The organism is Agarivorans aestuarii, assembly GCF_019670125.1.
Classification (GTDB): domain Bacteria; phylum Pseudomonadota; class Gammaproteobacteria; order Enterobacterales; family Celerinatantimonadaceae; genus Agarivorans; species Agarivorans aestuarii.
On sequence record NZ_AP023033.1, the window covers coordinates 286,926 to 344,596 of the forward strand.

The 57,671-nt window shown below is 45.9% G+C and carries 50 protein-coding genes and 3 tRNA genes (2 of these 53 cut by a window edge); 30 read left to right on the forward strand and 23 right to left on the reverse strand.

The features are described from left to right. Nucleotides 1–508, forward strand: partial view of an efflux RND transporter periplasmic adaptor subunit gene (locus tag K5609_RS01345; RefSeq protein WP_246611927.1) — the final stretch only. 620 nt of this gene lie to the left of the window's left edge; 508 of the gene's 1,128 nt are visible here — the last part of the coding sequence; the start codon falls outside the window, past its left edge; the stop codon is at nucleotides 506–508. Then, on the forward strand, nucleotides 505–3,591 hold the full coding sequence (locus tag K5609_RS01350) for an efflux RND transporter permease subunit (protein WP_221075650.1): 3,087 nt from the start codon (nucleotides 505–507) through the stop codon (nucleotides 3,589–3,591). The genes K5609_RS01345 and K5609_RS01350 overlap by 4 nt, the downstream gene beginning before the upstream one ends. Nucleotides 3,592–3,660: 69 nt before the next feature. Here the strand turns inward: K5609_RS01350 and K5609_RS01355 are convergent, their stop codons facing one another. Genes K5609_RS01355 through K5609_RS01385 form a run of 7 tightly spaced genes read right to left on the reverse strand, consistent with a single transcriptional unit; the run spans nucleotide 3,661 to nucleotide 11,074 of the window. Further along, nucleotides 3,661–4,203 carry a cupin domain-containing protein gene (locus tag K5609_RS01355; RefSeq protein WP_016399829.1) on the reverse strand — a complete coding sequence of 181 codons (543 nt, stop codon included), beginning with the start codon at nucleotides 4,201–4,203 and terminating at the stop codon, nucleotides 3,661–3,663. A 27-nt stretch (nucleotides 4,204–4,230) separates the two neighbouring features. Continuing rightward, nucleotides 4,231–5,076 carry an ABC transporter permease subunit gene (locus tag K5609_RS01360; protein ID WP_016399828.1) on the reverse strand — a complete coding sequence of 282 codons (846 nt, stop codon included), beginning with the start codon at nucleotides 5,074–5,076 and terminating at the stop codon, nucleotides 4,231–4,233. Beyond that, complete coding sequence (gene potH, locus K5609_RS01365) at nucleotides 5,076–6,035, reverse strand: putrescine ABC transporter permease PotH (RefSeq protein ID WP_425514829.1); 960 nt, start codon at nucleotides 6,033–6,035, stop codon at nucleotides 5,076–5,078. Before potH ends, K5609_RS01360 begins: the two co-directional genes overlap by 1 nt. After that, complete coding sequence (gene potG, locus K5609_RS01370; RefSeq protein ID WP_221075651.1) at nucleotides 5,996–7,135, reverse strand: putrescine ABC transporter ATP-binding subunit PotG; 1,140 nt, start codon at nucleotides 7,133–7,135, stop codon at nucleotides 5,996–5,998. The genes potH and potG overlap by 40 nt, the downstream gene beginning before the upstream one ends. Nucleotides 7,136–7,195: 60 nt before the next feature. Then, complete coding sequence (locus K5609_RS01375; protein WP_016399825.1) at nucleotides 7,196–8,305, reverse strand: extracellular solute-binding protein; 1,110 nt, start codon at nucleotides 8,303–8,305, stop codon at nucleotides 7,196–7,198. Nucleotides 8,306–8,351: 46 nt separating this feature from the next. Next, entirely contained in the window at nucleotides 8,352–9,710 is a 1,359-nt protein-coding gene (locus K5609_RS01380) for an aspartate aminotransferase family protein (protein WP_221075652.1), read from the reverse strand. A 32-nt stretch (nucleotides 9,711–9,742) separates the two neighbouring features. After that, the gene (locus K5609_RS01385; protein WP_221075653.1) at nucleotides 9,743–11,074 is read right to left on the reverse strand and encodes a glutamine synthetase family protein; all 1,332 of its coding nucleotides are present in this window, start codon (nucleotides 11,072–11,074) and stop codon (nucleotides 9,743–9,745) included. 234 nt (nucleotides 11,075–11,308) lie between these two features. Between K5609_RS01385 and K5609_RS01390 the strand changes: the two genes are divergently transcribed. The 3 genes from K5609_RS01390 (at nucleotide 11,309) to K5609_RS01400 (ending at nucleotide 15,114) form a co-directional block, all read left to right on the forward strand. Further along, nucleotides 11,309–12,679 (forward strand): glutamine synthetase family protein, encoded by a 1,371-nt coding sequence (locus K5609_RS01390; protein WP_221075654.1) that lies wholly within the window; start codon nucleotides 11,309–11,311, stop codon nucleotides 12,677–12,679. A gap of 39 nt (nucleotides 12,680–12,718) precedes the next feature. Beyond that, entirely contained in the window at nucleotides 12,719–13,996 is a 1,278-nt protein-coding gene (locus K5609_RS01395) for an NAD(P)/FAD-dependent oxidoreductase (protein WP_221075655.1), read from the forward strand. A gap of 146 nt (nucleotides 13,997–14,142) precedes the next feature. Then, complete coding sequence (locus tag K5609_RS01400) at nucleotides 14,143–15,114, forward strand: aldo/keto reductase (RefSeq protein WP_221075656.1); 972 nt, start codon at nucleotides 14,143–14,145, stop codon at nucleotides 15,112–15,114. A 68-nt stretch (nucleotides 15,115–15,182) separates the two neighbouring features. On the opposite strand, the gene K5609_RS01405 is transcribed toward K5609_RS01400, so the two are convergent. Beyond that, nucleotides 15,183–16,508: an MATE family efflux transporter gene (locus tag K5609_RS01405; protein ID WP_221075657.1), complete on the reverse strand. Its 1,326-nt coding sequence runs from the start codon at nucleotides 16,506–16,508 to the stop codon at nucleotides 15,183–15,185. A 300-nt stretch (nucleotides 16,509–16,808) separates the two neighbouring features. On the opposite strand from K5609_RS01405, the gene K5609_RS01410 reads away from it, so the two are divergent. From K5609_RS01410 to K5609_RS01435, 6 genes are all read left to right on the forward strand, one after another. Continuing rightward, nucleotides 16,809–17,327: a GNAT family N-acetyltransferase gene (locus tag K5609_RS01410; protein WP_221075658.1), complete on the forward strand. Its 519-nt coding sequence runs from the start codon at nucleotides 16,809–16,811 to the stop codon at nucleotides 17,325–17,327. Then, nucleotides 17,309–17,761 carry a DUF3291 domain-containing protein gene (locus tag K5609_RS01415; protein WP_016399817.1) on the forward strand — a complete coding sequence of 151 codons (453 nt, stop codon included), beginning with the start codon at nucleotides 17,309–17,311 and terminating at the stop codon, nucleotides 17,759–17,761. Before K5609_RS01410 ends, K5609_RS01415 begins: the two co-directional genes overlap by 19 nt. A gap of 133 nt (nucleotides 17,762–17,894) precedes the next feature. Next, nucleotides 17,895–19,433, forward strand: coding sequence for a glutamate synthase-related protein (locus K5609_RS01420; protein WP_221075659.1), 1,539 nt, complete (start codon nucleotides 17,895–17,897; stop codon nucleotides 19,431–19,433). Nucleotides 19,434–19,596: 163 nt separating this feature from the next. Further along, nucleotides 19,597–19,673: transfer RNA gene (locus K5609_RS01425), tRNA-Arg, on the forward strand. Between the two features lie 30 nt (nucleotides 19,674–19,703). Then, nucleotides 19,704–19,779: transfer RNA gene (locus tag K5609_RS01430), tRNA-His, on the forward strand. A gap of 252 nt (nucleotides 19,780–20,031) precedes the next feature. Further along, a tRNA-Pro gene (locus tag K5609_RS01435) sits at nucleotides 20,032–20,108 on the forward strand. A 218-nt stretch (nucleotides 20,109–20,326) separates the two neighbouring features. Here K5609_RS01435 and K5609_RS01440 read toward each other — a convergent pair. Then, on the reverse strand, nucleotides 20,327–20,674 hold the full coding sequence (locus K5609_RS01440; protein WP_221075660.1) for a hypothetical protein: 348 nt from the start codon (nucleotides 20,672–20,674) through the stop codon (nucleotides 20,327–20,329). A 198-nt stretch (nucleotides 20,675–20,872) separates the two neighbouring features. Here K5609_RS01440 and K5609_RS01445 point away from each other — a divergent pair, with 198 nt between their 5' ends. From K5609_RS01445 to K5609_RS01460, 4 genes are all read left to right on the forward strand, one after another. Then, nucleotides 20,873–21,739 carry a transporter substrate-binding domain-containing protein gene (locus K5609_RS01445; protein WP_221075661.1) on the forward strand — a complete coding sequence of 289 codons (867 nt, stop codon included), beginning with the start codon at nucleotides 20,873–20,875 and terminating at the stop codon, nucleotides 21,737–21,739. A 154-nt stretch (nucleotides 21,740–21,893) separates the two neighbouring features. After that, the gene (locus K5609_RS01450) at nucleotides 21,894–22,769 is read left to right on the forward strand and encodes a substrate-binding periplasmic protein (protein ID WP_246611928.1); all 876 of its coding nucleotides are present in this window, start codon (nucleotides 21,894–21,896) and stop codon (nucleotides 22,767–22,769) included. Between the two features lie 259 nt (nucleotides 22,770–23,028). Next, on the forward strand, nucleotides 23,029–24,060 hold the full coding sequence (gene galM, locus K5609_RS01455; RefSeq protein ID WP_221075663.1) for a galactose-1-epimerase: 1,032 nt from the start codon (nucleotides 23,029–23,031) through the stop codon (nucleotides 24,058–24,060). Nucleotides 24,061–24,157: 97 nt separating this feature from the next. Beyond that, entirely contained in the window at nucleotides 24,158–24,703 is a 546-nt protein-coding gene (locus K5609_RS01460) for a YSC84-related protein (RefSeq protein WP_221075664.1), read from the forward strand. Between the two features lie 95 nt (nucleotides 24,704–24,798). Here K5609_RS01460 and codA read toward each other — a convergent pair whose 3' ends face one another. The 3 genes from codA to codB are packed head-to-tail and all read right to left on the reverse strand — an operon-like array spanning nucleotide 24,799 to nucleotide 28,519. Then, on the reverse strand, nucleotides 24,799–26,055 hold the full coding sequence (gene codA, locus K5609_RS01465; protein ID WP_221075665.1) for a cytosine deaminase: 1,257 nt from the start codon (nucleotides 26,053–26,055) through the stop codon (nucleotides 24,799–24,801). Further along, nucleotides 26,052–27,248, reverse strand: coding sequence for a PucR family transcriptional regulator (locus K5609_RS01470; protein ID WP_221075666.1), 1,197 nt, complete (start codon nucleotides 27,246–27,248; stop codon nucleotides 26,052–26,054). The genes codA and K5609_RS01470 overlap by 4 nt, the downstream gene beginning before the upstream one ends. Nucleotides 27,249–27,259: 11 nt before the next feature. Continuing rightward, a complete protein-coding gene (gene codB, locus K5609_RS01475) occupies nucleotides 27,260–28,519 on the reverse strand; it encodes a cytosine permease (RefSeq protein ID WP_221075667.1) in 1,260 nt (419 codons plus the stop codon). A gap of 629 nt (nucleotides 28,520–29,148) precedes the next feature. Between codB and pulA the strand changes: the two genes are divergently transcribed. Next, nucleotides 29,149–32,388: a pullulanase-type alpha-1,6-glucosidase gene (gene pulA, locus K5609_RS01480; RefSeq protein ID WP_221075668.1), complete on the forward strand. Its 3,240-nt coding sequence runs from the start codon at nucleotides 29,149–29,151 to the stop codon at nucleotides 32,386–32,388. 171 nt (nucleotides 32,389–32,559) lie between these two features. On the opposite strand, the gene K5609_RS01485 is transcribed toward pulA, so the two are convergent. Beyond that, nucleotides 32,560–32,739: a hypothetical protein gene (locus tag K5609_RS01485; protein ID WP_221075669.1), complete on the reverse strand. Its 180-nt coding sequence runs from the start codon at nucleotides 32,737–32,739 to the stop codon at nucleotides 32,560–32,562. A gap of 276 nt (nucleotides 32,740–33,015) precedes the next feature. On the opposite strand from K5609_RS01485, the gene K5609_RS01490 reads away from it, so the two are divergent. Continuing rightward, the gene (locus K5609_RS01490; protein ID WP_221075670.1) at nucleotides 33,016–33,603 is read left to right on the forward strand and encodes a DUF1287 domain-containing protein; all 588 of its coding nucleotides are present in this window, start codon (nucleotides 33,016–33,018) and stop codon (nucleotides 33,601–33,603) included. 9 nt (nucleotides 33,604–33,612) lie between these two features. Here the strand turns inward: K5609_RS01490 and K5609_RS01495 are convergent, their stop codons facing one another. Further along, nucleotides 33,613–34,503: a LysR family transcriptional regulator gene (locus K5609_RS01495; protein ID WP_221075671.1), complete on the reverse strand. Its 891-nt coding sequence runs from the start codon at nucleotides 34,501–34,503 to the stop codon at nucleotides 33,613–33,615. Between the two features lie 106 nt (nucleotides 34,504–34,609). Here K5609_RS01495 and K5609_RS01500 point away from each other — a divergent pair, with 106 nt between their 5' ends. Beyond that, on the forward strand, nucleotides 34,610–35,179 hold the full coding sequence (locus K5609_RS01500; RefSeq protein ID WP_016399801.1) for an NADPH-dependent FMN reductase: 570 nt from the start codon (nucleotides 34,610–34,612) through the stop codon (nucleotides 35,177–35,179). Between the two features lie 46 nt (nucleotides 35,180–35,225). Here K5609_RS01500 and K5609_RS01505 read toward each other — a convergent pair whose 3' ends face one another. The 3 genes from K5609_RS01505 to K5609_RS01515 form a co-directional block, all read right to left on the reverse strand. After that, the gene (locus K5609_RS01505) at nucleotides 35,226–35,981 is read right to left on the reverse strand and encodes an isocitrate lyase/PEP mutase family protein (RefSeq protein ID WP_246611929.1); all 756 of its coding nucleotides are present in this window, start codon (nucleotides 35,979–35,981) and stop codon (nucleotides 35,226–35,228) included. Between the two features lie 125 nt (nucleotides 35,982–36,106). Further along, nucleotides 36,107–36,886, reverse strand: coding sequence for an ABC transporter permease (locus K5609_RS01510; RefSeq protein WP_221075673.1), 780 nt, complete (start codon nucleotides 36,884–36,886; stop codon nucleotides 36,107–36,109). A 99-nt stretch (nucleotides 36,887–36,985) separates the two neighbouring features. After that, nucleotides 36,986–38,113 carry a GGDEF domain-containing protein gene (locus K5609_RS01515; protein ID WP_221075674.1) on the reverse strand — a complete coding sequence of 376 codons (1,128 nt, stop codon included), beginning with the start codon at nucleotides 38,111–38,113 and terminating at the stop codon, nucleotides 36,986–36,988. A gap of 304 nt (nucleotides 38,114–38,417) precedes the next feature. Here K5609_RS01515 and K5609_RS01520 point away from each other — a divergent pair, with 304 nt between their 5' ends. Further along, nucleotides 38,418–39,065, forward strand: a complete 648-nt coding sequence (locus K5609_RS01520; protein WP_221075675.1) for a YceH family protein — start codon at nucleotides 38,418–38,420, stop codon at nucleotides 39,063–39,065. Nucleotides 39,066–39,115: 50 nt separating this feature from the next. Here K5609_RS01520 and K5609_RS01525 read toward each other — a convergent pair whose 3' ends face one another. Then, nucleotides 39,116–40,258: an HlyD family secretion protein gene (locus K5609_RS01525; protein WP_221075676.1), complete on the reverse strand. Its 1,143-nt coding sequence runs from the start codon at nucleotides 40,256–40,258 to the stop codon at nucleotides 39,116–39,118. Next, nucleotides 40,258–40,647 (reverse strand): DUF3302 domain-containing protein, encoded by a 390-nt coding sequence (locus K5609_RS01530; RefSeq protein ID WP_221075677.1) that lies wholly within the window; start codon nucleotides 40,645–40,647, stop codon nucleotides 40,258–40,260. Before K5609_RS01530 ends, K5609_RS01525 begins: the two co-directional genes overlap by 1 nt. A 175-nt stretch (nucleotides 40,648–40,822) precedes the next feature. Between K5609_RS01530 and K5609_RS01535 the strand changes: the two genes are divergently transcribed. Next, nucleotides 40,823–41,749: an exo-alpha-sialidase gene (locus K5609_RS01535; RefSeq protein ID WP_221075678.1), complete on the forward strand. Its 927-nt coding sequence runs from the start codon at nucleotides 40,823–40,825 to the stop codon at nucleotides 41,747–41,749. A gap of 79 nt (nucleotides 41,750–41,828) precedes the next feature. Here the strand turns inward: K5609_RS01535 and K5609_RS01540 are convergent, their stop codons facing one another. From K5609_RS01540 to K5609_RS01555, 4 genes are all read right to left on the reverse strand, one after another. Continuing rightward, nucleotides 41,829–42,833: a DUF2860 domain-containing protein gene (locus tag K5609_RS01540; protein WP_221075679.1), complete on the reverse strand. Its 1,005-nt coding sequence runs from the start codon at nucleotides 42,831–42,833 to the stop codon at nucleotides 41,829–41,831. Nucleotides 42,834–43,214: 381 nt separating this feature from the next. Beyond that, nucleotides 43,215–43,673, reverse strand: coding sequence for an aspartate carbamoyltransferase regulatory subunit (gene pyrI / locus K5609_RS01545; protein WP_221075680.1), 459 nt, complete (start codon nucleotides 43,671–43,673; stop codon nucleotides 43,215–43,217). Continuing rightward, the gene (gene pyrB, locus K5609_RS01550) at nucleotides 43,673–44,605 is read right to left on the reverse strand and encodes an aspartate carbamoyltransferase (protein WP_221075681.1); all 933 of its coding nucleotides are present in this window, start codon (nucleotides 44,603–44,605) and stop codon (nucleotides 43,673–43,675) included. Before pyrB ends, pyrI begins: the two co-directional genes overlap by 1 nt. Nucleotides 44,606–44,717: 112 nt before the next feature. Further along, nucleotides 44,718–45,077: a TraR/DksA family transcriptional regulator gene (locus K5609_RS01555; protein ID WP_221075682.1), complete on the reverse strand. Its 360-nt coding sequence runs from the start codon at nucleotides 45,075–45,077 to the stop codon at nucleotides 44,718–44,720. A gap of 304 nt (nucleotides 45,078–45,381) precedes the next feature. Between K5609_RS01555 and K5609_RS01560 the strand changes: the two genes are divergently transcribed. From K5609_RS01560 to K5609_RS01605, 10 genes are all read left to right on the forward strand, one after another. Further along, on the forward strand, nucleotides 45,382–46,479 hold the full coding sequence (locus K5609_RS01560) for an extracellular solute-binding protein (RefSeq protein WP_246611930.1): 1,098 nt from the start codon (nucleotides 45,382–45,384) through the stop codon (nucleotides 46,477–46,479). Between the two features lie 403 nt (nucleotides 46,480–46,882). Continuing rightward, nucleotides 46,883–47,479 carry a PEP-CTERM sorting domain-containing protein gene (locus K5609_RS01565; protein ID WP_221075683.1) on the forward strand — a complete coding sequence of 199 codons (597 nt, stop codon included), beginning with the start codon at nucleotides 46,883–46,885 and terminating at the stop codon, nucleotides 47,477–47,479. A 111-nt stretch (nucleotides 47,480–47,590) separates the two neighbouring features. Next, the gene (locus K5609_RS01570; RefSeq protein WP_221075684.1) at nucleotides 47,591–49,003 is read left to right on the forward strand and encodes an undecaprenyl-phosphate glucose phosphotransferase; all 1,413 of its coding nucleotides are present in this window, start codon (nucleotides 47,591–47,593) and stop codon (nucleotides 49,001–49,003) included. A gap of 93 nt (nucleotides 49,004–49,096) precedes the next feature. After that, a complete protein-coding gene (locus tag K5609_RS01575) occupies nucleotides 49,097–49,630 on the forward strand; it encodes a polysaccharide biosynthesis/export family protein (protein WP_221075685.1) in 534 nt (177 codons plus the stop codon). A 36-nt stretch (nucleotides 49,631–49,666) separates the two neighbouring features. Then, nucleotides 49,667–51,934 (forward strand): GumC family protein, encoded by a 2,268-nt coding sequence (locus K5609_RS01580; protein ID WP_221075686.1) that lies wholly within the window; start codon nucleotides 49,667–49,669, stop codon nucleotides 51,932–51,934. Nucleotides 51,935–51,983: 49 nt separating this feature from the next. Continuing rightward, on the forward strand, nucleotides 51,984–53,030 hold the full coding sequence (locus K5609_RS01585) for a glycosyltransferase (protein WP_221075687.1): 1,047 nt from the start codon (nucleotides 51,984–51,986) through the stop codon (nucleotides 53,028–53,030). After that, on the forward strand, nucleotides 53,023–54,072 hold the full coding sequence (locus K5609_RS01590) for a polysaccharide pyruvyl transferase family protein (protein WP_221075688.1): 1,050 nt from the start codon (nucleotides 53,023–53,025) through the stop codon (nucleotides 54,070–54,072). The genes K5609_RS01585 and K5609_RS01590 overlap by 8 nt, the downstream gene beginning before the upstream one ends. Continuing rightward, nucleotides 54,065–55,225 (forward strand): glycosyltransferase family 4 protein, encoded by a 1,161-nt coding sequence (locus K5609_RS01595; protein ID WP_221075689.1) that lies wholly within the window; start codon nucleotides 54,065–54,067, stop codon nucleotides 55,223–55,225. The genes K5609_RS01590 and K5609_RS01595 overlap by 8 nt, the downstream gene beginning before the upstream one ends. Continuing rightward, on the forward strand, nucleotides 55,197–56,414 hold the full coding sequence (locus K5609_RS01600; protein WP_221075690.1) for a hypothetical protein: 1,218 nt from the start codon (nucleotides 55,197–55,199) through the stop codon (nucleotides 56,412–56,414). The genes K5609_RS01595 and K5609_RS01600 overlap by 29 nt, the downstream gene beginning before the upstream one ends. Next, nucleotides 56,415–57,671, forward strand: the 5' portion of a protein-coding gene (locus K5609_RS01605) for a hypothetical protein (RefSeq protein WP_221075691.1). The gene runs 189 nt beyond the window's last position; the window shows 1,257 of its 1,446 coding nt (coding positions 1–1,257); the start codon lies at nucleotides 56,415–56,417; the stop codon falls past the right edge of the window.

The window sequence follows — 57,671 nt, forward strand, 5'->3', positions numbered from 1 at the left end:
GCCAGTGCTCACGGTATTACAGCAAGGCGCCAACGAGGTAAAAGTAGGCGTGCCGGTGCGCTTGCTCGAGCAGGTTGATATGGTCACTCCTAAATCGGTGACAGTGGCTAAGCGTCATTATTCGGTAGATTTAGTGGCTGCGGGGGGGCAGGTTGACCCGGTTACTCGCACCGTACAACTGCGGTTTGCTTTGCCTGATAACGATAGTTTGGTGAGTGGGCAATTGGCCTATTTAAATGTGGTGGAAACCGTTAAAGAGCCGGGTTATTGGGTGCCCGTGAGCGCGATTACCGATGGTGTGCGAGGCTTGTGGAATGTATATGCCATTGTGGCGCAAAGTGACGGCAGCTTTAAGTTAGAGCGCCGTGATGTAAGTGTGCGATATGCCACCGAAGAGCAAGCTTTTGTGAGAGGCGCGCTGCAGGCTGGCGAAGCCATCGTTGCCACAGGCATGCACCGTTACGTGCCCGGACAAACTGTTAACCCAAGCAAGGCGCTTAGCCAATGATTGCAGCTATTTATAATAATGGGCGTTTAATTTCCTTACTTATAGCGCTTATTTTGGTGGCTGGCATGGGGGCTGTTAGCACCTTGCCGCGCAGCGAAGACCCTAAAATTACCAGCCGTTTTGCCAGTATTGTGACTCAATATCCCGGTGCGTCTGCAGAACGGGTTGAAGCCTTGGTGACCGAATTAATTGAAAACAAAATTCGCAAATTGCCAGAAATTAAACGGGTTCAATCCTCTTCTCGTCCTGGCTTTTCGGTGCTGCAAGTTGAGTTAAAAGATGAAGTCATCGATGTTGTCCCCGTATGGGCAAGGGTGCGTGATTTGGTGGGAGAACTCCCCCCCTTGTTGCCCTTGGGGAGTTCTGAACCAGTAGTCGATGATGATCGAGGTTATGCGTTTACCACCTTGGTTGCACTGCGTTGGACAGGCCCCGGAGATACCGATTTAGCTATTCTTGGCCGCTATGCTAAAGAGCTACAAAACCGTTTGCGCAATGTGGCAGGAACCGACTTTGTTGACTTACAAGGGCAGGGTGAAGAAGAAATACTGGTAGAAATTGAACCCTACCAAGCGGGCGCCATGCAGCTAACCACTGACCAAGTGTCGCAAATTATCGCCGGAGCGGACGCTAAGGTATCGGCGGGCGAACTGACTAACGACAATACACGAATGCAACTAGAGCTGGAGGGTGAGCTTAACTCGCTAGAGCGGATTAAGAACATCCCTGTGAGCAGCGCCGACAATGGTTATGTATTCCGCCTAGGTGATCTCGCTAAAGTCACTCGCCAGCTTAAATCTCCGCCAGAGCAAATTGCCGTGGTAGAGCGCGATTATGCTGTGGTAGTGGGCATTAGAATGCTCTCTGAATATCGGGTGGATTTGTGGAGCGCTCGAGTTAACCAAGCGCTGGATGATTACCGCACCATCTTGCCTAGCAATGTCAGTGCAGACATCATTTTTGAACAAGATGGTTACACCGCTAAACGCCTTGGTGAGTTAGTGGTTAACGTGCTGATTGGTTTTGCCATTATCGTGGTGGTGTTGCTGCTTACCTTAGGTTGGCGTTCGGCGCTTATTGTTGGTTTGTCCTTGCCACTAACGGTAATGTTTACTTTAGCCTGCATGAAGTTTTACGGTTTGCCCATTCACCAAATGTCGGTAACTGGCTTGGTGGTTGCCTTGGGCATTATGGTGGACAACGCCATTGTCATGGCCGACACCATTGCTCAAAAACGTCAGCAGGGAAAAAGCGGCTTACAAGCGGTTAAAGAGTCTTTGGCTCATTTATGGTTACCCTTGTTGGGTTCAACCCTCACCACCATTCTGGCTTTCTTGCCGATTGTATTAATGCCAGGGCCCGCCGGTGAGTTTGTTGGTGGTATTGCGCTTAGCGTGATTTTCTCGCTAATTGGTTCTTACTTTATTTCGCATACCTTGGTGGCTATTTTCTCGGGCCATTTCTTACCTTCTCAGCAAACCGCCGATCATTGGTACGAAAAAGGCGTGCAAGTTGCTTGGCTCAGCGGTGCCTTTAAAGCCTGTTTACGCACAAGTCTGCGCTACCCTAAATTGGCGATTATTGTTGTATCAAGCCTGCCAGTTTTGGGTTTTTACAGCGCTGGCAGTTTAACCGAGCAGTTCTTTCCGCCGTCTGATCGTGACATGTTCCAAATTGAAGTGTACATGGCGCCGCAGTCGAGTATTTATGCCACCGAACGTTTGACCGAAAAGCTAACTGAGCATCTATATGCTAAAGAAGGTATTAGCTCGGTGAGTTGGTTTGTAGGCAATAATGCACCATCGTTTTACTACAATTTGATGCTGCGCCAGCAGGGTGCCAAAAACTACGCGCAAGCAATGATTAAGACTGACGACTTTAGAGCTGCTAACGATCTTATTCCTAAGTTACAAGTCGAGTTTGATTTGCTCTATCCCGAAGCGCAAATTTTAGTCAGGAAGCTAGAACAGGGTCCTCCTTTTAATGCTCCGATTGAGTTGCGGGTTTATGGTCCAAACCTAGATAAACTTAAAGAACTGGGTGATCAATACCGGCGCATTCTTTCCGAGATCCCACACGTTACTCATACGCGCGCTACTTTGTTGGCGGGCACGCCCAAGGTGTGGTTAAAAGTTAATGAAGAAGCATCTCGCTTAAGCGGCATTGTATTAACCGATATTGCTGGTCAGTTACAGGCAAACCTACAAGGCCGTATTAACGGTAGTGTGCTCGAGGCCAGTGAGTCTTTGCCGGTGCGGATTCGTTTGGCCGATGAGCAACGTAAACACGTTGAGAACTTAGGTGATATAACCCTTACCAGCCAAATAGCCGGGAATATACCGCTAGCGTCTATTGCTGAACTAGATATTCGCCCCAGTCGCGGCGAAATACCGCGCCGGAACGGTAAACGAGTAAATACCGTAGAAGGTTATTTGCAAACCGATATTCTGCCTGAGCAAGTGCTAGAAGTATTTCGGGAACATCTAGAGCAAGCCGATATTCCGCTTCCCGCTGGATACAGCTTGGAGTTTGGTGGTGAAGGCGCCGAGCGTAATGAGGCAGTGGGCAATTTATTGGCCAGTGTTGGCATTATCGCGGTGCTACTGATTACTGTAGTGGTGCTGTCGTTTAACTCCTTCCGTTTAAGCTTCTTGATTATGATTACTGCGATTCAAGCGGCAGGTTTGGGTTTATTAAGTGTATTTATATTTAATTACCCCTTCGGTTTTACCGTTATTATTGGGCTACTAGGTTTGGTGGGCTTAGCGATTAACGCGGCCATTGTGATTGTCGCCGAGCTTAAATCCGATGCCAAAGCCTGCGCTGGCGATCATGAATCCATATGTTTTGGGGTGCTTAGTTGTACTCGGCATATTACTTCTACCACCATCACCACAGTGGGTGGCTTCTTACCGCTAATTTTAGAAGGTGGCGGTTTTTGGCCGCCGTTTGCGGTGGCCATTGCTGGTGGTACGGTGCTTACCACTATGCTGTCATTCTTCTTTGTGCCAGTGGTCTTTTCGATAATTGCCAAAGGCAAACGCAAAATCCCATCGGTAGGTGAACCAACAGTGGCGCATTAGTAAAGCCTCAATGATAAAAAAAGCCGCTAAAGCGGCTTTTTTTATCAGTATTTTTAGTCTTAACAGAGCTTAGAAAGTAGGTGGCGTCGCGGCGCTGATGAGCTCACACTCTTCCTTGCTTTTATTGCGAAAGCGATGTGGCTTACGGGTTTCAAAGTAATAAGAATCTCCAGCTTTTAGCACTTTAGATTTGCTGCCTACGGTAATTTCAATTTCTCCGCGGATTACAATGCCACCTTCTTCACCTTCGTGTTGAATAAACTCGGTGCCAGTATCGGCGCCTGGCGGGTAAATCTCGCGCAAAATCGCCAGTTGTCGGCCATTGTGTTTACTACCAACCAATAACATTTTGACCTTGCCGTCACCGAGGTCGGTAAGTTCTTCGGCGCTATAGAAAATCTTGTCGTCACTTTCCATTTCAAGGGTGAAAAACTCGCCCATTGAAATAGGAATAGCATCAAGTATTTTTTTTAAAGAGCCTACCGAAGGGTTAACTTGGTTTTGCTCAATTTGCGAGATCATGCTGTTAGTGACCCCGCTTAATTTGGCCAGTTCGCGTTGCGAAATGCCGCGCATTAGGCGAATACTTTTAAGGCGTTTTCCAACATCCATTAAGTTTTATTCCTCAAAATTCAACGCCTATTTAGCATTGCTAATCTTTAATTCTAGCAAGCGGCGTTTTTCTGCTTTGGCCATTAACCACCAAGCAATAAAAGTAGCGACAGATACTACACCAATAATCAGGGTAGCTAGGGCATTAATTTTGGGACTTACCCCTAACCTTACGCTAGAAAACACCACCATCGGCAAGGTTGTGGCACTTGGGCCGGATACAAAGCTGGCAATTACTAGGTCATCTAAAGATAAAGTGAAGGCCAATAACCAGCCGGCCACTAAGGCAGGAAGAATTGTCGGCAGGGTGATAACGAAAAACACTTTAAAAGGCGTCGCCCCCAAATCCATGGCGGCTTCTTCGATGCTTTTATCTAGCTCGCGTAAGCGCGAGCTCACCACCACCGATACATAGGCTGTACAGAAGGTGACGTGGGCAATCCAAATAGTTAGCATGCCGCGTTGGCTAAATAGATCAAATACTTGGCCTAAAGAAATAAACAGCAATAACAGGCTTAAGCCGGTGATAACTTCTGGCATCACCAGTGGGGCAGTAATCATAAAGGCAAAGCTGGTTTCGCCTCTAAATTTGCTATAGCGGGTCATCACAAAGGCAGCAAGGGTACCTAATACTACAGCTGCGGAGGCAGATAAAAAGCCAATGAGTAAGCTTAAACTAATGCCATTCATTAGTAGCGAGTCGTTAAACAACGCCCCATACCACTTGGTAGAAAAGCCACTCCACACCGTCACTAAACGGTTAGCGTTAAACGAGTAAGCGATAAGGCTTAAAATCGGCAGGTATAAAAAGGCCAAGCCAAGGCTGAGTATCAGCCACTTCCACTTAGTTTTGTAAACCGGGATCGCGTCCATTAGCTGGCCTCCAATTCACGTTTTTGATAACGATAAAAGAACATAATCGGCACCATTAATAGCAATAACATCACCGAAGCTACGGCTGATGCAACAGGCCAGTCACGGTTATTAAAGAACTCTTGCCATAGCACCTTACCAATAAGAATTGAGTCGGGCCCACCCAGTAACTCAGGGATAACAAACTCACCTACAGCGGGAATAAATACCAACATTGAGCCTGCGATAATGCCGGCTTTTGTTAGTGGCAATAGCACTTTGAATAATACAGTTAGGGTGGAGGCACCTAGATCACGTGCCGCTTCTATCAGGGAATAATCAACCCGCATAAGTGCGGTGTATAAGGGCAGGATCATAAACGGCAAATAGGTATACACAATGCCAATATAAACCGCTGTGTCGGTGTGCAGTATTTGTAGCGGTTCATCGATAACACCTACGTAGAGCAAGATGTTGTTTAAGAAGCCATTGTTTTTAAGAATACCTATCCAGGCATAAACCCGAATTAAAAAGCTGGTCCACGAGGGGAGAATAATCAGCATCAGCAGAATATTTCTGTTTGCTGGGCTGGAATGCACGATGGCCCAGGCCATTGGAAAGCCGATAACAAAACACAAAAAGGTGGAAATCGAAGCAATGCGTACCGACTGCAAGTAGGAGCTAATGTAGAGATCGTCTTCGATTAAATAGCCATAGTTGCCTAAGTTGAGCAGTATTTGTACTTGCTCATCCACCATCGTGATTAACTCACTATAGGGAGGAATGGCAATCATTGCCTCGGCAAAACTGATTTTAAAGACGATAAAGAACGGCATTAAAAAGAATAAAAATAGCCAAAAGTAAGGCACCGCCATAATGGCGCAGCGCCCACTTGGCACCCAGCGATGAAGCCTTTGTTTAAGTTTATTGCTAAGCATGGTCATATTTTGAGTACCACGCAGCTGTCGGCTTGCCAGCATAAGTACACTTGGTCTTCCCAAGTTGGCATATTGTTGCGGTGGCGGCTGCTATTAGGCATAGCGGCGGTGACCCGTTTACCACTGGCTAACCGCACATAGTAAATAGACTGATCGCCAAGATAGGCGATGTCTTCTACCTTGCCTTGGCATACATTGTTATGGCGCCCTTTAAGGGTTTTGAAAATACTCATTTTTTCAGGGCGAACAGCCACCATGAACGGAACGCCAGGAGCTGATGATACGCCGTGATTTAAGCTAATCGGGTAACCAAGCTCTGGGCTGTCAATAGTCGCGCTGTCGTTATCATTGTCACGCAACACTCCCTCAAATACGTTTACAGAGCCAATAAACTCGGCACTAAAACGTGAGTTAGGGTATTCGTAAATTTCTTCCGGCTCGCCCACTTGAATAAACTGGCCGCGATTCATAATGGCAATGCGGCTTGCCATGGTCATGGCTTCTTCTTGGTCGTGAGTTACCATTACACAGGTAACGCCAACCTTTTCTAGAATATCCACTACTTCAAGCTGCATTTGACCACGCAGGTTTTTATCTAGTGCACCCATCGGTTCGTCTAACAGTAACAGTTTTGGACGTTTAGCTAGGCTACGTGCCAGTGCCACGCGTTGGCGTTGCCCACCCGATAATTGATGCGGTTTGCGGCGAGCGTAGTCTTTCATGCGCACTAGCTCGAGCATCTTAGCTACGGTTGCGCCAATTTCATCTTTGGGCAACTTGTCTTGTTTTAGGCCAAAGGCGATGTTTTGTTCCACGGTCATGTGGGGAAATAGCGCATAGGATTGAAACATCATATTCACTGGGCGCTGATGTGGAGGTACGCCAATCAGCTCTTGGCCATCGAGAATAATTTTGCCAGCACTGGGCTTTTCGAAGCCAGCTAACAACCTTAGTAAAGTGGATTTACCACAACCCGATGCACCTAATAAGGCAAAAATTTCGCCCTTGTTTATGGTTAGGCTTACGTTGTCTACAGCTATTGCGCCGTCGTAATCTTTACTTAAATTTTCAATCTGTAACAAAGGTTCCGGGACTTTTTCGCCATCAACAGGAAGCTTTGAAATGTGTGACACCGCAGCCATTGCGGATCCTCCATAAAGAATCAAAAACGCACTTGCCACCCAAGGGTGGCAAGTGATTACTTAGTTTTGAAGAAACTTAGTCCAAGAGCGTGTCAGAGTTCGAGACGCTTTTGCTGGCATTACCTTGGCTCCATATAATTTAGCCAAGGTTTCGTCACTTGGATAGATACCCGGATGTTCAATAATTTCTGGATCAATAAACTCTTTAGAGGCAGGCGTTGGGTTGGCATACCATACGTAGTTAGAGATCTCCGAAATTACCTTAGGTTGCAGTAAAAAGTTAATGAATTTGTGTGCATTATCTTTATGTGGTGCATCCGCTGGAATGGCCATTAGGTCAAACCAGGCTAAGGCCCCTTCTTGCGGGATAACATACTCAACCACTACTCCGTTATCGGCTTCGGCAGCACGATCTGAGGCTTGCAGTACATCACCTGACCAGCCAATGGCCACACAAATGTCACCGTTCGCTAAGTCGTTAATGTATTGCGAAGAGTGAAAATAAGTCACATAAGGGCGTACTGATTTGAGCAGTTTGTAAGCCTCGCCAGTGTCTTTGTAGTCGTTCGGATCAACACTGTTTGGATCTTTACCTACGTAATGCAGCGCTGCTGCAAATAACTCGGTAGGAGCATTTAAAAATGCTACTCCACAGCTTTGTAGTTTTTCCATGTTTTCTGGCTTAAATACCAGATCCCAACTATCTACTGGGGCGTCGTCACCTAATACTTCTTTAACTTTGTCTACGTTGTAACCTAAACCTGTGGTTCCCCAAAGGTAAGGCACTGCATATTGATTATCCGGATCTGCAGTTTCATCAAGCATTGACATGATTTTATCATCTAAGTTGGCGTAATTACTCAACTTTGTTTTATCTAATTTGATAAACGCACCAGCCTGAACTTGGCGGGCTAAAAAGTCTGAGGTTGGCACCACAATGTCAAAACCGGTTGAGCCGGAAAGAATCTTGGCTTCAAGTACTTCGTTTGAATCGAATACATCGTAAACCACTTTAATGCCGGTTTCGGCTTCAAACTGGGCGATGGTATCTTCGGCGATATAGTCAGACCAGTTGTACACATTAAGTACTTTTTCTTCGGCTGCCTGCAGGGTAAACGCGCTGGCAGTTAACAGGGAGGCTAGGGTTAGGGTAAAGCTAGCGTTTTTCATGTTGTTCTCCAAATCCTTGTGGTGATTGCTCGTACTGCTTCGCGGATTAACTCAATGCCTGCAGAGTGTCATCCAAACTTTGTTTTGCCAGTGTAATTAACTGATCGACTTGTTGTTTTGTAATAACCAATGGGGGTGAAATAATCATGGTATCGCCGCAAGCGCGCATGATAAGCCCATTGTTTATGCATATATCGCGACACACACCGCCAGCGCCTTGCTCTTTGCTAAAGCGTTGCAGGGTGTTTTTATCGGCAACCAGCTCTATGGCTGCCACCAAGCCTTTACTGCGAGCCTCGCCTACTAAGGGATGGCTGGCTAGTTCTTGCCAGCGTTGGGCTAGGTAAGGGGCTATTTCATCACGTACATGGCTAATAATGTTCTCTTGTTGCATGATGCGAATGTTTTCAATGGCTACCGCGCAAGCTGCCGGGTGGCCGGAATAGGTAAAGCCATGGGCAAATTCAGTATCGGCTTCGGTTAGGCCTTGAGCGACTTTGTCCGACACCATCACTGCGCCCATTGGTAAATAGCCAGAGGTAATGCCTTTAGCTAAACACAGTAAATCTGGCTTAATGTTATAGGTTTGGCAGGCAAACCATTCTCCGGTGCGGCCAAATCCACAGATCACTTCGTCTACTATCAACAAAATATCGTATTTGTCGCAAATGCGTTGAATCTCAGGCCAATAAGAGTCGGGTGGAATAATTACGCCACCGGCACCTTGAATAGGCTCGGCGATAAATGCCGCCACCTTATCTTCGCCTAGCTCTAGAATTTTTTGCTCTAATTGCTGAGCACGCTCTAAACCAAACTGTTGCGGATCTTGGCCTTGACCTTCTTCAAACCAATAAGGTTGATCGATGTGGCTAATATTGGGCAATGGCAAGCCACCTTGGGCGTGCATAAAGCCCATGCCGCCTAAGCTGGCACCTGCCATGGTGCTGCCATGATAAGCATTGTTGCGACTAATGATTTCTAGTTTGTTGGGCTGGCCTTTGCTGGCCCAATAATGGCGCACCATGCGCACTACGGTGTCGTTACACTCTGAACCTGAGCCGGTAAAAAAGGCATGGTTTAAGCCCTCTGGCGTTAGTTCGGCTAGCAGGGTAGATAATTCAACCGCGGGGCTGTGAGTCGTTTGAAAAAACAAGTTGTAGTAGGGCAGCTGCTGCATTTGTTTGGCTGCGGCATCAACTAACTCTTGGCGACCATAGCCTAGATTTACACACCACAAGCCGGCCATGGCATCGAGCAACTTATTGCCCTCACTGTCGTATACAAACACACCTTCGCCTCGTTCTATCACTCGAGCTCCCTTGGCATTTAACTCTTTAAAGTTAGTGAAAGGGTGTAAACAGTGGGCGCTGTCTTGTTGTTGTATCGTCAATGTTGCTGTGCTCATTTCGCCTCCTTGTGGCTGAGTTAACTCTGGGTTTATACGTTGAGTAACAAAAACTCACGTTCCCAAGAACTAATGACCTTGAAGTAGGTTTGGTATTCCTTACGTTTTACTGCCACGTAACAGTTCACAAAGCGCTCACCAAGTATTTCCTTGAGTTCCTCGCATTGCTCTAACTTAACTAATGCTTCTTCTAAAGTGCCGGGCAGGGTGTAACGGTCTTCACTCACATCACCAGTTTCTTGGGCGGAAGGAGTTAGTTGTTTTTTCATGCCTATGTAGCCACAGGCTAAGGTAAGTGCCATGGCTAGATAAGGATTGGCATCGGCACCGGCAAAGCGGTTTTCTACGCGGCGATTTTGCGGATCTGATAGTGGCACACGTAAACCCACGGTGCGATTGTCGATGCCCCATTGCAAATTAATTGGCGCCGAATCGCCAAACATTAAACGTCGATAGCTGTTCACATTAGGGGCATAAAAGGCAATGCTAGCGGGGGTAAATTGCTGTAAACCAGCAATAAAGCTTAAAAACATTTGGCTGTTGCTGCCATCTTCGTTAGCGAATAAGTTATTGCCATTGGTATCTACCAAGCTTTGGTGAATATGCATGGCGCTGCCGGGTTCATCTTCCATCGGTTTAGCCATGAATGTGGCATAAGTATCATGCTGTAAGGCGGCTTCGCGCATGGTGCGTTTGAAAAGGAATACTTGGTCACAGGCTAAAGTTGGCTCGCCGTGATCAAAGTTGATTTCCATTTGTGCAGCGCCAGATTCATGAACCAAGGTATCTACATCTAGGTTCTGTGCTTCGCAGTAGTCGTACATGTCTTCAAACAGCGGATCAAACTCATTTACCGCATCAATGCTAAAAGACTGACGTGCTGTTTCTGGTCGGCCATTACGTCCAATGGGTGGCTCTAATGGGTAATCCCAATCGAGGTTTTTCTTCACCAAGAAAAATTCTAGCTCTGGCGCTACAATCGGCTTCCAGCCTTCTTTCTCATAAAGGGCGAGTACTTTTTTCAGTACTGAACGTGGCGCCATGCCAATTAGTTGGCCTTGGCTGTCATAACAGTCATGGATAAGCTGGGCGGTAGGCTCTTTAGCCCAGGGCACAAAGCGCACGCTGTCGGTGTCTGGCTCAAGATTCATATCTTTCTCGGTCCAGTCAAACAAGTCATCGTCTTCTGGCCAGTCGCCTGTGACGGTTTGGTAGAAAATTGATTCAGGGAGGCGCATGCCACCTTCTTTGAGGTACTTGCTAGCTGGGATAATTTTGCCGCGGGCATTACCAGTAATATCGGGGATGAGGCATTCAACTTCGGTTATTCGGTTTTCCTCGAACCACTTCCTGACGTTATCCATATTCACCTGTCATAAGTCTGTTAAGTAAAAGGGGGCAGATGTTTGAGTTGCTTAGTTTTTACCCCGCACTATTAAGAATTGTCATGATTTCCCGCCAAAGTCAACAAAGTGTTAAATAAAAACTAAATATAGCCCCTTTTTTAGCTTAATGTGTATTTTAATTTGCATTATACTTAACACTGTGCTGTAAATTTATAGGGTTTTAGGGACGCTTTAAGCGAGGGACTGTTAATTATGTTGAAACACCAGCCACAGATTCAGCCAATCAGTATGCTTCAGCAGGTGGATGATTTTCTGGCAGCACATCCGCAATTAGAGAGCGTAGATCTGATGCTGTCTGACATGAATGGCGTGATCCGCGGTAAGCGTATTGAGGCGGCGTCTCTAGCGAAAATAGCGCAGGAAGGCATGTGTTTACCTGCCTCGGTATTTGCGCTAGATATTTGCGGTGACACCGTAGAGCAAACTGGCTTAGGCTTTGAGCAAGGAGATGGCGACCGTATCTGCCATCTGTTGCCAAATAGTTTGTCGATGATTCCTTGGAAAAAAAACGCCGCGCAAGCTTTGTTAACCATGCATGAGGTGGATGGCTCAGCCTTTTTTGCCGACCCTCGGCAACTGCTTAGCAAGGTATTGCAAGGATTGCATCAGCAAAATTTGTTTCCCTGTGTGGCCATTGAATGGGAGTTTTACTTACTTGATGCACGCAGTGAAAACCGTCAACCACAAGCGCCGCTGTTGCCAAAATCGCAGCAACGTATGCAGCAAACTCAGGTTTACTCTTTAGATGAACTCGATGAGTTTGATGAATTTATTCGTGATATTCAGGATTACTGCCATACCCAAAATATTCCCAGTGACAATGTCATTGCAGAATACGCTCCCGGGCAGTTCGAAGTCACTTTGCAGCATCAGCACGACCCGCTGTTGGCCTGCGACCAAGCCATTTTATTGAAACGAGCAATTAAAGCGGTAGCCAAGCAACATGGCTACCTAGCCACGTTTATGGCCAAACCTTATGCCGAGCACTCTGGCAATGGCTGCCACGTGCACATTAGCATGTTAGATAAGCAGGGCCACAACCTCTTTTCCACTGAACAGAGCTTGTTGGAATATGCTTTGGCAGGGCTATTAGACACCATGCCGCAGGCGATTGCTTTGTTAGCGCCTAATGCCAACTCATATCGCCGATTCCAACCAGATATGTTTGTGCCGCTTCAAGCCAATTGGGGCTGGGACAACCGCACTGTTGCCTTGCGCATTCCTTCTGGCAGCACCGAAAATACTCGCATTGAGCATCGCGTAGCAGGGGCTGATTGTAATCCTTATATTGTAATGTCGGCCTTATTGGTTGGGATTTCCTATGGCATTGAGCAGCAACGTGACTGCCCTAAAGCGGTGAGCGGCGATGCCAGCAAAGTGCCAGCGCCTGCCCTGCCTTGTTCTTGGCAACAGGCCTTAGCCGAATTTGAGCACTCTACTTTGTGGTCGCTACTCGGTGCCGATTTTAGCCATGTATACCATGCCAACAAACTTAACGAATGGCAGCGCTTTGAGGCGCAAGTAACCCCTCTAGAGCAGCAGTGGTATCAGCAAATGGTGTAGTGCCAACAGCAGATTTGTTTTTATGTTTAAGGTGAGAAAATGAAAGCGCAACATGCAAATTCATATTATGCAGCAAGTGCCAACCTACAGTTGGACTATCCGCAGCTGCAAGGCGAGCATCAAGCTGATGTATGTGTAGTAGGGGCAGGTATAACCGGCGCTAGCACCGCACTAGAGTTAGCCAGCCAAGGTTATAAGGTTATTTTGCTGGAAGGCAGCCGTGTAGGCTGGGGAGCCTCGGGACGAAGTGGCGGGCAAGCGATTTTTGGCTGGGCCAGTGAACAGTCCACCCTAGAGAAATTAGTGGGTAAAGATGATGCAAAAAAACTCTGGGATCTCTCGGTTGAATCGCTAGCTGTTACTAAAGACAACATTCGTAAACACCAAATTGACTGTGATTGGCAAGATGGCCAAATTCACGTTGCTATTAAAGATCGCCATGTTCGCGAGCTAAAAGAATGGCAACAACAACTCAGTGAAGACTACGGCTATGAGCATTTAGAATACTGGTCGCAAGACAAACTCGAAAGCCAGTTGAAAAGCCCACGTTATTTAGGCGGGATGTTTGATTCAAACAGTGGCCACTTACATCCACTTAATTACACCTTAGGCTTGGTAAAGGCTGCCGAAAATGCTGGCGCTAGCATTTATGAAGACAGCAAAGTCATCAAAATTGAACACGGTGCTAAGGTTAAGCTTCATACCGCGCAGGCTAGCGTTAGTTGCCAACATGTAGTGTTGGCTTGTAATGCTTATATGGAAGGATTAAACAGTAAGTTAGAAAGCAAAGTCATGCCGGTGGGTACTTACATTTGTGCCACTAAACCTTTAGGGGAGCAACGTGCCCGTGAGCTAATTGCCAATAACATGGCGGTATGCGACATCAACTTTGTATTGGATTACTACCGTTGCTCTGGCGATCACCGAATGCTGTTTGGTGGCAGAGTGAGTTATTCGGGCATTGAGCCTCGTGATTTAGCCCAAACCATGAAACAGCGTATGGATTGGGTATTTCCACAATTAAGTGATGAACCGGTAGAGTTTGCCTGGGGCGGGAATGTAGGTATTACCATTAACCGTGCGCCTCATTTTGGCCGAATAGCACCCAATGTGTATTTTGCTCAAGGCTTCTCGGGCCATGGCATTGCTGCCACGGGTTTGGCGGGTAAGCTGATGGCGGAATCGATTATGGCTACCTCAGAGCGCTTTGATATATTCGATAAAATTCCTCACATGCCTTTTCCTGGCGGACGTTTATTGCGTACCCCGGCTTTGGTGCTTGCTATGACCTATTATCGAATCCGAGATTTGCTTTAGTACCATCGGCTGGCCTAGCGTCAGCCGCTCTAACCATCTTCTTTCATTCGTACTATAGTTCGTATTTTCTGCCTATAAACCTATTAGCGCTCGCTGATTTATCGTTATACTTGCCTAATATTCGTAAGCATAAAGGTAAGCTCGAAATGGCTGCATCACCGATTAATCAGGTTTTTCCTAAGGCAAGTCGCTTAGTATACGGCTGCATGGGTTTAGGCGGAAACTGGGACAACTCTCCTATAACGCAAGATCACTTAAACCAAGCGCATACTGCTATAGATGCGGCCTTAGAGATAGGCATTAACTATTTTGACCACGCCGACATCTATACCATGGGTAAAGCTGAGCAGGTTTTTGGTCAAGTATTGGCACAGCGTCCAGAGTTGCGTGAGCAAATTATTCTGCAAACCAAAGCGGCCATTCGTTTTGGCGATGAGCAATGGTGTGGTCGCTACGATTGGTCGGCGGATTACATTCGCCAAAGTGTTGAAGATTCGCTGCGCCGCTTACAAAGCGACAGCATTGATGTGATGATGCTGCACCGCCCAGATCCCTTGGCTGAAATGGACGAAGTGGCCGCGGTGCTTAGCGAGCTTAAAGATAGCGGTAAAGTGCAGCACTTTGGCGTATCTAACATGAGTGGAGCACAAATTGCGCATTTACAATCATTACTGAGTTTTCCGCTAGTGGCTAATCAGTTAGAGATGAGTTTGTCGAAACTAGACTGGCTTGATCACAACATTGCAGTAAACGACGAGCAAGCAAAAGGCCACAGTTTTGCGCCTGGTACACTTGAGTACTGCGCGATGAACAAAGTGCAAATTCAAGCCTGGGGAAGTTTATCGCGTGGTTTGTTTAGCGGCGCTGATTTATCTAACGCCAGCCAAGCTCAGCGTGATACCGCACAGCTGGTTCGCCAATATGCCGATCAAAACTCCACTTCGCCAGAGGCCGTTGTACTGGCGTGGTTAATGCGTCATCCGGCTGGTATTCAACCAGTGATTGGCAGTGTGAACCCAGACCGGATTCGTGCTTGTGGCGACGCTACTAAACTGCAGCTTAGCCGTGAACAATGGTATCAGCTGTATGTCACTTCGCGTGGCAAGGCTTTACCTTAAACACTGCATGTTGCAGAAAAAACGCCGAGCTAATGCTCGGCGTTTTTGTTAGCAAATTCCTTAGCCTATTAGGCCGTTTCAACTTTTAACTGTTGTACCAGTTTTAGCAGCCACCAAGTCACCACTGCACTAAGAATTACCGTAGATAACGGCATCACCAACCAAATACCTACTACACCAAAAGCGACCGGCAACAGCAGCATAAATGGCAGTTGAATCGCCATATTGCCCACCGAGATAAAAGTGGCTCGATTGGCACGATTAATTGACTGAAACACCACCGCGCCGGTAAAAATCAAACCGTCCAATGGCATCGCCCAAAGGTGCAGGCGGATCCCGCTTACCGTTGCAGCTAATAGCTCTGGATCATCGCTGTTAAATACCGACACGCTAAATTCGCTAAACAGGTTCATTAGAAATACCGCAGCCACTCCGCTGCCTAAAATAATGCTAAAACCCAAAGCCATTACTTTTAGTACATTGTCGTAGCGTTTAGCGCCAAAGTTATAGGAGATAAGAGGCTGCATGCCATTGGCAAAACCCTCCGCAATAAAGTAATAAATTACGCTTAAATACAGCACAATGGCATAGGCACCGGTTTCGGTAATGCTGCCATAACGTAGGAATAAATAATTGTGCACCAAAGTAATAAAGGCGGTGTACACCGTGGTAAAAAAGCTGCTTAAGCCTAAGTTGCTTATATTAGCTAGATATTTTGGCTTTAAGCAAAAACCGCTAACTTGAAAACTCAAGCTGCTGTAGCGAGAAAAAAAGTAAGCAAAGGCCAACAGCATTACTAAGGCTTGCGCGCCCAAGGTGGCATAGGCTGCACCAGCTAGCTGCCAATCCCACTTAACAATAAACAAATAGTCGAGGCCGATGTTGGCTACAGCACCGATGATCATCAACAGGGTGGCAAAATTGGGGGAGTTGTCGTTTCTAATCAAGATGGGCAGCGCGCAGCTAAACAATACAACCAGTGCTCCGTTTCCTAATATACTCAGATAGCTTTCGGCCATGGATTGAATGTTACCGCTGGCACCTTGCAGGCTTATAGGAGCAGAGCCTAAGCAGGCTAAAATAACACTAAAAAGCACTGCCATTAGTAGCATCAGCAGCAAGGCATGAGTTAATAGGCTTTGGGCTTTTTCAGTTTTTCCCTCGCCAGTAGCAATAGATATTAATGCCCCGCCACCCACACCCACCATTAAACCTAGGCCGGTGACTAAAAATATAATCGGCCAAGCTAAGTTAATCGCCGCTAGCCCTTCTGCGCCGAGAACTTGGCCAATGAAAATGCCATCTACAATCAGATAAATACCGCTTACTATCATTGCCACTACCGAAGGAATGGAATAGCGCCAAAATTGTAAGTTAATGTTTTTACTAAGCATGATTCGCCAACATAAAGGAATAGCAAGGCACAGAGGGTACCGAGTTGCCGTTCCATCATATGTACTTTACTGACGCTGGCAAGAGGGAAAGCTAGCAAATAGGGTCTATGCTTATTGTTTGTGCAAATGCTGCCCGAAGGGTTCGGATAAGCGAACTTTACTCTTTGTTAAGCACTTCTTGCTTAACCCACTAGGCTTCTAAGTGCTCGCCGCGATTAAAGCCCGCTTATCTCGAACAAAATTTCAACACCAAAGATCAACAGACCCTAGTTCAAGCTGTGGTTTTTACGAGGAAAATAAGTGGATTCACAGGTAACTATCCGCCCCGCCAAAATAGAGGACGCCGCAGCCATTAGTGAACTGTTAAGATATTTATCGCGCCGTTATTTAGTCGGCGATTTTTCCGAGCAGGGCGCAAAGCGTTTATTAAAAGCCATGAACAAAGCGGCTATTAGTTCTTACATTAATCAAGGTTTTTGCTATCACTTAGCCGAGCAGCAGAATAACGGCGATGCCCAGCTGCTGGGCGTGGTCGCAACCAGAGATAACAGCCACCTTTACCATCTATTTGTTGCCGAACCTGCTCAGGGTAAAGGCTTGGCCAGTCGCTTATGGCAACATGCTAGAGCAGCCTGTTTAGCCAATGGTAATCAGGGAGAGTTCACGGTAAATGCATCACTGGGTGCTAAAGCAATGTATCAGGCTTGGGGCTTTGTTGCCGAGCAAGAACAGCGCAATACCAAGGGCATTATCGATGTGCCGATGCGCCTAATACTTAATGAGCAAACTAAGGAGACAAAATGCAACTCGCACAGCTAAATATTGCCACTGCCAAAGACGATCTAGATTCACCCCTGCTCAAAGATTTTGTCGATAATTTAGATCCCATTAATGCCATTGCTGATGCGAGCGAGGGCTTTATTTGGCGGCTTAAAGATGACACCGGCAATGCCACCGATGTTCAAGCCTTTGATAACCCAAGGATGATTGTCAACCTGTCGGTATGGCAGTCCTTAGCTAGTCTGCAGCACTTTATGTTTAAAACCCATCACATCGACATTATGAAACGCCGGGCAGAGTGGTTTGATAAATCGCCGTTGGCCACTTACGTATTGTGGTGGGTGGAAGATGGCCATGTTCCCAGCACCGCTGAAGCACTGGAGCGTTTAGAATTATTAAGGCAGCACGGAGATACTGCCCAAGCCTTTAGTTTCAAAAAAACATTTAGCGCAGAAGATGCCTTACAGCGCTAATCTAAGGTCTGTTGTTAATAGCCTTTGCCACCTTTTGCTACTCGGGCTTTGTTGCTCCCCTTTGGATAGAAAGCGTCTAAGCTAAGTAAATGCAGGGCGAGTATGCCCCGCCATTTTTGCGCAAGGAGAGGGTATGACTAAAGCGATTATTGCCGATAACAAACCCAAGAAGGTGAGTTTAACTAAGGGAGACCAATACTACTTTTGCAGCTGTGGTCGTTCTAAATCCCAACCCTTTTGTGATGGTAGCCATGCAGGTACCGGCCTTAGCCCCAAGGCTTTTACCGCAGAAGAAAGTGGTGATGCTTATTTATGTGCGTGTAAATCCACCGCGAATAGCCCGTTTTGTGATGGTAGCCATAAACAGTTTAGCGCCGAGCAGATTGGCCAGGCGGCACCACAGCCCAAGGCCAAAGATGCCGCACCGCAGGCCAAGCCTACAACTGAAGAACCCACCGTTACCTTTATTCATCAACTGGCGCGTGAAGGTTTGTCTCAGCTTGGTCACCATGGGGCAATGACCTCAATGGGAGTGCCTAGGCATCTTCTGCCACATTGGGATGATATCCAAGTGATGGTGGCGCAAATGGCGAGAAAACCCTTGATGGAAGATCAGCCAGTGGCCACCGAATTGATTATTGGCCCAGAAGCTAAAAAACCGCTGCAACTGAAAATTCCTCTGTTTGTTTCTGATATGAGTTTTGGCGCTTTATCGGAAGAAGCGAAAACCGCATTAGCTAAAGGCGCTGAGCTGGTCGGAACAGGGATTTGTTCTGGTGAAGGCGGCATGTTGGCTGAAGAGCAGCAGCAAAATTCCCGTTACTTTTATGAGTTAGCCAGCGCAAAATTTGGTTATCAAGAATCACTGCTTACTCAAGTTCAAGCTTTTCACTTTAAAGGAGGGCAAGGTGCAAAAACCGGTACCGGAGGGCATTTACCAGGCAATAAAAACCATGGCAAAATTTCTTTAGTTCGCGGCATAGCTGAAGGACAACCTGCAATCTCCCCGCCCACCTTTGCCGATTTACACAGCAGCAAAGACTTTAAACACTTTGCCGATAGGGTGCGTGAAATAACTGGCGGCATTCCTATTGGCTTTAAGTTAAGTGCCAACCATATCGAGCGAGATATTCAGTTTGCCTTAGATAGCAGCGCTGACTACATCATATTAGATGGGCGTGGTGGCGGTACTGGTGCGGCACCAGTAATATTTAGGGACCATATTAGTGTGCCTACCATTCCGGCCTTAGCCAGAGCGCGACGCTATCTTGATCAACAAGGTGCCAGTGGCAGCGTAAGTTTGATAATAACTGGCGGTTTACGCCTACCTATGGACTTTGTCAAAGCCATGGCTTTGGGGGCCGATGGCGTTGCGGTATCTAATAGTGCCTTGCAAGCCATAGGTTGCGTGGCAGCGCGGATCTGTAATACCAATAACTGCCCGGCAGGGATTGCGACCCAAAATGCCGATTTACGCCAGCGTTTAAATGTGGACAAGTCGGCCCAGCAACTGGCTAATTTCTTTGACGCTTCGGTAGCGCTAATGCAGGTTATGGCGCGAGCATGTGGGCATCATCATCTTAATCAATTCACTAAAGACGACTTGGCAACTTGGCATAGAGAAATGGCGCATTTAAGTGGCATTGCTTACGGAGGCTTTAGCGCAGTGTAGTGTTGTTTTATTGGCTATTTAAGCAGCTATTTGTTGCTTAAGTAGCCTTGAAATTAAGGGCTTTTTCTAGGCTTGCTGGAAAAGCCAGCAATTACCAGTTTTTTTATAAAATGTCTTTACAGGGCGGAGCGAAAACCCTAATATACGCCTCCGCCAGCATTGAGCACCCGTAGCTCAGCTGGATAGAGCGTCGCCCTCCGGAGGCGAAGGTCACAGGTTCGACTCCTGTCGGGTGCGCCATTGCTTCGGAAACGCTCGAAATACTCAGTGGTGGGTATAGCTCAGTTGGTAGAGCCCCGGATTGTGATTCCGGTTGTCGTGGGTTCAAATCCCATTACTCACCCCATTATTTAGATGCAACGAGTTTCGTTGTTATCGCAATAGTTTGGTTATTGCTAAGAGCTTGCTCTAAAATAACTAAGACGATAAACGCAGCTTGGTAGCGCATCGTCGCGAAGCTCATAAAGAGTGGGAGCAGAGGGTTTAGCCCGCTGAAGTATCAAGAAAATCGGTGATTAGCGCAGCTTGGTAGCGCATCGTCGCGAAGCTCATAAAGAGTGGGAGCAGAGGGTTTAGCTCTCTGAATTATCAAGAAAATCGGTGATTAGCGCAGCTTGGTAGCGCATCTGGTTTGGGACCAGAGGGTCGGGAGTTCGAATCTCTCATCACCGACCACATTCTAAAAAGCCTGCTCATTGAGCAGGCTTTTTGCTTTCTGCAGGTTGGCGTTAACCAAGAAAGCGGGAGTTTGCCTTTCGACCTTGGCTCATCACCGACCACATTTAGAAAGCCCCGTCAGTAATGACGGGGCTTTTTTTTACTTGGTAGTTAAGAACTCGGAGTTCGCCTTTTAACTTTGGCTTTAGTTCATCATCACCTAACTATCGAAAACGTTATTTCCCGTAGGCATCTGCAGTGACTAATACACAGCGTTTAGCGTAGCCAAATCCCCATTGGGTAACGTCACCAATACTAAGATCGCTTAGCATTAGGGTGGAGTCTTGAGATTGCTTTGCTTGCTCTAAAGCGAGCGCAGTTGATGGGCTTTGCTTTAATGGAAATAGATATAAAGCATAAGTTTGGCAGTGTTCGCCACTTGCGGGGCCAATATATTTTAAACTGCTAGCATCCCCTTGATAGAAGCTGCGCTCGGCATAGGACCCATGGTCCCCAGTAGAGCAAGCAGTGAGTAAAACCATGCTTAAAATGATTACGCTATTGTTGAATAATGAATGCCGCAAAGCCAATCCTTGTTGTTGAAGCTAAGCCAAGTATAAACCTTAGTGATAGTCATATGATACATCGCCAGCTTCTCTGGCAAGTAGAGAGAGTTTTGACTAATTAATTGTTGAGTACTTAGGCAATAATTGACAGAAAGGCTATTGTCACTTGCTGATATTTTGTACACTAAGCAGTAAATGAGTACAGCTTGAGCAACAATGAAACATCTATTTCTCGTTGTTTTTACCAGTCTATCGCTCTGTTCGATATCTATTGCCGCTGAGCTAAGCCCCCAGCTGGTGCGCCATATTGCGCCGCAAGGCGAAAAAGACTTACGAAATCTCTATTTTATCGATTTACTCGACTTGGTCTTATCTAAAACTGAGCAGGAGCTTGGGCCGTTTCGTCTTGAGAGTAATAAAGCCAAAATGAGCCAAAATCGCTCCTTGCTGCAGCTGCAAAATAACGACGGTATTGATGTGGTGTGGACAATGAGCACCGCAGAGCGAGAAGAGGCCTTATTGCCCATACGGATCCCACTGTTAAAAGGGCTGCTTGGACAGCGCTTATTGATGATTCGCCAACAAGATATTGGTCGTTTTGCCAAGGTGGAATCTCTTCAAGACTTACAGGCCTTTAGTGCAGGCCAAGGCAGCGGCTGGCCAGACAACAAAATACTGCGTGCTAACAATATTGGTGTAATTGAAGGCATGAATTACGAAGGTTTGTTTGGCATGTTACAACGTCAGCGCTTTGATTATTTCCCGCGTGGAATTAACGAGATCTTTGATGAGTTAGAGCAGCATAAAAGTGAAAACTTTGTGGCCGAGCCGCACTTAGTAATTAGTTATCGTGCGCCTATCTATTATTTTGTAAGCAAGCAAAACCGCGAGTTAGCAGCGCGTATTGAACAAGGTTTATGGATCGCCTTTAGCGATGGCAGCTTTGATGCACTGTTTTCTCGCTATCAATACGACAATCTAGTTAACGAGCTAAGATCTCGCACGGTGATTAAACTAAATAACCCCTATTTACACGCTAGCACCCCTAGCGAACAAAGCCCGCTTTGGCTTAAGTTTAACTAGCCCACTTGTTATCCCGTTTATTGTTCAATCGCGCTTAGCATCAGCTGGGTGTTGGAAGTTTTACATGCTTTGATATTTTATTGATCTAGTCATTTGTTATTAAGTAAATCCATTACATACAATTAACTTGATAAGTTAATTGTGAACAATGCCAATGCCGCGTCGCTGTTTAATGCTGTTAGTGATTTTTACCATCGTTACTGGGGCCAATGCGGCGAACCTAGTGGTGAGACACGTTCAGCCAGAAAGCGACAAAGATCAGCGACATCAATACTTTATTGAGCTGTTAGAGTTAGCCTTAAGCAAAACAGAAGCGAGCCACGGTTCTTATACCACTCAAACTTGCGCTGTTAGGATGATGCAAGACCGAGCCTTACAGCAAGTTCAGCGCAAGCGTTGTATCGATATTGTTTGGACAATGACCAGCCTTGAGCGTGAGTCAAAACTGCTGGCTGTACGGATTCCTTTATTGAAGGGCTTATTAGGCCAGCGGGTATTGATGATCCGCCGAGAAGACCTACGTCGATTTAAGGACATTCAACAGCTTAGTGAATTGGGCCAGATGCGCGCTGGGCAAGGTATGGGCTGGCCAGATATTGAGATTCTAGAATACAACCGCTTGCCAGTGATTGAAGGTAAAACCTATGAAGGTTTGTTTGGCATGTTAAAGCGCGGCCGTTTTGATTATTTCCCTCGAGGTATTAGCGAAATAGGCGCGGAATTAAAACAGCATAAGCGGGATGATTTTGTTGCAGAGCCAAGAATATTACTCAGTTATCCCGCACCCATTTATTACTTTGTAAACCCAGAAAACACCGCCTTAGCAGAGCGTTTAGAGCAAGGTTTAAGGTTAGCCATTGATGATGGCAGTTTCGACGCACTATTTAAAAAGTTTAATTACCACAAATTGGCAGATTTAATGGAAAATCGCTTGGTGTTTAAACTACGCAACCCGTCTTTACATCCAAAGACGCCGATCGATGAAGATAAACTTTGGGTGCTCCCTAACCTTGTTAAAAACTTGCGGTAAGCGCATGTATTTAGCTGTTTAGTTAATTCAAACAGCAATATTGGTTGTGAAAACATTGTCATTTCGCCTAGTATGAAAGGTGACGAGGTTCACTTTTTTGTTGTTAAGGCTATTACGTTTTTTGCGTCTTATGTTGAACTGTGGACTGCATCAAAAATCTTCCGTTAAGCTAGGCTAGTATCGCCTTATTTAGCGGGTTGCAGAGGTTTTCCACCTTTTTGTTACTCTCATTGTATTGAATTAGTTTTAGGAGTTTTTCATGCCTTTCGCACAGCAAGATAAAAAATTGCAAACGTTTACCCTTAGGAATGCTAAGGGGAGTGAGGCCACCGTATTAGCATGGGGAGCCACCCTAGCTAGTTTAAAAATAAAACTTAGTAGCGGTGAGTTACGTGAAGTGGTTCTGGGTTGTGACAGCTTTGAAGATTACCTAAAACAAGACGCTTACTTAGGCGCTACAGTGGGGCGCTATGCTAACCGCATCAAGCAAGCGCGCTTTGAGTACCAAGGGCAAGTTTATGCCTTAAGTGCCAATCAAGATGAGCACCAATTACATGGCGCCAATGATTTTAGCCACCGCGATTGGCTAGGCGAGCAGCTGGCAGACAACAAAGTTCGTTTTACTATTAGCTCAGCCGATGGAGAGTGTGGATTTCCTGGTAATATGCAAGTGCAGCTTGATTACACCTTAGATGAAGATAATCAGTTAGTACTGGATTACTCAGCTACTGTAGATAAAGCCTGTCCGGTAAATCTCACCGACCATAGTTATTTTAATTTGAATGCCGCTAGCTCAACGGTATTACAGCACCACTTATACATTGCAGCAGATCATTACTTACCAGTAGCAGCAGATGGTATTCCGATTGATGGCTTAAAACCTGTAGAAGGAACTGGTTTTGATTTTAGGCAAGCCAAGCGGATTGCTAAAGATCTTAAGAAAGATCCCGATCAGCAGCTAGTGGGCGGATACGATCATAGTTACTTGCTGCAAGAGCAGGTAGTGAGTGATGGCAAGCCAGTAGCCCGTATTATTGCCGATGACGCGTCGTTAGCAATGGAAGTGTATACCAATAAACCTGCGATCCAGCTTTATACTGGTAACTTCCTAACCGGTAATCCGGGGCACAATGGCGAAGTGTATCAAGCTCATAGTGGCGTTGCTTTAGAAACCCAATTCTTGCCAGACTCTCCCAACCGCCCAGATTGGCCACACCAAAGCTGTTGGTTAAAGCCAGGCGAACGTTATCAATATCAAACCTGTTATCGCCTGTATCAACCCACGGCATAAATTTTCCAATATTGAAGTTTTTGTAGGCAGCGTACCGATTTTCACATACATCGTGTATGCTGCTTGCACCATACTCCAAATCTAGGGATGTTTATTTATGAAGAAATGGTTGGCACTGTGCGTTGGTGTGCTTGTATTAAGTTTTCAAGCCGTCGCAGACGATTATCAAGCTACGATTCAGCAGTTCAAGAAATCTGATCGAACTACCCCATTTTTTAACAATGCTTATGGCTATGCGGTGTTTCCTACCATTGGTAAGGGTGGCATTGGCATTGGTGGCGCTTATGGTGAGGGTAAAGTCTACCGAGGCGGAGCAACAACAGGCAGTGTGAATATGGGCCAAGTTACCCTTGGTTTCCAGCTTGGTGGCCAAGCGTTTAGCCAAATCATTTTCCTTCAAGATAAACGCGCTTATGATGAGTTTACTGGCGGTAGTTTCGAGTTTGGCGCTCAAGCTAGCGCAGTGGCACTAACCGTTGGTGCATCTGCTCAAGCTGGTACATCTGGCGCCGGAGCAGCAGCAGGCGAAACCCAATCTAAAGCCCACTATGTAAGCGGCTATGCGGTATTCACCTTAGCTAAAGGTGGTTTAATGTATGAAGCCAGTATTGGCGGACAGAAGTTTAACTTTACTGCCGAATAAACATATAGCTATAGTTATCCAAAAACGGACCTACTAGGTCCGTTTTTTGTAAGCTATTAAGCACCTTCTAGCCGATTACTTGTCGTTTACTCAGCCTAAAAGGAACAGCGTTTAATTAGCTTAGCTGGTTGACGCTGAATCAGTATTTCGCCATTTCGTACCGATAACAATACTTCGCCTTGGCGTTGAATCACCGATAAATCGTCTTCTCCTTCTAGCAAAATAAAGTTTGCAGGTTTGCCTACCTCAATACCGTATTCAGCTTCTACTTGTAAGGTTTTAGCGCCATTGTCGGTAATAAGATCTAAGGCTTTAGATAGCTCTTTATAGCCCATCATGTGGCAGATGTGTAAGCCAGCGTCTAATACTCGTAGCAGTTTACCGTTGCCTAAGGTATACCAAGGGTCTTGAATAGAATCTTGGGCAAAGCAGACATTCATGCCGGCTTCGCATAGCTCTTTCACTCGAGTTACGCCGCGTCGTTTAGGGTAAGTATCAAAGCGGCCTTGTAAGTGAATGCTCTCGGTAGGGCAAGAGACAAAGTTTATTTTAGATTTTTTGAGTAGCCTAAATAATTTAGAACAATAGGCGTTGTTGTAAGAATGCATCGCGGTAGTGTGGCTGGCAGTAACGCGCTCGCCCATATCAAGCTCTAAGGCTGCGGCGGCTAGCACCTCCAAAAAACGCGATGCTTCGTCGTCTATTTCGTCGCAGTGCACATCTACCAATAGATCATGTTGTTTAGCGAGCTCCACCACCCAGCGCATCGACTCTACTCCATATTCGCGGGTAAATTCGAAATGGGGAATTCCGCCTATTACATCTGCTCCCTCTTCAATGGCTTGCTCCATTAAGGTTTTGCCATTGGGAAAAGACCAGATCCCTTCTTGGGGAAAGGCAACAATTTGTAAATTAATTGCAGAAGACAGCTTAGGTTTTAGCTTGGCAATGGTTTTAAGCGCGGTGAGTTGTGGATCGGTCACATCCACATGGGTACGAATGTACTGCACCCCATTTTCAACCAACAGTTGCACGGTTTTTAACACGCGTTGCTCGATGTCTTCGGGGGTGAGCAGCGGTTTACGTTCGCTCCAGCGCTCAATCCCTTCAAATAAGGTTCCGCTCATGTTCCAAGAGGGCTGTCCGGCAGTGAGCACTGCGTCTAAGTGAATATGCGGCTCAACAAAAGGAGCAGACAATAAATTACCGGCGGCATCTATCGCTTCTTCATATTCTGACAAGTTAGCTGATAAAGCTGCTGTTTGCGGAGTGATGTGAGTAATTAGCCCTTGGGCAACAGATAGACTAAACAGCTCTGTTTGCCCTCTTAAACGTGCGTTAATAATTTTCATGATAATCCTTGAACAGAATGTTGTTGCCGCTGGATTGTTATTGGCTCCATCAGCAGGGCATTTTGTAATTCTAGACGTTGCTGCGCTTGTTCTAGGTCACAACCAGTGAGTGTTTGTACCTTGGCGAGACGATTACTGAGCGTATTTCGGTGAATATTTAGCTCTTTGGCGGTTTGTCTTAAGCTGGCTAAATTGTCAAAGTAGCAGCGCAGAGTATGCTTAAGGGTGATTAAGCTTGGTTCTTGGCAATGGAATAAGGGCCCAAGTTTGTCGCAGCAAAAGTTCAGTAAAATTTGCGGATCCTCAATGGCGGCAAATACTCGGCTCACCCCTAAATCTAAGTAGTGCACAATGGCGGAATGATGGCTTTGTAATTGGCTAAACTCTGCAGCTTGTCTAGCCTGCAAAGCGGCATTGGCCAACTGGTTTAACCCTTGTGGGCTAACACTCACACCCAAATTGTATTTAAGCTTTAGTTGCATTAAATACTGATTAAGTTGCTGCCAAAGGCTACGCTGTTGCTCTAAAGAGTCTTGGGCTTGAATGGGCAACAATAAATACCAGCCGTGATGATCTTCAATTAGCGGGTAGGGGCTTCGCATGCGATTTAGCCACTGGCGAAGTTGAAATACCCAAACATTTAAGTCACTTGCATCGCTAACTTGTGGTTGTAGCTGGGCAATACTAATGGCCGCATCAAAGTTTAAGCCTAATTCTTTGGCGCGGTGTCGAGACAACAACGACAGTTGGTTGGGGCTATTAATCACATGGCTAATAAAATGCTGTAGCGAGTGGCTAGATAGGTTGTCTTGAATTAAGGCCTTACAAATTAGCTCGGTAACTTTAACCATAGGCAAGCTGTAAGGCTGCTCTAGTACAGCAAATTGATGTTGGTTGGCGTAGCTAATCACGCACTCGGGAATGGTGTCGATAAACTCTGAGTGGGTCAGAATAACCATGCCTGCCGCCGACTTTTCTAAAGCTTCATCTATAAGTTGATAATACTCTTGTTCACTTCGTTGCAAATTAATGCCGGTAACAAAGACAAGTTCACCACCGGTTAACCAAGGTGCTAGCTCTTTGTTCTCGGCTAAGTATGGCCAGCGAATAGCTTGTTGAGAAGCTTCCCCGGTAAGCAAGTTAATGCTCTCTAAACCGGGGATTAGGGGAATATCTTTAGCGCGAATAGCCAAGCACTACCTCCTTAACTGGCCGTTTGTTTGGCTAAGGGCTGAGCCGAGCTAATGTGCAGCAATACACCATAGAAACTGGCCGACACAACAATCCCAACTAACGGCGCTATCCAAGGGGAATAGTAAGCTGCAGCCGAACCAACCGCGTATGCGGCTAAACCACATTTATCGAAACTAGGCAGCTCAATTTGCTCTAATGCTGGTGGGTTCCCACGATGTTTAAACCAAAAATCAGCCATGATGATGGCGCCAATGGGTGGAATAAAGGTACCCAAAAGGATTAAAAATGGGATAAGCAGGTTATACATGCCAAATACTGCTAGCAGGGTGCCGATGGCGGCACCTACTAGAGTAATTAGACGGCGCTTGTCGGTTCTCATCAAGTTACAGCCGGCGGCGGCAAAGTTATAAATAGTGTTGTCTTGGGTTGTCCAGATGTTGGCAAATAACATCAGAATGGCAACCAGAATAAAGCCTTGGCTTACCAGTACGTCTACGATGTCGGCTTGTTGGTAAACCATCGCGCCGAAAGCACCGACAAATACCATTAAGCCATTGCCAATAAAGAAAGCTAACAAAGTAGTGATAACCGCTATGCGGCCAGACTTAGCAAAACGACTCCAATTGGTTGCTTGGGTTCCGCCGCTCACAAAGGTACCAAATACCAAAGTAATTGCCGCAGAGAATGCCATGGTATCGCTTGGTGCAATGCTGCTCAGCTGGGTGAAGCCGCCAATATCAATACTGCCTTGGTAAATCGACAGGCCGATAAATGCCAACATGGCGGGAACAGATATTTTAGAAAGAATTTCTAAGGCTTTGTAGCCAATAAACGCGGTAATACAAAAGCCAAAACCAAATAGCACCATTAAAGGTGTTGCGTAGCTTTCGGGTAAGTTGAGCAGCTTAAGCAGAATAATTGCTATAGTGGCGGTACCCCAGGCGTACCAGCCTATCTGGGTAAAACCTAAGATAATGTCAGACAGCTTGCTACCATGCTCTCCAAAACAGTATCGCCCTAGCAACACCGAGTTTAAGCCGGTTTTGTATGCTACATAAGCCAGCCCAGCGGCATAGCTACCTAATAGCAAATTACCTATTAGTATAATCCACAGCAACTCGGTGAAACTAAAAGAGGTGCCGAGTGTGCCACCTGCCCACATGGTGGAAGTGAAGAAAGTAAACCCTAAAAGTACAAAAGCGGTAGACCAAAAACCTTTACGGGCGTCTTGTGGAACCGCCGAGAGTGGAAAATCGTTAGTTTGGCTCATTGTTTTAACTCCATCTATTGGTGACAACAATCGCTATATTGGTGGTCACGCTAGTTATTCCATCGTGTTAAGCGTTCCAAAAGCTGTGCCAAATATGCTCTTCTTTTGGCTTGAGTTTTGTTGTGCAAATGGGTGATTTTTGTTCTGCACGAAATGTACCGTTTGCACATAAAGTTGCTGCGAGTAGGGCTGGAGAAATTTGTTTCAAAAAAGGCTGCAATTAAACGCACTACTATGGCGCGTATCTGATGGTTTTTGGGGCGTAACAGACCCTAGTTTAGTGCTGTTTCTGTTAGCACTTGCTCAATGAGCGGTTAGCCCCTTTTTAAGCACTAATTCTGATTACTGGTGCTTTTCTTTTTTAAGCCAGTGCTTGCAAACTACCTCTCAAAATCCTTAAAGGTCTGAAATCACACTTTTTATGGTTTTATTATCTAAGTTGGTTTTATTTTTTAGAATAATATAGTGACAAAGGCTGGCAAATTAGAAACTGCTTGGTTGATATTTGAGCGCTTAAACCTGAGCTAGGCATATCTCACAGTTTTGGTTGATTTAGGTGTATAGGCTGAAAAATGAAAGTTTCAAAGCATTAAACACTATAAAAATAAAACTAATGAGGTTATCTCGGAATGGAATTATCCAAAGTTGCAAAGTTAACTTTGCCAGTGCTGGCTGCGGTTTCGTTGGCTGCCTGTAATAGCAGCAGTAATAATGACAACGGTGATCAAAACGGTCTTGTAGACCTAAAAGACGGTCAAATTGCCGTTTATTACCGTTTAGACGATGCTAAAGCAAGCAATCAGTCTTTAGAGGAATACTACCAAGGTTGGACTATTCACGGCTGGAACGATGCCAGTTGTAATGGTTGGAGTGATGGCAGTGACGGTGACGCTACAGGTGGTTGGGATGCTGGCATGGCATACACCGGCATTAACGAGACTTACGGCGCTTACTGGGTGATTGACGCTTATCATGCCGGTGAGTGTATCAATATGATCCCGCGTAATTTAGAACAGGGTGGCCAAACTGGTGACCTACGCTTCTACTACACTGACTACAAACATGGCTTGATAAAGGCGGGCGATGACAACGTGTATGTAGATACCGATTACACCGAGGTAAACCAACCTCCAGTTGGCATTGTTGGCGCAAGTGCGCATTGGGTGCGTGATAATCTCATTCTATGGGATGCAAATGGTAGCCAGTTTAAACTGTACCATTCTGCCAATGCCGGCATTTCGGTAAATGTCGAAGATAAAACAATAGAGGGTGGCGAAGCCCTAGAATTAAACATTACCGAGATGCCAGCAGAGGTTAAAGCTCAATTCCCTCATTTGGCGCATTTACAAGCTTACGAATTAAATGCAGAACAAGCTGCCGAGGTGATAAAAGGTCAGCTAGTGGCTGCGGCGTATAATCAAGATGAAGAGGTGGTTGCTGCTACCTTGTTGCAAATTCCTGGGGCGCTAGATGACCTGTATTGGGAAAATGCTAAAGATGAGCCGCTGGGTGCAGTGATTCAAGACGGCTTAACAACTTTCCGTCTTTGGGCGCCAACGGCTAAAGATGTAAATCTGGCCTTGTACGATGAAGACTTAAGCGCACACGCCGATCAAGGCTTTGTGGCTATGGAGTTTGATCCTGCAACGGGTATTTGGTCTAGCGATGCGATGCCTAATATGGTGGATGTTTTTTACCGCTACCAAGTTGAGGTATACCATCCAAATAGCCAGCGTATTGAAACGCTAATGGTGACCGACCCTTACTCACTAAGTTTATCGGCTAATAGCACCCATTCGCAGGTCGTTGATTTACAAAATGACAGTGAATTGTTCCCAAGTGGTTGGGACAGCATTGTTCCGCCAACCATTGACTCTCCTACCGATTACGTATTGTACGAAACGCAGGTACGAGATTTTAGTTTTGCCGATGAAGATGGTAACCCAGAATATACCGGTAAGTACTTAGCCTTTACCGATGAAGAACGCGCCAGTTACAAGCATTTAATGCAGTTACGTGACCGCGGCTTAAACAATGTGCACCTGTTACCAGTGTTTGATATTGCTACGGTTGATGAAGTCAATCGTGTAGACATTGATGGCACCATTGGTGAACTGTGTGAGCTAAATGCCAATGCTGGTGTGTGTGAAGACGGCACCGATAAGTCGGCGGTGATTGAAGATGTGCTGCAAGCTTATGTTGATGAAAATCCTGCCACTGAAAAAGTACAGGCTTTAGTGAATGATTTACGCCAGTACGATAGCTTTAACTGGGGTTACGACCCGTTCCACTTTAATGTGCCAGAAGGCAGCTATGCTACTGATGCACATGGTAAACAGCGTATTCTAGAGTTCCGCCAAATGGTGAAGCATTTACATCAGCAAGATATGCGAGTGATTATGGATGTGGTGTATAACCATACCCATGGTTCTGGCCCTAGCAACGATAAGTCGGTATTGGATAAAATTGTACCGGGATACTACCAACGCTTAGCTATTGATACCGGTGTAGTGGAAAACTCAACCTGTTGTGACAACACCGCTACCGAACACAAAATGATGGGTAAACTGATGGTTGACTCGTTAATTGTGTGGGCGCGTGATTACCAAATTGATGGCTTTCGTTTTGACTTAATGGGTCACCAACCAAAAGACTTAATGATCGAAGCGCTAGAAGAAGTGCAAAAAGTATCGCCAGATAATTACTTTTACGGCGAAGGCTGGACCTTTGGTGAAGTGCAAGATGACGCTCGTTTTGTTCAAGCAAACCAGCTAAACATGGCGGGCACTGGGATAGGTACCTTCTCTGACCGTTTACGTGATGGTATTCGTGGTGGTAGCCCATTTGATGATGGTGATCAGCTACGTAAGCAGCAAGGTTTTGCCAATGCGGTTTTAGCCAATGAACTCAATGCCGATACGCCTGACAGCACTTACAACGAAACTTGGATGTACAACGCCGACCTTATTCGTGTAGGTATGGCGGGTAACTTGGCCGATTTCCAATTTGTTGACCGTAATGGCGATCGCATTAAAGGTAGTGAATTGCTTTATGGTGGTGATGAACAACCAGCAGGCTACACCGAAAGTGCCCAAGAGAATATTTCTTACGTATCTAAGCACGATAACCAAACTCTGTGGGACATTAATCAGTACAAATTGGCTGAAGAGTTAACGCCAGAGCAACGTGCACGTATGCAAACCGTTGCCTTGTCTACGGTGATGACAGGTCAAGGTATACCGTTTATCCACATGGGCTCTGAGTTGTTACGTTCTAAGTCAATGGAGCGTGATAGCTACGACTCGGGTGATTGGTACAACCGTGTTGATTTCACCGCCCAAGATAACAACTGGAACAAGGGTTTGCCGATGAAACACATCGATGGTGCAAACTATGATGTGATTAAGAAAATCATTGCTAACCCTGAAACTCAAGCCGAGCCGCAACATATTGAAGATGCCAAATTACGCTTCTTTGATTTGATGGAAATGCGCACCAGCTCTGCATTGTTCCGCATGAATGCTAAGCAAGACATTATGGCGCGTATCGACTTCCACAATACCGGGGTAGACCAAATACCGGGTGTGATTGTGCAATCAATCGACAATGGTATTCATTCAGGTGCTGACCTAGACAGTAACTATGATGCGATTGTGGTGATGGTGAACGCAACAGCAGAAACCCAACAAATTAGCATTAACAATGCACAGGGTTTTGAGTTGCACCCTGTACAGCAACGCTCAAATGATCTTGTGGTGAAAGATGCTGAGTTTGTAGATGGACAATTCGAAGTACCAGCCATGACTACAGCGGTATTCGTTCAGCCTCGTCAAGCTGAACGAGGAAATGGTTTGCCAGTTAAAGGTTAAGCTAAAATGTGCTGCAGCCGATACTGCAGCGCTAATCAACGGCTACCTTTGGGTAGCCGCTTGTTTAGTTCAACTTTGTAGAGCGGATAACCGTTTGATGTTTGCTTGTTGGTTTTGCGATAAGCAACAATTAATCACGCCGTACCTTGCTCACACCAAGGTGGAGTGAAGTTAATACTGAGAGAGTAGCTCGACTAATTCGTTCTCGGTAGTAGGAATGCTTTGCAGCTCGATGCCCGCCGGCGAGCCACCTTTTAGCATGTAGGCGTTAGTGCTGCAGTGGTCATAGTGAAACCATTGGCCGTCTATGCATACGTTGGTATAACAACGTGGATCTTGCTTTAATTCCATCTAAATACCCATAGTCTATTTATTAACACAGCTTTAACATAACCCTAGCCAGCAAAAATAAAATATGATCTACATCAATTGAAGTTTACAGCTACCTCCATAGTATTAGAGATTATTGCTCGTTTAGTGAGCTTGATCGAACGATGCACTGTAAGGGCGCAGGAGAAATTCACTTAAAAGTCGCTTCTATTATTGTTTGTTTTGTTATTAATTGATGAGTAAGTAGGTATGATTAGCTTACTTGGGTGAACAGCTAACAAAGGAAAATTAGCCAGTATGTTTAAGTGGCTTATATCGCTGATAGCACTTCTATCATTACCTGTTATGGGCACTACCTTGGCGCAACAGTTGGTTGATGCCGCCTTGGTGCGAACTGAGCATATAGTCATCTACAATGGTGCATATTTTGCTCTGGATTACCCAAACGGCGATGTGCCCGAGCACTTTGGCGTATGCACTGATGTATTGATTCGCACTTACCGGAAGCTTGGCATTGATTTACAGGTTCTAGTGCATGAAGACATGCAGCAGCATTTTGCGCTTTATCCGTCTAAACGTATTTGGGGCTTAAACCGTACCGACCGCAATATAGATCACCGTCGAGTGCCTAATCTTCAGGTGTTTCTTACCCGCCACGGTGAATCGTTAGCTGTAAGTAATAGCGCTAGCAGCTATTTGCCGGGTGATATTGTGACTTGGATGCTCCCCGGTAATCTGCCCCATATCGGTATTGTGAGTGACCAATACACTGCAGCTGACGTTCCCAAAATTGTTCATAACATTGGCCTAGGGCCGCAACTAAACGACATGCTGTTTAATTACAAAATAACCGGCCATTACCGTTATTTACCGGCGAGTGATTAACAACTGTAGTTAATTTGCTAGCGCCTTAAAACGTTGCTTCAAAAACTGGGTGAAGGCCTGAACTTTACTGGTGCGGTGCATATCTACATGTGTGGTAAGCCATTGTGGAATGGCCCAATGTTCTGGTGGTGCCATAAGTGGCAGCAGGTCTGGGTAGGCCTTGGCGGTTTCACAATTGAGTGGTGCTGCGCCAAACCCAGCTTTTATGGCCGGAATAAAGGCATTAAAGTCGTTTACCCGCAAAGCAATTTGTTGCGGATCTAACTCGCTATTCATCCAATTAATAAAGCTAATCTGCGAGTAGGGCTCAATGGTTGAAATAAACTTGTGCCCTGCCACCTCATTTAAGCTTTTAATCTTTCCGTATTTTTTAAGATAAGCACTTGAGCCATAGAGAGTTACTGGGCTATCGGCTAAGTGCTGCACCACGTAGTCTAGATCTTTAGGTTTTTTACCTGGGCGAATGCTTACGTGAGCTTCGCCGTGTTCTAGTTTCAAAATTCTACTATCGGCGGCATATTCCAATTTGATATTGGGATAAAGCGCTTGGAATTCGGCCAGCATTGGCAATAGCAGCTCGGCCATATTATTCACCGTGGTTAATACCAAGGTCCCGGAAAGCTGATTGTCGGTGCCGGCCAGTTTGCCCAATAAACGGTTAAAGTCGTTTTGGGTGCTTTCGGCGGTTTGGGTAAGTAACAAACCTGCTTCGGTGACTTGGTAGCCGCGGGCATGGCGATGAAACAAGCGGGTGCCTAGGCGTTCTTCCAAGGCATTTATTCGCCGTAATACCGTGCTGTGGTGCACATCCAGTGCTTCTGCGGCTGCGGTAAGCGTGCCTAAGGTTGCAACCTTATAAGCTATATGGATGTCGTTCCAATCATTCTTCTGTGCATTCATGCACAGAAGTGTTGCACAGGTGTTGTTTTTCTTCAAATTTGCTTATGTAAGAATGCTCTCAAATCGAAAACAAATTCCATTTTCAGGCTAGGCCTAGGAGCACAACATGACTAAATTAATTGCTATTGCAGGCAGCTTACGCGCTCAATCGTTCAATAAAAACTTGGTGAAAATTGCGGCCAAAGGTGCCGAGGAAGCGGGCGCTGAAGTTCGCTATGTAGACTTAGCTGACTTTGCCATCCCACTTTACTCAGAAGATTTAGAGGCCGAGGGCACACCTGCTTCTGTTAACGATTTAAAACACCTTTTTGCGCAGGCCGATGGCATGTTGATCGCCAGCCCTGAGTACAATGGCTCTATTTCAGGCGTACTAAAAAATGCTTTAGATTGGTTATCTCGCCCTTCTAAGGATGCTGATATTGGCTCGGCCTTCCAAGGTAAAGTGGCCGGTATAATGGCAACTTCCCCGGGCGGTTTAGGTGGCATTCGTGGCTTGGCACATACCCGTGATATTTTGTTCAACTTAGGGGTAATGGTTAGCCCAAACCAAGTGGCTGTTGGTTCTTCTTATCAAGCATTTAATAGTGACGGGCAATTAACCGATGCAGATATGGAGCAGCGCGTAAAAGCCTTAGGTGCTGGGGTTGCCGAAACCGCAAAACGTTTGGCTAAATAGAAGGTCTAAAAGCTCCGGCAACGGCTGGAGCTTTTAATACCAAGCCTTAAAACAGCGTTGCAAAAGATTGGCTTTGCTTAATGCTGGCCAGCTGACTTTCCAGATGTTGCTGCATGTTGTTAAATACAAAGTTACCCATACTGATGCGTTTAACCCCTGCAGCCTGCAGTTGAGCAAAGTTAGCTAAATGCGGCATGCACATTACATTTAGCGGTACGCTGCAGTGTTTACTTAGTTCTTCAATATGCTCCAGCTGCTCGATACCGGGTAAAAAGATCCCATCCGCACCGGCGTCGATGTAAAGTTGCATCCGTTGCTTGGCTAGCCTTACGGCATCCTTGCAGCCAACAAGGAAAACATCACTTCTGGCATTAATGAAGATTTCTATCTCTCTTTGCGTGAGCTGATTTTTTATAAAGGAAAGCGTGGCTGCAAAGTCGTTCGCAGGCAGCAATTCTCGCTGCTGTTTTACCACGCTGTCTTCAATGTTTATTCCAACTACACCGAGTTCATTGAGTGACAGTATGTTGTCGACAATAGTTTGAGGGTTTTGGCTGTAACCTGCTTCTATATCGACACTTAAAGGCAAGCTGCAGTGTTGCTTTATTTGCGCAACAACCTGGATTAATTCGTTAAACGAAAGCTGTTCGCCGTCATCTAAACCTCGAGCAGCAGCAATTGCTGCGCTTGATGTTCCTATTGCGGTAAAACCAAGCTTTTTGGCTATATTCGCACTCGCAACATCCCAAACATTGCAGAGTAATAGTGGTGACTGTTGATGGTGTAAGTTATTGAATGTCATTGCTGTTGTCTCAGAATCTAAAGCTAAAAGGTACATTGAGTAGAAATACTCAACAACCGAAAACTGAACAAGTATTTTTGTTTTTTTAGTCCGTTTGAGTAGACCGTGATAAGCAGTTTTAAAAACTAATTTTTAGTGATTTTAACTAGCCCGGTTGGGCTAATGGCGACTCGAATGCTAATACTAAGCGTGGTCGAAATTGAGACACTTAACATGACAAAAATAGCAATCAGAATAGCCAGTTGATACTTCACCGCTACCATTGGGTCACTGCCTGCGAGTATTTGGCCGGTCATCATACCTGGAAGGGTGACCAAACCTACGGTACTCATAGAGGCGAGTACCGGGGCAAAAGCTTGCTGCATAGCATTTTGCACAAAGCCTTGAGTTGCTTGTAGTCGGTTAGCGCCAAGCGCTAAATAAGCGTGGTATTCGGCGGTTTTTTCATCCAGTGCGCTAAATAGGCGCTGTAAAGCCACAATGTTTCCACTAAGGCTGTTGCCTAAAAGCATACCTGCTAGGGGGATGAGGTACTGAGCGCTATAGCTAGGGCTCGGCTTTAGTAAGGCGAATAGCAGTAGTATCAGTAAAGGACTTAAGCCCAGCACCAGCCCCAATAAGACTGGTATAAACAAGTTTCTTTTAGGTAATTTGGCTTTGCCAAGAATGGCACTAGCGCCCACCACAAGCATAACGATTAACCAAAGTAGGTTGACCCACAAGCTGTTTAAATCAAACAAGAACTGTAAGTACAGACCTAGCAACACTAATTGCACAAGCATTCTTAGTAAGCTGCTGCCTATGTCTTTGCCTAAGCTCAGTTTGAAGTGGCAGTTAAGCCCGATAGGAATCAGCAGTATTAGTGAAAAAGCAGCAAGTGCCAGCCAGCTAATATCTATGGTCATGAGCAAGGTTCCTGTAACAAGTCATTTGCTTGGCGAATTTAGGCAAGAATGATCAGTGTAACCTGAGTGGCTATTGCTGTCTTGCTAGAGAAGTGCTGTTTAGCTGGCTTGTTGGTTAGCTAAGTCGGCAAAGGTGCGAACGCAGTTTTTGCCTTCTGCTTTGGCTTGGTAGACTGCCTTGTCGGCGGCTTTCATAATCGCTTCGTGGTGCTGCATCTCTTGGCTGCGACTAGCAATGCCTACACTTACCGTAACGCTATAGCGCTGATTATTGAGCTGCATATTGGCTATGCGTTCACGAATACTGCGGCCAAGATTTAATGCCCCTTCAGCATTGGTATTGGGGCAAATAAGCAAAAACTCATCGCCGCCCAAGCGAGCTATTACATCGTCGTTGCGCACCGATTCTCGCAAGGCCCGTGCGAGTAGCATTAATACCGCGTCTCCCGCGTCATGACCATTGCGGTCGTTAATTTGTTTAAAGTGGTCGGCATCAATCATCATGCAGGCTAATGGGCTGTCGTTTTCAAGTGATTGCTTCCAAAGCTCCATCAATTGAATCATCGCATGCCGGCGGTTAGGCAGGCCGGTGAGTACGTCGGTATGTGCCAAAGACTGCAAGTGCTGATTGGTTTTTTGTAGCGCTAGGGTGCGCTCTTGCACTTTTTGTTCAAGGTTTTGATTAAGCTCGAGTAATTCGTTGTTACGCACGCTTACCTGATGAAACAAACCGCGCAAAGCAGTAATTAATGGCTCGGTGGCTAAGTCATTAGGTTGCTCAATTTTGCTATAAGCAGAGGCTGGGCTGTCGCCGCCTTCTATGTAATGCAGCTGTTTAGTCAGCACCTGATCGATGCCTAGAATATGATAGGCCAACCACTGAATCAGATAATCCAATAAGTGCTTAATTTTGCTTTGTTTATTGTCGTTGTTAAATTGACTGAGCTTGGCCACTTCGCCTAAAAACTCTCGATGCGCTTTAACATGAGCTTGGCAATGGCGAGGGTCGACTTTGTGTTTTGCCATAAGCAACTCTTCTTCACGAAAGTGCTCTTTAACGTAGTTGTTTAGCTCTTGGCTTAGCGATTCGATAGCAGCTTGTTGCGGACTATGGCTGTCGGTGAGCAGCTCACCAATTTGATTAATTAAATCAATTAAGTGGCGATGCTGATCGTCAACAACAGAAATCCCTGTTTCAAAATCTGATGTCCAACGAAATGATTCCATACTATGTCGCGTCCAGCTTTACCTAGTTAATTACTACTCGTGGGTATTGCGCCGTTACTGTCCCGTTTGAGTGGACGCCCACCTTAACGAGTTATCAGACCAGTAGAACTAATCTACATCAAAAAAAGGTCAAATAAGAGTGTTTATTGCATAAAATTTAGCCGCAAGCGAGGGGGCTTAGAATATTGCATTGATAGGTGTAGAGAAACCTGCCACAAGCGGCTGTTTCTGCCAGCAGATTAACGTATTCTTAAACGACAAATGAGAAAACTTATGTTTCGTTTTGGTTTTAAAGAGGTGAAGAGTGGAACAGAATTTAAGCCTAGAGCAAACCCGTGTTATTGGTGCCTTGTTAGAAAAAGAAACCACAACACCCGATCAATACCCGCTATCACTTAACGCATTAACCCTAGCCTGTAATCAAAAAAGTAACCGTGAGCCGGTTATGGCAATGACCGAGGCCGAAGTACAAGATGTGCTGGTGCAGCTGCAAGATTTACGCATTGTGACCGAAGCACCAATGGCAGGCCGAGTGGTACGTTATCAACACCGTTTCTGTAATAGCCAATTTGGTGGTTTGCAGCTAACAGAGGGACAACGAGCCATTATCTGTTTGCTGTTTTTGCGTGGGCCGCAAACTCCCGGTGAGCTGCGTACCCGTAGCCAGCGTCTAGCTAATTTTGCCAGCGTGCAAGAGGTAGAGCAAAGCTTGAGTGAACTGGCCGAGCATGAAGCCGGAAAACTGGTGCTTAAACTTGAGCGAGAGCCGGGAAAGCGAGAGTCTCGTTATGCTCATTTATTTTCGGGTGAGCCAGCATTGCCTGCAGCAAGTCATGTGGCGACCAGCGCACCTGTTGTTTCAAACCAAAATGCAGAGTTGCAGCAGCAAATTGATGAGTTAAAACAAGAGCTCATGGCCTTAAAACAACGAGTGAGTGACTTAGAGCAATAATTATAAGGCCAGCAAATTGCTGGCCTTTACCTAATAACTATCGTTAGGCTCTAGTGGAAGGGGAAGATGTAGTTCACCCAACCTTGCATTCGCAGCAATACCTTTCTAATCATAGATACATGATGGAAGTGCTCGGTATAAATGGCGACTTGACCACTAATGCCCATGGGGAAGTCAAACTCATCAAAGCGCGGCTCAGGATCAATAATCACTAAGCTGCGGCTATGAACAAAAAAGGCTTCGGCGCCGCGCAAACTGCCATTGGCTTGGAACTCACCTTCGGCAATGGTAGGCATTACCTGAACGACGGTACCTTTAAATACAATGCCTGGCTGGGCGGTAACAATAAACTCGGCTTCGTCTCCCTCTTTCAAACGTTTGATGGAGTTTTCCCAAAAGGCACCAACAAAAATGCTTTCTTCCTTAGGAATAAAGGTCATCACTGGACGCAATGGCATAGGAACGGCCACCATGCCTTTACGTAAACCTAATTGCGTAACGTAACCATCGGTAGGCGCATGCACCACGGTTTGCTCAAGGTCAAACAGGGCTTTATCTAACTGGCTTTGTAATCGTGCAACATTGGTATTCACCCCATTAATTTGCGAGTCGTAGGCTAGCTGAGCATTGGTTTGATTGGCTTGAGCAACTTGCAGTTGGGCTTCTGCTGCTAAATACGCTTGTTGGCGATTTTCTACTTCTAGCTCAGTAAAGGGGCTGTTTTTGCCACCCTTTTTACGCCCTTCGGCATAGCGTTGATAAGCTTTTTGGGTGCGATCTCGCTCGGCTTTCGCTGCGTTGGTGGTGGCTTGTGCGCTGGCGAGTTGCGCCAGTAATTGCGGCACTTGTTGTTGAGCGGCTGCTACTTCGGCTTCGCGCTGCTCTACCACTGCTTCAAACGGCTCGGGGTCGAGTTTGAATAATACATCGCCAGCCTTAATTAGCTGATTGGGTTTTACGGGTACTTCGATTACCTTGCCACGCACTAGCGGCATAATGGGGACTGAGGTATACACCTGCCGAGCATTAGCGGTAAAGGGATGGTTGTAGTTCATCAGGATCATTAATACCCCAATGATTACAATGCCACCGAGCACGGCGGTAGGAACCGTCCATTTAGTCAGGGGAATATTAAAGATTTTGAATATCGCGATGCAGATCCCTGCGTAGGTGAGAATAAGCAATAAATCCATTATTGATTCCCCTGTTGTTGCTCTAGCTGCTGAACATGTTTGCTAATAATCGCTACTTGGCGTTTTAGCTTAGTAATTTCTTCAATTAACTCTTCGTTCTGATCTTCCAGTTGTTGCTCTTTTTGTTCGAGCTCTTGTTCTTGCTGTTGCAACTGCTTAAAACCCCAACCTCGGTCTTCCCGGTATAAAGTGGCCCATATCCATAAAAAGGGCCAAATAGCATGGAGGGTGAATAAACTTATCCAGCCCGCTACATGGATGGCATCTTGGTGAGGGTGATTACGATGTTTTGATATTTCGTAAGGAATATCGTGAATGGCAATGATGCCGTAGAACAAGGTTAAGCCTACAAAGAAAAGTAGTCCTAAAGCGAAAAAATCCAAAAACATGGTCCCTCCTTGGGATATTTTTGCGATTAAGAGAATCTCTTATTCAGCTTAATTGATAATAGTCGATAAGGGTACTAAGTTGCTAAGCTTTTACTCAAGGAGTTGAGCAGCTTAGTTTGCTAGTTAAATCATTCGTTTATGCTGGCGTCGAATGTTGTTGAGGGGAAAACAGTTTATGAAGTTATGCTCAGTAGAGCGGGTATGGGATGAAGGAGAGCATAACGCTTTTACTGATCTGTGCGAGTTTAAGCAAGCTCTATGGTTGTGCTTTCGTGAAGCTGAAGCACATGTGAGTGATGAAGGAGATATTCGCATTTTACGTCGCGCTGCAGATGACTCTCGCTTTGAGTCGGCAGCGTTAATGCACCTACCAGGTATTGATTTACGTGACCCCAAGTTAGTTGAAAGCCCAGACGGGCGGCTGCTACTAACCTGCGCAGGGGTAAATCGCAGCAGCGAGAAGTTTGATTTACAAAGCTATATAGCATGGTCGGACGATGGTGAAAACTGGAGCGATTTAAGTGCCCAAGGCGATGCAGGCATGTGGTTATGGCGCAGCCGCTATTTAGCCGATAGCGCTTACGCTGTGGCTTACAACTACAGCTTAGATAAAGTAAATCTTTATCGAATGGACCCGCAGGGTAACTATCAGCTGCACTTGGATCCTTTATTTAGCTTGCAACAAAATGGTTTGGCTTACCCCAATGAGCATGATTTGTGTTTAATGGATGATGGCTCTGCATTGTGTTTATTACGTCGTGATAAAGATACCGGTACCGGGCAGCTGGGTTATGCCAAGCCACCTTATCTAGATTGGCAATGGCAAGATTTACAACAGCAAATTGGCGGCCCAGCAATGATCAAACTTGATGATGGCCGTTTGCTCTGTGCTGTGCGTTTATATCAACCGGTGCGCACTAGCTTGTGTTGGTTAGATGCTGATAAGGCTCAGCTAAAAGAGTTTCAAGTATTGCCTTCCGATGGTGATACCAGTTATCCGGGATTGGTACAGCAGGGCAATAAGGTGTTTTGCAGCTATTACTCTAGCCATGAAGAGAAAACAGCCATTTACTTTGCCGAGTTAGATTTGAGCCAAGAGTGAGTGCTTAGCTGTAAATTGCTTGAAAAGATAAAGGCAGCCAAGGCTGCCTTTTTTGTGCATTACATATCCCGAGCTCAGGTTATTTAAATCTGTAACCAAAGCCAAGGGCTGCAATGCCACCTTTGCTATCGTAAAAGGTAATGTTGGAATCGGTATTGTTGTAACCACCCAGCAGGTTAAACATGGTGTTCTTCCAACCAAAGGGTTCGTTAAATACATAAATGCCAAATAGCGATATCTTGTCGTCTTTTTGAGTTTGCATATCAAACACGGGATTGCTACCGGAGTATTTGGTTTGACCATATTCCGTATTCAGTGTGAACACGTGCGGACCCGAGCGGTAAATGCTGGTTAAACGTAAAGTATATTGGTCGAAGTCGTTGGCGCTACCGTCGGCTTTGGCGGTGGTGTAAGCCACTGCTGGCGCTAAGAACCATTTACGGGATAAAGGCACAAAGGTTTCGGCAATTAATCGATGCAGGTTGGCATTTCTATCCAAGGCTTTCGCTTGAGCAGAATTTGCACCAAACAAAGCTACACCGCTCTGTTCGTTGTCTACAGTGCGATTGGCGTAAACATATTCCAGAGTTAACGGGCTGTCGGCAATGGATTCAAACCGTAAGCGGCCACCTTGATAATTCTCATCGGTCTTTTGCCGAGCACTGCCAACTAAGTATGGATCTGCCCAAGTGTCGTTAAGTAAAGGGAGCTCAGGAAAGTATGCCGCGGTTATTTTGCTGCGGTCACTAATTGCGCGGGTGTAACCCAGTTCGTATTGAAACTGTGCTCGACCTAAGTTTTCGCGGCTGTTACCCAAGAAGAACTGATTCTTTAAGTCTTGAGTTGTGTAGTCTACCCGCAATAAGGGGTAAACAATTGCAGAGCTAGAGCTTTTGCCATTGTTATTTAGATCGTCGGTAATTTGGTTATCGTCATCAGTAGAAAACTGATTCTGGCCGCTTACATAACCTACGTTCAAGTTAATAGTGGCAGACCAGCCCGGCGCTTCTGCTAAAGGGCGGGCGTCGGCAGTGAAACTAAATAGCATACTGCAACAGAGTAGCGAACTTACTCGTTTAAACATTAGTCACATCCTTGTATCAGGTAATCTGAGTTAAATCATTAGCTTGGATTACACTGTTTACGTTAAGAAAACTTAAATAGATCAATACATTTATAGCTTTACCTTAACTTAAGCTAGCCATTTTGTAAGCACAATTTTGTTGAATCTATTGCTTCGTCTAATACTCTCTACTCAGCAAGTTTGGGTGCTTAGCTAATAATCAGGAACGGTATCACTAGGGAGTAATAGCTTGGTTTTATTAGCTGTAAATGACTGGATTGTTATTAAAAAGCTTAGCTGCTTTAACTATAGAATAAACCTGCTTGGCTGGAAGTTTTTATAGTCGATTTAAAGGCAAAAAAAACAGAGCGGCTAGCGCTCTGTTTTGTTGAATAGCAGGGTTTAATCAAGCTCTGAGAATAGACCGCGATCAAAGGTCTTCTCGCAGTAGTGGCACTTTAGCTTGATCTCTTGCTGCTGGTGGCGCACATAAAAGTTACTGTCGATGGGCTCATTGTGGCTAATGCAGTTGCTATTGGGGCAAGCAAATACCGCTTTAATTTGCTCAGGCGTAGACACATGAAACTTACGCACTACTTCAAAATCTTCAATCACGTTGATAGTGGCATTTGGCGCAAACAAGGCTAGCTGATTAGCTTGGTTTTCATCAAAAGCGGTGTTCTCAACTTTAATTAAGTCTTTTTGCTGCTGATCGCCACTAGGTAAGTTAAGGCCTACTGTGATTCGCTCTTGCGCAGCCGAGAGTTGAAAGAACTTAAGAATTTTAATGCCTTGGCCAGCAGGAACGTGGTCAATTACGGTGCCATGCGCAATGGCTTCTACTTGCAGCTTCTTCTTCATTATTGCGCTCCAAATTCATTGGTCATGATTAATGCGAGTAGGGCTTGGCGAGCGTAGACCCCGTTTTCTGCTTGTTCGAAATAATAGGCATACGGTGTGATATCTACATCGGTAGTAATTTCGTCTACCCGTGGCAATGGGTGCAAAATTTTCAGATTGTCTTTTACTTGCTCAAGCATGTTAGCGCGTAAAATGAAGCTAGATTTGATGTGTTGATATTCGGTTTCGTCGAAGCGCTCTTTTTGTACTCGAGTCATGTAAAGAATATCGAGTTCATCAACCACTTCTTCTATGCTGTCGTGCAGGCTGTATGTGATTTCACGTTCATTCAACTCTTCGATAATGTAGTCGGGCATGGCCAGAGCTTTCGGTGCAATAAAGTAGAACTCGCAACCAAATAGTGACAAGGCTTGAGTGAGAGAGTGCACGGTGCGGCCATATTTTAAGTCGCCAACAAAGGCCACTTTTAAGCCCTCAAGTGAGCCTTGGGTTTCGTAGATGGTGAATAAGTCGAGCAAGGTTTGGGTAGGATGCTGGTTTGAGCCATCTCCGCCATTCACCACTGGCACGCTAGAGAATTCACTGGCTAGGCGAGCCGCACCTTCTTGTGGGTGGCGCATGAAAAAGGCGTCACTGTATGATGAAATCACTTTAACTGAATCAACTAGGGTTTCGCCTTTTTTACCCAGTGAGGTATTTCCTCCGTCGGCAAAACCTATCACGCTACCGCCTAAACGTTGTACGGCGGTTTCAAAAGACAAACGCGTACGGGTTGAGGCTTCAAAAAAACAGCTGGCGACAACTTTGTTTTTTAATAATTCTGGACGGGGTTGTTGCTTGATGCTTTGGGCTGTGTCGACGATTAATTCAAGTTCCTGACGAGATAAATCAGGGATGGAGATAATGTGCTTCTGATAAAGCGGGTTGTTCATGCTCGCAGATCCTAATCCGATGTGAAATCGGAACAGAATTATAACAGCGAGCAGGCTCAGTGAATATGATCTTAATAAGGAATACTAAGATTATTTAGCCAAACAGGTCGAATTAGGCGTATTGGCTGTTTTTTCGCTCGCGATAATCTTGGCAATCAATACAGTAGCGAGATTCTGGGCGAGCATTTAAACGGGCAACACTAATGTCTTCGCCACAACCTTCGCAAAAGCCATAATCTTGTTCTTCGATACGGCGTAGCGCGTCTTTAATGCTTTTAACGTGCGCGATGTCGTGCTGGCGACGGTTCAGCTGCAGCTGTTGAGACTCTTCCTGGTTGGCGCGATCTACGTCATCACCAGAATCTTCTTTGTCTTTAAAGAGTTGAGCGTCTTGCTCGAGGCGTTGTTGAGTTTCGGTCAGTTGCTCGACGAGTTGCAGACGAATGGTCTCTATTTGTTGGTCGCTAATCATTGTTTTGAAAGTATTCCTTCCTATATGTGTTAAGCGTGACTTAGTCCTGTATGCACGCAGTTAACCCAAAAATTTAGTTAATCGTAGATTTTAGCGAGGAGTAAAGCCTTTTCAAAGCGCTTTTTTGGATATTTGTTAGCCAGCCAGCACTTGGGTTTAGATAAATTAACCGTTACTATCTCGCGGCGTGAGCTTAGGGCCTAAATCTTGTGGTTTTTGCCTGTGCAGACGCACTAACTACACTAAACTAACTATCAATAACCATTGTGTGATTAGCCATCACACCATTACGAGGATTGCATGAGTGAATAAACTAAACATGTTGCTGGTAAGCCTATTGGCCATTAATGCTGGCGGAGTAATTGCTCAAGAAGAGAAAGTACTAAATGTTTATAATTGGACTGATTATATTGCCGAAGACACTATCGCTGAGTTTGAAAAAGAAACCGGCATTAAAGTGGTTTACGACGTATTTGATTCCAATGAAGTATTAGAAGCCAAGTTACTGTCGGGTAGCACCGGTTTTGATATTGTTTCACCGTCGCACGACTTTTATGCTCGTCAAATCACCGCTGGGGTTTATCAACAACTAGACCGCAGCCAATTAAGTAATTGGGACAACTTAGATCCTAAATTGCTAGCTACCTTAGAAGCCTATGACCCAGGGAACCTTTACGGCATTCCTTATATGTGGGGAACCACCGGTATTGGTTATAACGTAAATAAAGTAAAAGAAATCTTAGGTGAAGATGCCGAGTTAGACTCATGGTCGTTGGTGTTTGATCCAGAAATAGCTGCAAAATTAAGCCAGTGTGGAATTGCCTACTTAGACGCGCCCAGTGAAGTGGTAGCGTCAATGCTTAACTATATGGGCAAAGAGCCCAACAGCGCCAAATCTGCAGACTATAAGGGTGAAATTGAAAGCCTGATGAATCAGCTTCGCCCAAGCATTCGTTACTTTCATAGCTCGCAATACATTAACGATTTAGCCAGCGGTGACATTTGTGTTGCTATAGGTTGGTCTGGCGATGTACTAATGGCAGGAGACCGCGCGGCAGAAGCTAATAATGGTGTAGAGCTTGAATACATTATTCCTAAAGAAGGCGCTGGCGTTTGGTTTGATATGTTTGCCATTCCTAAAGATGCCAAACACCCAGAAAATGCGCATGCCTTTATTAACTTTGTAATGCGCCCAGAAGTGATTGCTAAAGTGACCGATTATGTTTGGTATGCCAACCCAAACACTAAAGCCACTGCGCTGATCGACCCTGAGATTGCTGCACATGAAGGTATTTACCCTACAGAAGAAGCTTCAGAGAAGTTATTTGGCTTTGTCAGTATTCCACCAAAAGTTGAGCGTACTCGTACCCGGTTGTGGACCAAATTTAAATCGGGTCGTTAAACCTGCGATTTACTCCTTATCCAAAAACGCCATCTTAAGCTGGCGTTTTGTCGGCTAATTTTACACCAACTCCAACCTTATTTATGTTCTGGATATTAGAATATGACTAGAGGAAACTGCAGGCATACTAATTAGTGATTAATTTGTTATGAATAAAAGTCGGGTGAAATTTTAAAACGGTAGTAGATAATAAAAACTACATAATTGGTATTTCGTGACTAGTGTGTCCATTTAATTTACTTTCTGAAAAAATAACAATTTTGTTACAAATGGGTAATTGCTCAAAAAGTATATAAAAAACAAAAGCTTAAAATTTTGTGACCAACTTATCATTTCTGGCTTGGTGATTGCTACCAACATAACGTAGTTGTTGCTTTTCACTTTTTTGGTAAGGAAAACCCTAATGAAAGCTTCCATCTTTATGTTAATTACAGCATTAATGGCATTTAATGCTTCAGCCGCCATTATTCCAGCTTCTGAAAACCCCGCTGAACCAGCGATACCGCTAGTATTTTTGGCGGGTGATGTGCCACCGCATCAAAACCCTATACTTTACCCCGGTGCCGCTTCTGTTAGCACCGTAGATATTAACGATGACGTAAGAGGTACCGTCAGTTTAGACCTGCAAGCCCTAGATTTTCTTACTGATGAAGGCGCATTTCCATACGATAACGGTTTTTTAGACCTTACCTTCCTTTGGTATTTCGGCGGTGTTGAGCAAGGGTTTAATTATAGCTATATCTCATGGGACGAGATCCTTGAAAAGCAGTTATTAGGTTTAAGCTTGTTGACCTTTGTGTCTGATGATTACCTTTTTGTCAATAACTTATTACAAGTAGGCGAGTGGTCACTTTACGCCTATGCCGAACAACAATACCTGGGTGGGTCATTATTTAACGTTACAGAAACGGCTCCAGTACCAGAGCCTGCATCTATTTTGTTGTTTGTGTTGTCTGTTGCCGGTGTCTTTGGCCGTCGTTTATTGCTAACAAAAAACTAATTGATATAAGTTAAGCAGTAGGAAAACGGATTCCCGCTGCTCACCTATGTTGTGCAATAAATCACCAACATAGGCACGCTTTAGCCAACAAGCTTGGCACAAGGATGTGTTATGGGAAACGAAAGAAATGGTTTTGTTCGCAGCCACGAGTTTGAGTTAGCGCTTGTTTATCGCATTACCGACTTAGTGATCATTTTTGCTACGCTAGCATTATTAGCGTGGTGGAGAAATGGCCATGTAGACGGTGATTTCAGGCTGCTAGCTATTGGCTTAGGCATGGTGTTTCTGGTTATTGCAGAGTCTTTCAATTTGTACCGCTCATGGCGGATAGCCTCAGTGAAAGAGCAAGCGCAAACAACATTAAGTGTTTGGCTTATAACAGTGGCAATAATACTCGCGATTAACTATTTCTTAAAAGTTTCCGATATCTACTCACGGCTAGTATTTGGCGGTTGGCTGTTAGCCACGCCTATCGCATTGATTGTATGGCGGATGGTATTTCGTGAAATACTCGCCTTATTAAGAAAAACTGGCTACAACACTCGTAAAACCCTCATTATTGGTGTATCTGAAACAGGCTTAAGGCTACACCAAGAGCTGATATCTAACCCCGACTTAGGTTTACACTTTATTGGTTTCTTTGATGATCGCGACAGTGCTCGCCTAGGCGACGACTCTCATTATTTCGGCCCGGTAGGCTCGGTAGCTAAAGCCTTAGAGTTAGCTAAAAATGGCGAGGTAGACCATGTGTATGTGGCACTACCAATGCATGCCAAAGATAGAATCACCGGTTACCTCAAGCAGTTGTCAGACACCACCTGCACCACCTTTATTGTTCCTGATTTTTTCACTTATAACTTGATTCACTCGCGTTGGAGCAGCTTAGGCAACATTCAAACCGTGAGTGTGTTCGATAGCCCGTTCCGAGGTGTATTTAGTGTAACTGTAAAGCGGATCCAAGATGTGGTGTTAGCCAGCATTATTATCACCTTGATCAGCCCGCTGATGTTAGCGGTAGCCATTGGCGTAAAACTGGGCTCTACGGGGCCAATATTGTTTAAGCAAGACCGCTATGGCCTAGACGGTAAAAGAATTCGCGTTTGGAAATTCCGCTCTATGAAGGTAATGGAGAATGGCGGCACAGTGACTCAAGCTACCCAAAATGACCCACGGGTTACCCCCTTTGGCGCATTTATTCGCCGCACCTCACTAGACGAACTTCCGCAGTTTTTTAATGTGCTATTTGGCAGCATGTCGATTGTTGGACCGCGCCCGCATGCGGTAGCGCATAACGAAGAGTATCGACAAGTGGTTGACCGCTACATGCTGCGCCACAAAGTTAAACCCGGTATTACTGGCTGGGCGCAAATAAATGGCTGCAGAGGCGAAACCGACACCCTAGACAAAATGGAGCGCCGTATTGCCTATGACCTGGAATATATCCAGTTATGGAGCTTATGGATGGACATTAAAATTGTCTATAAAACCATTTTCAAAGGTTTTCGCAGCGACCAAGCCTATTAAGGCATTAGATATGCAAGTGAGTATATGAAAGTTACCCGAGTCACTACTGTTATTACCAGTGTGCAATTAATCTCCATAACAGAGGTGGTTTAAATGTTGATAAAGTTACAGCGTATTTTATTAGTTTGTAGTTTGTTACTTCCTTTATTTAATAGCTATGCAGCCAATGAAGACAATTACCGCTTAGGGCCTGGCGATGTAATTAACATTAAAGTGTATGGTGAAGAAGACCTAAGCATGGAGCTGTTAATAAACAATAGCGGAAAAATTGATTATCCCTACCTTGGCCGTTTAAGCGTGAGTGGCGCAACTAGCCAAGAGCTAAAACAAACTATTCAAACCGGCTTAAAGGGCGATTATTTAATTCAGCCGAAGGTAGCTGTAAATATTGTTCAATATAGGCAGATATTTATCAATGGTGAGGTAGAAAATCCAGGAGGGTATGCCTACCAACCGGGTTTAACTATAGAAAAAGCTATTGCACTTGCAGGCGGTTTCACCGAACGCGCATCCAAAACCAATATCAACGTGAGTTCTGGCGCTAATAATAGCCTTGTATCTAAGGCGACGCTCAATTCTAAAATTCAAGCTGGCGACATTATTGTTGTGAAGGCGAGCTTTTTTTAAGTCTTTAGGCTATTGAACTAACAAGGATGTATAAACGTGAATAGAACCGCCAATATTAATATTCACCCTATTGCCAGTGATGATTCATTTCAACAGAATGCTGCTCGGCAGTTTGAACAAAAAGAAGAGTTGGTCGACTTAGGGCAATACTTTAAAGCGGTGTGGAAGCGCTGGCCAATGATATTAGGCTTTACCTTATTGTCTGCTTTATTGGCAACTTTAGTGGCTTATTCAATAACTCCGGTATATCGTGCTACAGCTACATTACTTATAGAGGCTGATCAGCGTAAAGCTGTATCTATTGAGGATGTTGTTGGGGTGGATACTTCTAAACAGGAATACTATCTCACCCAGTTTGAATTACTCAAATCACGAACAATTGCTCAGAAAGTGATAGACAAATATGGGCTGGAAAAACTCCCTGAGTTTAACGGAGATAAACCGAAGACCACGTTAGATAAGTTTAAAAATCCTGTAAGCAGCCTTCGAGGACTAGTTCAAAACTCAGTGTTACTACAAAGTATGTTTGACATGGGGCAAGGACCATCGGAAATAGATTTAAAATTAGTTAGAAAGCACACTGTTATGGAATCTTTCCGGGAGCGCTTAAGCATAAGCCCTGTTAGAAAAACACAATTAGTTAAAATCAGTTTTGATTCAGAAGATAAGAGACTGGCCGCCGACATTGCTAACGCGGTTGGCGAGGCTTACATCGAAGGTAATCGTGATGCGCGTTTGCAAGCCAGCCGAGAAGCAACCACTTGGCTAGAGGATCGCCTGACTAAGCTGAAGTCAGCAGTGACCAAATCTGAACAACGCTTAACCGCTTTTCTCGAGCAAGAAGGGCTGTTGGATGTGAGTGGCATCGACAGCCTAGCGTCTACTGAATTAGCTGATTTGAGCCGCCGCCTCAGTGATGCTCGAGACCGCCGCGTTGCTGCCGAATCCCTGTATTTCGTACTGCAAGACAACCGCAGCGCAGGCTTGGCCAACCTATCTTCCATCTCCGCCATCTCTAACCACCCACAACTGCGCGATGTGCGGATGGCTGAAATCGAGGCGGAGCGTCTGGTTTCTGAATTAAGTAAGCGCTATGGCCCTAAGCACGATAAGATGGTTCAGGCTCAAGCCCAGCTCGCCTCGGTAAAAGAGCGGGCCAATATGCTGCTCTCTGGTTTAGCCAGCGGTATTGAGAAAGAGTTACGCAGTGCGCGTAGGCAAGAGAGCGCCTTGCAAGCAGATTTAGATAGTAAAAAAGGCCAGTTCCAAGGAATTGCAGTAAAACGTGCTACTTTCGATGCGCTTAAGCGAGAAGTTGAAAGTAATCGTAAACTGTATGATTTGTTCCTAAATCGCCAAAAGCAAACCGCAGCAACCACCGATTTTCAAACTGCGGTGGCCCGTTTTAGCGACCGTGCCATTGTGCCCTTGAATGCCGCTAAACCACGTAAGGGGCTGTTGGTGTTCTTGGTGCTAGTGATGAGCCTAATAGTGGCCAGTTTCCTGTCCTACTTTTTGGCGGTATTTAATAACTCCATCGAGAAGGCGCAAGACGTTACTGAAAAGCTGGGCCTAACTCCGCTAGGGGCAATCCCACTGCTGAAGTTGAAGAAAAGCAAGAAGCGGCCAATCAGTTCTGATGTGTTCTTTGACGACAATTTCAACCGCTTCAGTGAGTCGATTCGTACCCTGCGCACTTCAATCTTGCTCAATATGATGAACCAAGAGGGCCAGACCATTTGCATCACCTCTTCAGCGCCAGGCGAAGGCAAGAGTACGGTTTCCATGAACTTGGCGATTGCCATGGCCAGTATGGAGAAAGTACTGTTAATTGAAGGTGATTTGCGCCGCCCCAGTCTTGGTGGCCGCTTCTCGCTCGCCGCTGCCCACCCTGGCATTTCCAACCACTTAGTGATGAATGCTGATCTAGACGATTGTATCTACATCCATCAAAAGTCAGGTTTACACGTGTTGTCGGCCGGGGCCCTGATTAAGAGTCCGCAAGAGCTACTCGCTTCAGAGAAGTTCGCTGCAATGTTTGCTCAGCTGAGCCAGTCCTATGACCGCATCGTGATCGACTCTCCACCGTTATTGGCGGTGAGTGATGCGCTGATCCTAGCCAAGTATGCTGACTCGGCCTTATTGGTTGTGGGGGCTGGTCAAACCCGGATCAAACAGTTGAAAGATGCTATCGCTAGCTTGTTCAACCATCAGGTTCCGGTTGAAGGCGTGGTCGTGAACAAGGTGAGCCACAAGGCGAGCAGTAAAAGCAACGACTACGGTTATTACGGTTATTCATCCTAACTACGAAATTTGCAAGCCATGGATTGGCGGTTAAGCCCTAGGAGGCACTTTGAAATTTGTTCATGTGGTTGAAGCGTGGAAAGGCGGCGTAGCGACGTATTTGGAAGCGCTGATTCATCAGCAGCTTGCTTGTGGCTACCAAGTTTATTTGGTCTGTGATGAGAAGGTCCTGCACCAAGACCAGCGCAGTATTGAAGGCTGCCAACTCATTACCTACGAGTCGAGTCGTAACCCCTTTCATTTCATCGGGATCTCTCGGCAAATTAAGCGAATTCTCGAAGAGGTGGGCGCCGATGTTGTGCACTTTCATAGTTCCTTTCCTGGAGTTTATGGGCGCATTCAAAAGCATCAGTGCAAGGTGTTTTACTCCCCCCATTCTTGGGGTTTCTCTCAACGCAATGTATCCAAGCTAAAGTTGGCTTTCTTCTCAATTGCTGAGCGCATTCTCAGTGGTAATTGCACCAAGATTATCTGCATCTCTCGTGACGAGCTTAACTCGGCGAAACGCATTGGTATTAAAGGGCGCAAGCTGGAGCTGGTCTATACCGGTATCAAGGATAAGCAAATCAGTGTACCTGCAGGGCAAGCCGATAGCAGCTTGAAAGTTGGCTTTTTCGGCCGGCTGGACCATCAGAAAGGCTTCGACATTTTGTTGGGGGCAGAGTCTACCATCAAGCGCAATGTGGAGATCCACGTCTATGGCGATTCGGTGCGTAGCGAGGTGCTAGAAGACTACCAAGGTCGCTTCATATTTCATGGTTGGGTAGACAGCGAACGAGTTAGTGAAGAGATGGCCGGTCTCGATCTCATTGTAATGCCGTCTCGCTGGGAAGGCTTTGCGATTGTTCCCTTGGAGTCGATGCGAGCCGGCAAGGGCTTGATCGTATCCAACCAAAGCTCGCTTCCTGAAGTGGTTATTGATGGTTACAACGGATTGGTTTTGAAGTCGAACGAGTCTCAAGTGTTGGCAGAGGCGATTAACTCTCTCTCTTTAATTGAAACCCAGCAGTTGGGTGTGAACGCCAGGAAGGTCTACGAGAAGTGTTTTTCGTTCGACATGTATTACAGAAAGTTAGAAGGAATTTACCTTGAGTAATGTTTATTTAATGCACGCATACAGCCCTAATAACTCAGGCGATGGCTTGCTAGTTAATATGAGCTTGGAAGTGATTCGTGATTTAGGGATTGATGAGCAAGTCACCGTGGTCGCCTTGGATAAGAAGAGTTTCATTCCTTATCTCGCCAACGACAATGTTGAGGTAATTGGCGTGCCTGAATTTTCCGCTCGTTTCTTTAAGTTGTTGTTCAGCAAGACTAAGCCAGTGTTTTTTGCGGTAGGCGGAGGTTATCTGCGTAGCGGTAATATGGTTGAATCGCTTAAAGCGCTGATTGTGCATGGCAGCCAATTATTGCTGCTCTCGGCTTTTAGAAGCAGCAAGAAAATTTACTTGCCGCAAAGCATTGGGCCACTCAAAGGACCCGGCGGTGCGGTGTTCAAAAAACTGCTCAATGGTGTCGATTCACTTTACTTGCGCGATGATAAATCGGTGAAGGAGTTGCAAGGTTCACGAGCCAACAAGAAGCGTTATCCAGACTTGGTGGCCATGTCGATTCTCGAGCGAGTGAAGCCCGAAACCATCAGACCTGAGCTCGATGGAGTCTGCCTGGTCATTCGCGACCTTCCAGCAAATAAGAACCGAGATGCTTATCTAAGTCGAATCGATGCGCTGCTGGAGCAAATTGAAGGGGCTTACTTGGCGGTTCAGTCATCCGGCCGAGGTAATGATGATGCAAGCTTCTATCGCGAACAGTGGGGGCAAGACAATGTACCCAGCCTCAAGGAAGTGCTCGAGAAACGTTCGCCGCTGGTGGTTTCGGTGCGCTTGCATGGCAGTTTGGAAACCTTGGCTCAGGGTGTGCCCAGTATTCACTTAGCCTATGAGCGCAAGGGCATCGCCGCTTATGGTGATTTAGGGCTCAATAACTATGTTTATCATGTCAACGACATCCCGGTAGATAAGGTGGTGGCGCAAGTAGAGCAAATCCTCAACGACCCCAGCGTGTTCTGGGACCATTTCGAGCGCTCGCCGGTTCGCCAGCAATTTCTCTCGGAGCTGGAGGTTGAACTCAATGACTAAGAGTTTACTGATGCTGATGGACGGCAATTTCGCCAAGTACGATGGCGAAATTTATTCCCCTCATATGAGCTATGACAGCTTTGGTAAGCGCTTTGCACCCTTCTTTAGCCAAGTGGTTATAGCCGGACGAGCTTTTGAAAAGAATGCGCCAGTAGGCAAGCAAGTTTGTGGCAACAAGGTGAGCTTTTACCAAACTAGCAGTAACCGAGGTGCGCTGAGCCTGCTGACTTCTATACCAAAACTGTTGGCCCGTATTTTTTCTTTGGTTGGGCAGTATGACGTGGTGCTACTGCGCTTTCCCGGCAATCTGGCGATGATCGCCATGCTCTGCTGCCTAGTGCGCGGTAAGCGTTTTAATATTGAGATAGTCGCCGAACCCAGAGACTACTTCGGAGTGGGAGCGTCCAAGCATCCCTTGCGGCTGCTCGCTCGTTTGGTTCATGTGAGCATGACTAAGCTGGCGGTCAAGATGGCTGACTCGGTTCGCTACGTCACCGAAGAGTACCTGCAGCAGGCTTATCCTGCCAAAGACGGCCAGCCCTCGTTTGGATTTACTGACGTGGCGTTACCGCCACGCAGTTATCAAGTTGCCCACGAAAATCGTCCCGCACAGCAGAGTATCCGCTTAATCAATGTGGCGATGATGCATAACCACAGCAAAGGACATCTCAACCTGTTTGCTGCCTTAGCCAAAATGCAGGAGGACGGACTGGAATTTAGCTGTGAGCTGGTGGGGGATGGAGCCTTACTGCCTGAATTTAAGCAAACAGCAGAGGACTTGGGCTTAAGCGAGCGAGTACATTTTCATGGCTTAGTCCACCCCTCCGAGAAGGTATGGGACGTACTTAGTCAGGCCGATTTGTTCGTGATGACCTCATTCCAAGAGGGGATGCCGCGAGCCTTGCTGGAGGCTTCAGCCATTGGCCTACCTTGCATCGCCAGTAGCGTAGGCGGCATTCCGGAAGTGGTGGCCGAACAGTGTTTGGTTGACCCAAGTGATCAGCAGGACATCTATCAAAAGCTCAAGGCAACGGTGTTGCGTATGCAAGCCAATGAGTTGGTGGGTGCAGGGCAACAACGTAAGTTCGAAGCCCAGCTTCTAGTGGAAAAATATAGGGATTACTGTGAGTTTCTTGTCCAGCAAAGCGTTTAAGCAGGTATTTTTTACCGTGCTGGGTTCGTTTTTCCCAGCCATTATCAATATTGTCTCGGTAACCTATGCCGTGGTGCTGCTTGACGCCGATCGATTAGGGCAGGTGTTCATGGTGATATCACTGTTCTTTGTGTGCATTGATATCTTCAACTTTGGCACAACTCGGCTAGTCGCCCTCGATGGCTTTCTTGATCCCAAGGGGGGGCGTATATGGTTGGATTTGCTGAGCGGCCTCTGTACCGGTGTGCAGTTCTATCTATTGTGTCTGCTACTCAACTTTAGTGCAGTTCTGGACTATGAGGTGAGTCTGGCCTTGGCCCTATTCGGTGCAGTCGGTTATTGCTTGGGATACATCGCTCTAGGCTACCTTCGAGTGCAGCATCATAACCAAATTGTTTCGCTGATATTGAGTGCGGCGGCTCTGCTGCGTTTGCTGGTGGTGTGGCTCTGTGTCGAGGAAGTACTTAGCTATCAACAGCTAGTAGTGACCAGTGTGCTTATTGAAGGGCTCTACGGTTTGGCTCTGCTATTGGCCTATGCGCTGTTGGCCAAGCAGAGTTTGCGCATGTTCAGCTTGAATGCAGACTTCTTCTTCCAGCGTAAAGGCACCCTGTTCTGTGCCTTTATGGCGTCTTGGCGCACCAACGCCTTCTTCATGTGTAGCAAGCACCTGGACATTGTACTGCTAGGCGTGCTGATGAGCCCTGCTGTGGTTGCCTATTACCGGCCAATTAAGAGCATGGCCAATCTTAGCTTTAATCTGGGTTCTTCAGTTTCCTTGGTGATTAAAAGCCAGATTGCTACCTTGTCTCAACGCTTGGTTGAATATCGCTTTCTCGCGCTGGCTAGCGTTTCACTGTTGGTTGCACTGCTGTCCTTGGCACTATCTGGATTGGAATTGGGCTTTCTGGCGCAAATCAGCAACGGCAGCAGTTTTGCCTATGTATTTCTCGGCTTGTTGGTCAGTGCCATTGTGTTTGCCAATCGGATTGTATATTTTTATTTGTTCTCTTCCGGTCAAGCCCGTCAAGTCAGTTCTTCAAGCCTCTTTGAAGTGGTGGCGTTATTTGTCGTCATGCTGGTGCTGTCGGTATTTGAGCATGAACTGGTTGGCCCCTTGTCGATGCTAGCTTCTGCTTTCATTGGCTACATAGTGCTGACCAACATTAGCAAGCTGCAGGTGGCTTAGATGGGAGGGGCTCTAGTCGTTGCAGCATTTGCTTTTCTGGTAGCAGCCCTCAGCTTCACTTGGGGAGCGGCCTTAGCCGGCTTGTGTTTGTGTCTACTGCTGGTAGGCTATGCAACTCAACGAGGCAAAGCTAATTTTGCCGCTGCGCTACTGATGTTCTTCATGCTCTACTTTGGCGTGGTGCCTTATTTGCAGCTACTGACCAATAGCACCATGTACCTAGACCCGATTGACCCAAACGGTTCCGCGGTGGTGCTTTGGTACCTTTTGGTATTTAGTTTTTTAGCGGTTTTTTGGGCTAGCCTAAGGGTCTATGACTTCAAACTGCACACTCAGCTGCTAAGTCGGCCGCGCAGCTCCGAGCTTACCTACGCCTACCTTGCGCTATGTGCCGCTGCCTACCTGTTCTTCTTTGCTAAGTTTGGCAGTGTTGGTGCGATGTTTGAGCTCTATGACCAGCGTGTTACCGAAGGTGTCGGCGACTTCAATCCTTTGAAGGGGCTTGGCGTCGTGCAGGCCTTTGCTAATGCCTTTCCGCTGATCCTGTTCGTATTATTGGTGGCGCGTATCAAGCGCCCCAGTCTGGGTAAGTTCTTGCTACTGACTTTACTTACCTTGGCGTTAGGCTTTGTTGTTTCTGCCGCTTTCGGCTCGCGCCAAGGTGTGGTGTTTCTCGCCTGGGGCTGCTTCTGGATTTGGCACCGTACGGTCAACAACTTCTCTAGGAAGTTCATTGTGAATTCGGTGCTGGTGTCAGCTCTGTTGATGCTGATAATGATGCCGCTGAAGTTCTTTGGTACTTCATTCACCTTCGACATGATCAGCGAGTTTAACGAAATTCGTGGTATTGATGCCTTCGGCGGACCGCTGGGTTTCGCCCTATTCAGAGATTTTGGGCGCTTTGATATTCAGGTTGAGCTGGCGGGGAAAATGCTCGCCGGCGAGGTCGATTATGGCTATGGTAAAACGCTGCTTGGCGGTTTACTCTCTCCTGTCCCTAACGCGATTTTTGATGCCTCCAAGCTATCCCCAACTTTACTGAAAACCATGGTGCTCTACGGCGCTGGTTGGTACAACCAAGACTACACCACCTTGCTATCAGGGCTTCCAGGAGAGTTCCTGATGAACTACAGCTACGTGGGTTATATGTTGTTTGGCTTGCTGCTAGCGACTTTAGTTTTCCTACTTCGAATCATTAACCTGCGAACACAAGCGAAGTCTGGCTTGGTGTATTTTGAAGTGTTTCTGCTGCCGCTG

Coding starts and splice junctions, on each gene's coding strand:
- K5609_RS01350 (WP_221075650.1), top strand. CDS start 505: ATGATTGCAGCTATTTATAATAATGGGCGTTTAATTTCCTTACTTATA.
- K5609_RS01355 (WP_016399829.1), bottom strand. CDS start 4,203: ATGGATGTTGGAAAACGCCTTAAAAGTATTCGCCTAATGCGCGGCATT.
- K5609_RS01360 (WP_016399828.1), bottom strand. CDS start 5,076: ATGGACGCGATCCCGGTTTACAAAACTAAGTGGAAGTGGCTGATACTC.
- potH (WP_425514829.1), bottom strand. CDS start 6,035: ATGCTGGCAAGCCGACAGCTGCGTGGTACTCAAAATATGACCATGCTT.
- potG (WP_221075651.1), bottom strand. CDS start 7,135: ATGGCTGCGGTGTCACACATTTCAAAGCTTCCTGTTGATGGCGAAAAA.
- K5609_RS01375 (WP_016399825.1), bottom strand. CDS start 8,305: ATGAAAAACGCTAGCTTTACCCTAACCCTAGCCTCCCTGTTAACTGCC.
- K5609_RS01380 (WP_221075652.1), bottom strand. CDS start 9,710: ATGAGCACAGCAACATTGACGATACAACAACAAGACAGCGCCCACTGT.
- K5609_RS01385 (WP_221075653.1), bottom strand. CDS start 11,074: ATGGATAACGTCAGGAAGTGGTTCGAGGAAAACCGAATAACCGAAGTT.
- K5609_RS01390 (WP_221075654.1), top strand. CDS start 11,309: ATGTTGAAACACCAGCCACAGATTCAGCCAATCAGTATGCTTCAGCAG.
- K5609_RS01395 (WP_221075655.1), top strand. CDS start 12,719: ATGAAAGCGCAACATGCAAATTCATATTATGCAGCAAGTGCCAACCTA.
- K5609_RS01400 (WP_221075656.1), top strand. CDS start 14,143: ATGGCTGCATCACCGATTAATCAGGTTTTTCCTAAGGCAAGTCGCTTA.
- K5609_RS01405 (WP_221075657.1), bottom strand. CDS start 16,508: ATGCTTAGTAAAAACATTAACTTACAATTTTGGCGCTATTCCATTCCT.
- K5609_RS01415 (WP_016399817.1), top strand. CDS start 17,309: ATGCAACTCGCACAGCTAAATATTGCCACTGCCAAAGACGATCTAGAT.
- K5609_RS01420 (WP_221075659.1), top strand. CDS start 17,895: ATGACTAAAGCGATTATTGCCGATAACAAACCCAAGAAGGTGAGTTTA.
- K5609_RS01445 (WP_221075661.1), top strand. CDS start 20,873: ATGAAACATCTATTTCTCGTTGTTTTTACCAGTCTATCGCTCTGTTCG.
- K5609_RS01450 (WP_246611928.1), top strand. CDS start 21,894: ATGCCGCGTCGCTGTTTAATGCTGTTAGTGATTTTTACCATCGTTACT.
- galM (WP_221075663.1), top strand. CDS start 23,029: ATGCCTTTCGCACAGCAAGATAAAAAATTGCAAACGTTTACCCTTAGG.
- K5609_RS01460 (WP_221075664.1), top strand. CDS start 24,158: ATGAAGAAATGGTTGGCACTGTGCGTTGGTGTGCTTGTATTAAGTTTT.
- codA (WP_221075665.1), bottom strand. CDS start 26,055: ATGAAAATTATTAACGCACGTTTAAGAGGGCAAACAGAGCTGTTTAGT.
- codB (WP_221075667.1), bottom strand. CDS start 28,519: ATGAGCCAAACTAACGATTTTCCACTCTCGGCGGTTCCACAAGACGCC.
- pulA (WP_221075668.1), top strand. CDS start 29,149: ATGGAATTATCCAAAGTTGCAAAGTTAACTTTGCCAGTGCTGGCTGCG.
- K5609_RS01485 (WP_221075669.1), bottom strand. CDS start 32,739: ATGGAATTAAAGCAAGATCCACGTTGTTATACCAACGTATGCATAGAC.
- K5609_RS01490 (WP_221075670.1), top strand. CDS start 33,016: ATGTTTAAGTGGCTTATATCGCTGATAGCACTTCTATCATTACCTGTT.
- K5609_RS01495 (WP_221075671.1), bottom strand. CDS start 34,503: ATGAATGCACAGAAGAATGATTGGAACGACATCCATATAGCTTATAAG.
- K5609_RS01500 (WP_016399801.1), top strand. CDS start 34,610: ATGACTAAATTAATTGCTATTGCAGGCAGCTTACGCGCTCAATCGTTC.
- K5609_RS01505 (WP_246611929.1), bottom strand. CDS start 35,981: ATGACATTCAATAACTTACACCATCAACAGTCACCACTATTACTCTGC.
- K5609_RS01510 (WP_221075673.1), bottom strand. CDS start 36,886: ATGACCATAGATATTAGCTGGCTGGCACTTGCTGCTTTTTCACTAATA.
- K5609_RS01515 (WP_221075674.1), bottom strand. CDS start 38,113: ATGGAATCATTTCGTTGGACATCAGATTTTGAAACAGGGATTTCTGTT.
- K5609_RS01525 (WP_221075676.1), bottom strand. CDS start 40,258: ATGGATTTATTGCTTATTCTCACCTACGCAGGGATCTGCATCGCGATA.
- K5609_RS01530 (WP_221075677.1), bottom strand. CDS start 40,647: ATGTTTTTGGATTTTTTCGCTTTAGGACTACTTTTCTTTGTAGGCTTA.
- K5609_RS01535 (WP_221075678.1), top strand. CDS start 40,823: ATGAAGTTATGCTCAGTAGAGCGGGTATGGGATGAAGGAGAGCATAAC.
- K5609_RS01540 (WP_221075679.1), bottom strand. CDS start 42,833: ATGTTTAAACGAGTAAGTTCGCTACTCTGTTGCAGTATGCTATTTAGT.
- pyrI (WP_221075680.1), bottom strand. CDS start 43,673: ATGAAGAAGAAGCTGCAAGTAGAAGCCATTGCGCATGGCACCGTAATT.
- pyrB (WP_221075681.1), bottom strand. CDS start 44,605: ATGAACAACCCGCTTTATCAGAAGCACATTATCTCCATCCCTGATTTA.
- K5609_RS01555 (WP_221075682.1), bottom strand. CDS start 45,077: ATGATTAGCGACCAACAAATAGAGACCATTCGTCTGCAACTCGTCGAG.
- K5609_RS01565 (WP_221075683.1), top strand. CDS start 46,883: ATGAAAGCTTCCATCTTTATGTTAATTACAGCATTAATGGCATTTAAT.
- K5609_RS01570 (WP_221075684.1), top strand. CDS start 47,591: ATGGGAAACGAAAGAAATGGTTTTGTTCGCAGCCACGAGTTTGAGTTA.
- K5609_RS01575 (WP_221075685.1), top strand. CDS start 49,097: ATGTTGATAAAGTTACAGCGTATTTTATTAGTTTGTAGTTTGTTACTT.
- K5609_RS01595 (WP_221075689.1), top strand. CDS start 54,065: ATGACTAAGAGTTTACTGATGCTGATGGACGGCAATTTCGCCAAGTAC.